This window comes from Cupriavidus sp. 05T42, from assembly GCF_056396345.1.
In genome coordinates this window covers 222,688-278,875 of record NZ_JBFTLH010000005.1, presented here as the reverse complement: position 1 = coordinate 278,875, position 56,188 = coordinate 222,688, and the positions used below count along the sequence as shown (strand labels likewise).

At 64.8% G+C, this 56,188-nt stretch carries 57 protein-coding genes, 1 tRNA gene and 1 pseudogene (1 of these 59 cut by a window edge); 54 read left to right on the top strand and 5 right to left on the bottom strand.

Features of this window, described 5'->3' with window-relative positions:
* The first annotated feature begins 285 nt into the window (after window positions 1-285).
* The 7 genes from AC1EJR_RS09235 (at window position 286) to AC1EJR_RS09205 (ending at window position 8,031) form a co-directional block, all read left to right on the top strand.
* Window positions 286-2,049, top strand: coding sequence for an acetolactate synthase 3 catalytic subunit (locus tag AC1EJR_RS09235; protein WP_092292363.1), 1,764 nt, complete (start codon window positions 286-288; stop codon window positions 2,047-2,049).
* The gene (ilvN, locus tag AC1EJR_RS09230; protein ID WP_008643328.1) at window positions 2,049-2,540 is read left to right on the top strand and encodes an acetolactate synthase small subunit; all 492 of its coding nucleotides are present in this window, start codon (window positions 2,049-2,051) and stop codon (window positions 2,538-2,540) included. Before AC1EJR_RS09235 ends, ilvN begins: the two co-directional genes overlap by 1 nt.
* A gap of 128 nt (window positions 2,541-2,668) precedes the next feature.
* Window positions 2,669-3,685 (top strand): ketol-acid reductoisomerase, encoded by a 1,017-nt coding sequence (ilvC, locus tag AC1EJR_RS09225; RefSeq protein ID WP_092292365.1) that lies wholly within the window; start codon window positions 2,669-2,671, stop codon window positions 3,683-3,685.
* Between the two features lie 263 nt (window positions 3,686-3,948).
* A complete protein-coding gene (locus AC1EJR_RS09220; RefSeq protein WP_092292367.1) occupies window positions 3,949-4,611 on the top strand; it encodes a phosphatidylserine decarboxylase in 663 nt (220 codons plus the stop codon).
* A gap of 34 nt (window positions 4,612-4,645) precedes the next feature.
* Window positions 4,646-5,551 carry a CDP-diacylglycerol--serine O-phosphatidyltransferase gene (gene pssA / locus AC1EJR_RS09215; protein WP_092292369.1) on the top strand — a complete coding sequence of 302 codons (906 nt, stop codon included), beginning with the start codon at window positions 4,646-4,648 and terminating at the stop codon, window positions 5,549-5,551.
* A gap of 120 nt (window positions 5,552-5,671) precedes the next feature.
* Window positions 5,672-6,175, top strand: coding sequence for a peptidoglycan-binding protein LysM (lysM, locus tag AC1EJR_RS09210; protein ID WP_092292371.1), 504 nt, complete (start codon window positions 5,672-5,674; stop codon window positions 6,173-6,175).
* Window positions 6,176-6,492: 317 nt separating this feature from the next.
* Window positions 6,493-8,031 carry a 2-isopropylmalate synthase gene (locus AC1EJR_RS09205; RefSeq protein ID WP_092292373.1) on the top strand — a complete coding sequence of 513 codons (1,539 nt, stop codon included), beginning with the start codon at window positions 6,493-6,495 and terminating at the stop codon, window positions 8,029-8,031.
* Window positions 8,032-8,157: 126 nt separating this feature from the next.
* On the opposite strand, the gene AC1EJR_RS09200 is transcribed toward AC1EJR_RS09205, so the two are convergent.
* Window positions 8,158-8,694 carry a hypothetical protein gene (locus AC1EJR_RS09200; protein WP_092292375.1) on the bottom strand — a complete coding sequence of 179 codons (537 nt, stop codon included), beginning with the start codon at window positions 8,692-8,694 and terminating at the stop codon, window positions 8,158-8,160.
* A 155-nt stretch (window positions 8,695-8,849) separates the two neighbouring features.
* On the opposite strand from AC1EJR_RS09200, the gene AC1EJR_RS09195 reads away from it, so the two are divergent.
* The 46 genes from AC1EJR_RS09195 (at window position 8,850) to ureG (ending at window position 53,505) form a co-directional block, all read left to right on the top strand.
* The gene (locus tag AC1EJR_RS09195; protein ID WP_441591969.1) at window positions 8,850-10,142 is read left to right on the top strand and encodes a branched-chain amino acid ABC transporter substrate-binding protein; all 1,293 of its coding nucleotides are present in this window, start codon (window positions 8,850-8,852) and stop codon (window positions 10,140-10,142) included.
* A 172-nt stretch (window positions 10,143-10,314) separates the two neighbouring features.
* Window positions 10,315-10,578: a 30S ribosomal protein S15 gene (gene rpsO, locus AC1EJR_RS09190; protein WP_092292379.1), complete on the top strand. Its 264-nt coding sequence runs from the start codon at window positions 10,315-10,317 to the stop codon at window positions 10,576-10,578.
* A 442-nt stretch (window positions 10,579-11,020) separates the two neighbouring features.
* Window positions 11,021-13,183, top strand: a complete 2,163-nt coding sequence (pnp, locus tag AC1EJR_RS09185) for a polyribonucleotide nucleotidyltransferase (RefSeq protein ID WP_441591971.1) — start codon at window positions 11,021-11,023, stop codon at window positions 13,181-13,183.
* 149 nt (window positions 13,184-13,332) lie between these two features.
* Window positions 13,333-14,337: an NAD(P)H-quinone oxidoreductase gene (locus AC1EJR_RS09180; RefSeq protein WP_477105059.1), complete on the top strand. Its 1,005-nt coding sequence runs from the start codon at window positions 13,333-13,335 to the stop codon at window positions 14,335-14,337.
* Between the two features lie 130 nt (window positions 14,338-14,467).
* A complete protein-coding gene (gene tpiA, locus AC1EJR_RS09175; RefSeq protein WP_441591975.1) occupies window positions 14,468-15,205 on the top strand; it encodes a triose-phosphate isomerase in 738 nt (245 codons plus the stop codon).
* 49 nt (window positions 15,206-15,254) lie between these two features.
* Window positions 15,255-15,620 carry a preprotein translocase subunit SecG gene (gene secG / locus AC1EJR_RS09170; RefSeq protein WP_092292387.1) on the top strand — a complete coding sequence of 122 codons (366 nt, stop codon included), beginning with the start codon at window positions 15,255-15,257 and terminating at the stop codon, window positions 15,618-15,620.
* A gap of 189 nt (window positions 15,621-15,809) precedes the next feature.
* Window positions 15,810-15,894 (top strand) — tRNA-Leu (locus AC1EJR_RS09165).
* Between the two features lie 173 nt (window positions 15,895-16,067).
* Window positions 16,068-16,427, top strand: a complete 360-nt coding sequence (locus AC1EJR_RS09160) for an NADH-quinone oxidoreductase subunit A (protein WP_092292389.1) — start codon at window positions 16,068-16,070, stop codon at window positions 16,425-16,427.
* Window positions 16,428-16,433: 6 nt separating this feature from the next.
* Window positions 16,434-16,916 (top strand): NuoB/complex I 20 kDa subunit family protein, encoded by a 483-nt coding sequence (locus AC1EJR_RS09155; RefSeq protein ID WP_008643342.1) that lies wholly within the window; start codon window positions 16,434-16,436, stop codon window positions 16,914-16,916.
* A gap of 1 nt (window position 16,917) precedes the next feature.
* Complete coding sequence (locus tag AC1EJR_RS09150) at window positions 16,918-17,520, top strand: NADH-quinone oxidoreductase subunit C (RefSeq protein WP_092292391.1); 603 nt, start codon at window positions 16,918-16,920, stop codon at window positions 17,518-17,520.
* 10 nt (window positions 17,521-17,530) lie between these two features.
* Window positions 17,531-18,784, top strand: a complete 1,254-nt coding sequence (locus AC1EJR_RS09145; protein WP_092292393.1) for an NADH-quinone oxidoreductase subunit D — start codon at window positions 17,531-17,533, stop codon at window positions 18,782-18,784.
* A 225-nt stretch (window positions 18,785-19,009) separates the two neighbouring features.
* Window positions 19,010-19,507: an NADH-quinone oxidoreductase subunit NuoE gene (nuoE, locus tag AC1EJR_RS09140; protein ID WP_092293283.1), complete on the top strand. Its 498-nt coding sequence runs from the start codon at window positions 19,010-19,012 to the stop codon at window positions 19,505-19,507.
* Window position 19,508: 1 nt separating this feature from the next.
* The gene (gene nuoF, locus AC1EJR_RS09135) at window positions 19,509-20,804 is read left to right on the top strand and encodes an NADH-quinone oxidoreductase subunit NuoF (RefSeq protein ID WP_477146987.1); all 1,296 of its coding nucleotides are present in this window, start codon (window positions 19,509-19,511) and stop codon (window positions 20,802-20,804) included.
* A gap of 12 nt (window positions 20,805-20,816) precedes the next feature.
* On the top strand, window positions 20,817-23,189 hold the full coding sequence (nuoG, locus tag AC1EJR_RS09130) for an NADH-quinone oxidoreductase subunit NuoG (protein WP_441591979.1): 2,373 nt from the start codon (window positions 20,817-20,819) through the stop codon (window positions 23,187-23,189).
* Window positions 23,190-23,207: 18 nt separating this feature from the next.
* Window positions 23,208-24,272 (top strand): NADH-quinone oxidoreductase subunit NuoH, encoded by a 1,065-nt coding sequence (nuoH, locus tag AC1EJR_RS09125; protein ID WP_092292399.1) that lies wholly within the window; start codon window positions 23,208-23,210, stop codon window positions 24,270-24,272.
* 74 nt (window positions 24,273-24,346) lie between these two features.
* Entirely contained in the window at window positions 24,347-24,835 is a 489-nt protein-coding gene (nuoI, locus tag AC1EJR_RS09120) for an NADH-quinone oxidoreductase subunit NuoI (RefSeq protein ID WP_177219886.1), read from the top strand.
* A 171-nt stretch (window positions 24,836-25,006) separates the two neighbouring features.
* Entirely contained in the window at window positions 25,007-25,648 is a 642-nt protein-coding gene (locus AC1EJR_RS09115) for an NADH-quinone oxidoreductase subunit J (RefSeq protein ID WP_092292403.1), read from the top strand.
* Between the two features lie 17 nt (window positions 25,649-25,665).
* Window positions 25,666-25,971 carry an NADH-quinone oxidoreductase subunit NuoK gene (gene nuoK / locus AC1EJR_RS09110; protein ID WP_029050842.1) on the top strand — a complete coding sequence of 102 codons (306 nt, stop codon included), beginning with the start codon at window positions 25,666-25,668 and terminating at the stop codon, window positions 25,969-25,971.
* A 55-nt stretch (window positions 25,972-26,026) separates the two neighbouring features.
* The gene (gene nuoL / locus AC1EJR_RS09105) at window positions 26,027-28,117 is read left to right on the top strand and encodes an NADH-quinone oxidoreductase subunit L (protein ID WP_477112992.1); all 2,091 of its coding nucleotides are present in this window, start codon (window positions 26,027-26,029) and stop codon (window positions 28,115-28,117) included.
* 27 nt (window positions 28,118-28,144) lie between these two features.
* A complete protein-coding gene (locus AC1EJR_RS09100) occupies window positions 28,145-29,611 on the top strand; it encodes an NADH-quinone oxidoreductase subunit M (protein WP_441591982.1) in 1,467 nt (488 codons plus the stop codon).
* Between the two features lie 21 nt (window positions 29,612-29,632).
* On the top strand, window positions 29,633-31,108 hold the full coding sequence (gene nuoN / locus AC1EJR_RS09095; protein WP_092292409.1) for an NADH-quinone oxidoreductase subunit NuoN: 1,476 nt from the start codon (window positions 29,633-29,635) through the stop codon (window positions 31,106-31,108).
* 28 nt (window positions 31,109-31,136) lie between these two features.
* A complete protein-coding gene (locus AC1EJR_RS09090; protein WP_477146986.1) occupies window positions 31,137-31,451 on the top strand; it encodes a DUF2818 family protein in 315 nt (104 codons plus the stop codon).
* Between the two features lie 44 nt (window positions 31,452-31,495).
* Window positions 31,496-32,137: an NUDIX domain-containing protein gene (locus tag AC1EJR_RS09085; RefSeq protein ID WP_477112990.1), complete on the top strand. Its 642-nt coding sequence runs from the start codon at window positions 31,496-31,498 to the stop codon at window positions 32,135-32,137.
* Between the two features lie 205 nt (window positions 32,138-32,342).
* Window positions 32,343-32,813: a DUF1178 family protein gene (locus AC1EJR_RS09080; protein WP_092292415.1), complete on the top strand. Its 471-nt coding sequence runs from the start codon at window positions 32,343-32,345 to the stop codon at window positions 32,811-32,813.
* 96 nt (window positions 32,814-32,909) lie between these two features.
* The gene (locus AC1EJR_RS09075; protein ID WP_092292417.1) at window positions 32,910-34,112 is read left to right on the top strand and encodes an acyl-CoA dehydrogenase family protein; all 1,203 of its coding nucleotides are present in this window, start codon (window positions 32,910-32,912) and stop codon (window positions 34,110-34,112) included.
* A gap of 13 nt (window positions 34,113-34,125) precedes the next feature.
* Entirely contained in the window at window positions 34,126-35,244 is a 1,119-nt protein-coding gene (locus AC1EJR_RS09070; RefSeq protein WP_441643845.1) for an acyl-CoA dehydrogenase family protein, read from the top strand.
* 79 nt (window positions 35,245-35,323) lie between these two features.
* A complete protein-coding gene (locus AC1EJR_RS09065; protein WP_092292421.1) occupies window positions 35,324-35,773 on the top strand; it encodes a MaoC family dehydratase in 450 nt (149 codons plus the stop codon).
* Between the two features lie 40 nt (window positions 35,774-35,813).
* Entirely contained in the window at window positions 35,814-36,287 is a 474-nt protein-coding gene (locus tag AC1EJR_RS09060; protein WP_092292423.1) for a MaoC family dehydratase, read from the top strand.
* Between the two features lie 615 nt (window positions 36,288-36,902).
* Entirely contained in the window at window positions 36,903-37,871 is a 969-nt protein-coding gene (cyoA, locus tag AC1EJR_RS09055; protein WP_092292425.1) for a ubiquinol oxidase subunit II, read from the top strand.
* 8 nt (window positions 37,872-37,879) lie between these two features.
* Window positions 37,880-39,853, top strand: coding sequence for a cytochrome o ubiquinol oxidase subunit I (cyoB, locus tag AC1EJR_RS09050; RefSeq protein WP_092293285.1), 1,974 nt, complete (start codon window positions 37,880-37,882; stop codon window positions 39,851-39,853).
* A 5-nt stretch (window positions 39,854-39,858) separates the two neighbouring features.
* Window positions 39,859-40,509 (top strand): cytochrome o ubiquinol oxidase subunit III, encoded by a 651-nt coding sequence (gene cyoC, locus AC1EJR_RS09045; RefSeq protein ID WP_092292427.1) that lies wholly within the window; start codon window positions 39,859-39,861, stop codon window positions 40,507-40,509.
* Window positions 40,509-40,856 (top strand): cytochrome o ubiquinol oxidase subunit IV, encoded by a 348-nt coding sequence (gene cyoD / locus AC1EJR_RS09040; RefSeq protein WP_092292429.1) that lies wholly within the window; start codon window positions 40,509-40,511, stop codon window positions 40,854-40,856. Before cyoC ends, cyoD begins: the two co-directional genes overlap by 1 nt.
* A 313-nt stretch (window positions 40,857-41,169) precedes the next feature.
* Window positions 41,170-42,432, top strand: a complete 1,263-nt coding sequence (urtA, locus tag AC1EJR_RS09035; protein WP_092292431.1) for an urea ABC transporter substrate-binding protein — start codon at window positions 41,170-41,172, stop codon at window positions 42,430-42,432.
* A 117-nt stretch (window positions 42,433-42,549) separates the two neighbouring features.
* Window positions 42,550-44,193, top strand: coding sequence for an urea ABC transporter permease subunit UrtB (gene urtB / locus AC1EJR_RS09030; RefSeq protein WP_477105055.1), 1,644 nt, complete (start codon window positions 42,550-42,552; stop codon window positions 44,191-44,193).
* 1 nt (window position 44,194) lies between these two features.
* On the top strand, window positions 44,195-45,412 hold the full coding sequence (gene urtC / locus AC1EJR_RS09025) for an urea ABC transporter permease subunit UrtC (RefSeq protein WP_092292435.1): 1,218 nt from the start codon (window positions 44,195-44,197) through the stop codon (window positions 45,410-45,412).
* Window positions 45,409-46,278 carry an urea ABC transporter ATP-binding protein UrtD gene (gene urtD, locus AC1EJR_RS09020; protein ID WP_092292437.1) on the top strand — a complete coding sequence of 290 codons (870 nt, stop codon included), beginning with the start codon at window positions 45,409-45,411 and terminating at the stop codon, window positions 46,276-46,278. Before urtC ends, urtD begins: the two co-directional genes overlap by 4 nt.
* A gap of 2 nt (window positions 46,279-46,280) precedes the next feature.
* Entirely contained in the window at window positions 46,281-46,973 is a 693-nt protein-coding gene (urtE, locus tag AC1EJR_RS09015; RefSeq protein WP_092292439.1) for an urea ABC transporter ATP-binding subunit UrtE, read from the top strand.
* 9 nt (window positions 46,974-46,982) lie between these two features.
* Entirely contained in the window at window positions 46,983-47,852 is an 870-nt protein-coding gene (locus AC1EJR_RS09010) for an urease accessory protein UreD (protein WP_441591993.1), read from the top strand.
* A 33-nt stretch (window positions 47,853-47,885) separates the two neighbouring features.
* Window positions 47,886-48,188: an urease subunit gamma gene (locus AC1EJR_RS09005; RefSeq protein ID WP_441643842.1), complete on the top strand. Its 303-nt coding sequence runs from the start codon at window positions 47,886-47,888 to the stop codon at window positions 48,186-48,188.
* A 28-nt stretch (window positions 48,189-48,216) separates the two neighbouring features.
* Window positions 48,217-48,855 carry a HupE/UreJ family protein gene (locus AC1EJR_RS09000; protein WP_092292445.1) on the top strand — a complete coding sequence of 213 codons (639 nt, stop codon included), beginning with the start codon at window positions 48,217-48,219 and terminating at the stop codon, window positions 48,853-48,855.
* Window positions 48,856-48,886: 31 nt separating this feature from the next.
* The gene (locus AC1EJR_RS08995; protein WP_441591996.1) at window positions 48,887-49,192 is read left to right on the top strand and encodes an urease subunit beta; all 306 of its coding nucleotides are present in this window, start codon (window positions 48,887-48,889) and stop codon (window positions 49,190-49,192) included.
* Window positions 49,192-50,910 carry an urease subunit alpha gene (gene ureC, locus AC1EJR_RS08990; protein WP_441643841.1) on the top strand — a complete coding sequence of 573 codons (1,719 nt, stop codon included), beginning with the start codon at window positions 49,192-49,194 and terminating at the stop codon, window positions 50,908-50,910. Before AC1EJR_RS08995 ends, ureC begins: the two co-directional genes overlap by 1 nt.
* 12 nt (window positions 50,911-50,922) lie before the next feature.
* Window positions 50,923-51,543 carry an urease accessory protein UreE gene (gene ureE, locus AC1EJR_RS08985; protein WP_441591999.1) on the top strand — a complete coding sequence of 207 codons (621 nt, stop codon included), beginning with the start codon at window positions 50,923-50,925 and terminating at the stop codon, window positions 51,541-51,543.
* Window positions 51,544-51,549: 6 nt separating this feature from the next.
* Window positions 51,550-52,179 carry an endonuclease domain-containing protein gene (locus AC1EJR_RS08980; RefSeq protein ID WP_477105053.1) on the top strand — a complete coding sequence of 210 codons (630 nt, stop codon included), beginning with the start codon at window positions 51,550-51,552 and terminating at the stop codon, window positions 52,177-52,179.
* Window positions 52,176-52,868 (top strand): urease accessory protein UreF, encoded by a 693-nt coding sequence (locus tag AC1EJR_RS08975; protein WP_441643840.1) that lies wholly within the window; start codon window positions 52,176-52,178, stop codon window positions 52,866-52,868. The genes AC1EJR_RS08980 and AC1EJR_RS08975 overlap by 4 nt, the downstream gene beginning before the upstream one ends.
* A 13-nt stretch (window positions 52,869-52,881) precedes the next feature.
* A complete protein-coding gene (gene ureG, locus AC1EJR_RS08970) occupies window positions 52,882-53,505 on the top strand; it encodes an urease accessory protein UreG (RefSeq protein ID WP_092292457.1) in 624 nt (207 codons plus the stop codon).
* A 3-nt stretch (window positions 53,506-53,508) separates the two neighbouring features.
* Here ureG and AC1EJR_RS08965 read toward each other — a convergent pair whose 3' ends face one another.
* Both AC1EJR_RS08965 and AC1EJR_RS08960 read right to left on the bottom strand, forming a co-directional pair.
* Window positions 53,509-53,691 carry a hypothetical protein gene (locus tag AC1EJR_RS08965; RefSeq protein ID WP_369823399.1) on the bottom strand — a complete coding sequence of 61 codons (183 nt, stop codon included), beginning with the start codon at window positions 53,689-53,691 and terminating at the stop codon, window positions 53,509-53,511.
* A gap of 57 nt (window positions 53,692-53,748) precedes the next feature.
* Window positions 53,749-53,889 (bottom strand): annotated as a pseudogene (locus AC1EJR_RS08960) (helix-turn-helix domain-containing protein); the annotation flags it as partial.
* A gap of 288 nt (window positions 53,890-54,177) precedes the next feature.
* Between AC1EJR_RS08960 and AC1EJR_RS08955 the strand changes: the two are divergent.
* On the top strand, window positions 54,178-54,831 hold the full coding sequence (locus AC1EJR_RS08955; RefSeq protein WP_092292461.1) for a hypothetical protein: 654 nt from the start codon (window positions 54,178-54,180) through the stop codon (window positions 54,829-54,831).
* A 22-nt stretch (window positions 54,832-54,853) separates the two neighbouring features.
* Here AC1EJR_RS08955 and AC1EJR_RS08950 read toward each other — a convergent pair whose 3' ends face one another.
* The gene (locus AC1EJR_RS08950) at window positions 54,854-55,546 is read right to left on the bottom strand and encodes a glutathione binding-like protein (RefSeq protein ID WP_477112989.1); all 693 of its coding nucleotides are present in this window, start codon (window positions 55,544-55,546) and stop codon (window positions 54,854-54,856) included.
* A 204-nt stretch (window positions 55,547-55,750) separates the two neighbouring features.
* Window positions 55,751-56,188, bottom strand: the end of a protein-coding gene (locus tag AC1EJR_RS08945; protein ID WP_092292465.1) for an acyl-CoA dehydrogenase family protein. The gene runs 825 nt beyond the window's last position; 438 of the gene's 1,263 nt are visible here — the last part of the coding sequence; the start codon falls outside the window, past its right edge; its stop codon occupies window positions 55,751-55,753.

The following is a 56,188-nucleotide window of genomic DNA, read 5'->3' as shown; positions in this document are numbered from 1 at the left end:
AACAGCCGGCTTGGGCGATGCTGTATTAGTTTGCAGACAATATGACGGAGGGGTCGCTTGCGGCCGTTGCGCCATCGTGGTGCGTCTGCAAAAAAGTCTCCAGGGGGCCATAGACCACGCTGGTGCATTGCAGTATCATCATCGGTTCACACGACATCAGTGGTTGTCTCATCAGACCGCTTATAAGGCGGTCTCTTCATGCAGACGCGCACCGCTTGAACCCGAGCCACAAGCCCGGCAGAGAGCATCCAAACAATTTTTTGCCGAAAATTGCAAAGGACTGAAATGAACATGCCCAGCGCGGAATTCTCCCACGCAGACAGCAATTCATCTGCCGCACCCGAAATGATCGGTGCGGAAATTCTCTGTCACGCACTCGCCGAAGAAGGCGTCGAATACGTCTGGGGCTACCCCGGCGGCGCGGTGCTGTACATCTACGACGAACTCCACAAGCAAAAGAAGTTCGAGCACATCCTGGTGCGCCACGAGCAGGCTGCGGTCCATGCCGCGGATGGCTACGCGCGCGCCACGGGCAAGGTCGGCGTCGCCCTGGTGACTTCCGGCCCGGGCGTGACCAATGCCGTGACCGGCATCGCCACCGCCTACCTGGACTCGATCCCGATGGTGGTGATCACCGGCAACGTGCCGACCCATGCCATCGGCCAGGATGCCTTCCAGGAATGCGACACCGTCGGCATCACGCGCCCGATCGTCAAGCACAACTTCCTCGTGAAGGATGTGCGCGACCTCGCCGCGACGATCAAGAAGGCGTTCTTCATCGCCGCCACCGGCCGTCCCGGCCCCGTGGTGGTCGACATTCCGAAGGACGTGTCGCGGAACTCGTGTAAGTACGAGTACCCGAAGACGATCGACATGCGCTCGTACAACCCCGTGAACAAGGGGCACTCGGGCCAGATCCGCAAGGCTGTCGCGCTGCTGCAGGGCGCCGAGCGTCCGTATATCTATACGGGCGGCGGCGTGGTGCTGGCCAATGCCAGCGACGAGCTGCGCCAGTTGGCCGCCATCACGGGCCATCCGGTCACCAACACGCTGATGGGCCTGGGCGCGTTCCCGGGCACGCACAAGCAGTTCCTCGGCATGCTCGGCATGCACGGGACGTATGAAGCCAATATGGCCATGCAGAACTGCGACGTGCTGATCGCCATCGGCGCCCGCTTCGACGACCGCGTGATCGGCAACCCGGCGCACTTCACTGCGCAGGCGCGCAAGATCATCCATATCGATATCGACCCCTCGTCGATCTCGAAGCGCGTGAAGGTCGACATTCCCATCGTCGGCAACGTCAAGGACGTGCTCCAGGAACTGATCGCCCAGCTGCAGGCCAGCGACGTCAAGCCCAAGCGCGAGGCCCTGGCCAAGTGGTGGGACCAGATCGAGCAATGGCGTTCGGTGGACTGCCTCAAGTACGACCGCAAGAGCGAGATCATCAAGCCGCAGTACGTGGTGGAAAAGATCTGGGAACTGACCAAGGGCGACGCCTTCATCTGCTCCGACGTGGGCCAGCATCAGATGTGGGCCGCGCAGTTCTACAAGTTCAACGAGCCGCGCCGCTGGATCAACTCCGGCGGCCTGGGCACGATGGGCGTGGGCCTGCCGTACGCCATGGGCATCAAGAAGGCGTTCCCGGACAAGGAAGTGGTGACCATCACGGGCGAAGGCTCTATCCAGATGTGCATCCAGGAACTGTCCACCTGCCTCCAGTACGACACCCCGGTCAAGATCTGCTCGCTGAACAACGGCTATCTGGGCATGGTGCGCCAGTGGCAGGAGATCGAGTACGACAACCGCTACTCGCACTCCTACATGACCGCGCTGCCTGACTTCGTCAAGCTGGCCGAGGCCTTCGGCCACGTGGGTATCCGCGTGGAAAAGACGGCCGATGTGGAGCCGGCGCTGCGCGAGGCGTTCCGCCTCAAGGACCGCACCGTGTTCCTGGACTTCCAGACCGACCCCACGGAGAACGTGTGGCCGATGGTCCAGGCGGGCAAGGGCATCTCCGAAATGCTGCTCGGCGCGGAGGACCTGTAATGCGACACATTATTTCGGTCCTGCTGGAAAACGAACCCGGCGCGCTGTCGCGCGTGGTGGGGCTGTTTTCGGCGCGCGGCTACAACATCGAGACGCTCACGGTGGCCCCCACCGAGGATGCGTCGCTGTCGCGGATGACCATTGTCACCACCGGTTCGGACGACGTGATCGAACAGATCACCAAGCACCTGAACCGCCTGGTGGAAGTGGTCAAGGTGGTGGACCTGACGGAAGGCGCGCACATCGAGCGCGAGCTGATGCTCGTGAAGGTGCGCGCGGTGGGCAAGGAGCGCGAGGAAATGAAGCGCACCGCCGACATCTTTCGGGGCCGCATCATCGACGTGACCGAGAAGACGTACACCATCGAGCTGACCGGCAACGGCGGCAAGCTGGATGCGTTCCTCGATGCCATCGACCGCACCGCGATCCTGGAAACCGTCCGTACGGGCGGTTCCGGCATCGGCCGCGGCGAACGCATCCTGAAGGTCTGACCGGCGCACCCGGCAGCGGCCACAAGCCAATCGCAGTATCCCCGGCGGCGCGACGCGTGAATCGGAACCAACGCCCGCGCCACGCCGCCACCCCTTATACGCAGACTTAGAAAATCGAAGGAATCATCATGAAAGTGTTTTACGACAAGGACGCCGACCTCTCCCTGATCAAGGGCAAGAACGTCACCATCATCGGCTACGGCTCGCAAGGCCACGCCCACGCACTGAACCTGAAGGATTCGGGCGTGAACGTGACGGTCGGTCTGCGCAAGAGCGGCGCGTCGTGGAACAAGGCCGTCAACGCCGGCCTGCAGGTCAAGGAAGTGGGCGAGGCCGTCAAGAACGCCGACGTGGTCATGATCCTGCTGCCGGACGAGCAGATCGCCGACGTGTACAAGAACGAAGTGCACGGCAACATCAAGGAAGGCGCCGCCCTGGCCTTCGCGCACGGCTTCAACGTGCACTACGGCGCCGTGATCCCGCGTGCCGACCTGGACGTGATCATGATCGCCCCGAAGGCCCCGGGCCACACGGTGCGCTCGACGTACTCGCAAGGTGGCGGCGTGCCGCACCTGATCGCCGTGCATCAGAACAAGTCCGGCGCCGCCCGTGACATCGCGCTGTCGTACGCTACCGCCAACGGCGGCGGCCGTGCCGGCATCATCGAGACCAACTTCCGCGAAGAAACCGAAACCGACCTGTTCGGCGAGCAGGCCGTGCTGTGCGGCGGTACCGTCGAGCTGATCAAGGCTGGCTTCGAAACGCTGGTGGAAGCCGGCTACGCGCCAGAAATGGCCTACTTCGAGTGCCTGCACGAGCTGAAGCTGATCGTCGACCTGATCTACGAAGGCGGCATCGCCAACATGAACTACTCGATCTCGAACAACGCCGAATATGGCGAATACGTCACCGGCCCGCGCGTCGTGACGGAAGAGACCAAGAAGGCCATGAAGCAATGCCTGACCGACATCCAGACCGGCGAATACGCCAAGAGCTTCCTGCTCGAGAACAAGGCCGGCGCCCCGACCCTGATCTCGCGCCGTCGCCTGACGTCCGAGCACCAGATCGAGGAAGTGGGTGCCAAGCTGCGCGCGATGATGCCGTGGATTGCCAAGAACAAGCTGGTCGACCAGTCGAAGAACTAAGCTGACGACAGCTGGCAGGGCGGGGCCCCCGGGCCCGCCGCCCTCGGCCGTCCAGCCCGCCGCCGGCCCCGCGCAGTGTTGCGTGAGGCATTTTGGCGGAGGCTGGACGGCTTTTTGTTATCCTTGTCGGACTTTTTTCGGGCGTTGGCTCGAATCTTTCTTATTATTCGCGGCGATACCCCTGAATTGCCCACGGCGGCCAGCCCCTGGCGCCGGCGCGGCATGGCGTATCGTTTCTACCTGAACTTCAGACCAAGTCTTGCATGAACTATCCTCATCCGCTGATCGCCCGTGAAGGCTGGCCATTCCTGGCCGGCGCATTCGTCATCTCGCTGCTGGTGCATGTCAGCGCAGGTTTCTGGTGGGCGCTGCCGCTGTGGATTCTCACGATCTTCGTGCTCCAGTTCTTCCGCGATCCGCCCCGGCCGATTCCGTCGACGCCCAACGCCGTGCTGGCACCCGCCGACGGCCGCATCGTCGTGGTCGAGAAGACCCAGGACCCGTACGCCGGGCGCGAGGCGCTGAAGATCAGCGTGTTCATGAACGTGTTCAACGTGCATTCGAACCGCGCGTCGGTGGATGGCAAGGTCGAGAAGCTCGAGTACTTCCCGGGCAAGTTCGTCAATGCCGATCTGGACAAGGCGTCGGTGGAGAACGAGCGCAACGCCATCGTGATCCGCCGCGCGCAGGACGGCCAGGTGGTCACGCTGGTCCAGGTGGCCGGGCTGGTGGCGCGCCGGATCCTGTGCTACACCAAGGTGGGCGACGCGATCTCGCGTGGCCAGCGCTACGGCTTCATCCGCTTCGGCTCGCGCGTGGACGTGTACCTGCCCGTGGATGCCCGGCCGCGCGTGACGATTGGCGAGAAGGTGTCCGCCTCGTCGACCGTGCTGGCCGAACTGGACGTGCAGGGCGCGCAGCAGTAAGCCGCCGCCATCCACACTGATAGGAGAGGCTGGCATGGGTGCCTTCAATCGACGGAACAAGCGCGTCAGCATCGGCAACGTGACGCATCTGCGACCGTTCCGCCGCAACCAGTTGCGCAACGACCCTGGCTACGACGAGGCCGAGGAAGGGCCGGACATCGAGTACGTGCGCCCGCGCCGGCGCGGCATCTACCTGCTGCCCAATGCGTTCACCACGGCCGCGCTGTTCGCCGGCTTCTACGCCATCGTGGCGGCGATGAACGGCCATTTCGACTCGGCCGCCATCGCCATCTTCGCGGCCATGGTGCTGGACGGCATGGATGGCCGCGTGGCGCGCATCACCAACACGCAGAGCGCATTCGGCGAGCAGTACGACTCGCTCTCGGACATGACCTCGTTCGGCGTGGCGCCGGCGCTGGTCATGTACACCTGGATCCTGCGCGACCTCGGCAAGTGGGGCTGGATCGCCGCGTTCGTCTACTGCACCTGCGCGGCGCTGCGCCTGGCGCGCTTCAACGCCAATATCGGCGTGGTGGACAAGCGCTTCTTCCAGGGCCTGCCGAGCCCGGCCGCGGCGGCCCTGGTGGCCGGCTTTGTCTGGCTGGTCATCGATAACAAGCTGCCGGTCAGGGAGCTGTGGATGCCGTGGGTCGCCTTTGCGATCACGCTCTATGCGGGCCTGTCGATGGTCTCCAACGCCCCGTTCTACAGCGGCAAGGCGCTGGACGTGCGCTACCGCGTGCCCTTCGGCATGATGGTGCTCGTGCTGGTGCTGTTCGTGGTGGTTTCCACCGATCCGCCGGTAGCGCTGTTCGGGCTGTTCGTGGCCTATGCCGTGTCGGGCTACCTGCTGTGGGCCTGGCGCGCGCTGCACGGCGAGCCGGGCGAGGTACGCAAGGCACGCGCCGGCGGACCCGACGGTCTCGGCGGCGGTAACTAGCAAGCATGGCAACAGGGCGTCTTCGGGCGCCCTGTGTCGTTCCAGCGGTATCCCAATCCGCATCACGCATCACGCATCACGCGTTACGCATTACGTTCCACTCACCGTCAGGAGAATGTCATGGGTATGTTTGACTTCATCAAGGAAGCGGGCGAAAAGCTGTTCGGCAAGGGCGAGGCCAAGGCTGCGCAGGATGCGGCCAAGGCGGATGCCTCGGCAGAGAAGCTGGAGGCCGCCAACCGCGCCGCCGGCGATGCCATCGAAAATTACATCAAGCAGATGGGGCTCGACGCCACCGGGCTGATGGTCCAGGTGGATGGGTCGCAGGGCAAGGCGACGGTGTTCGGCGTGGCGCCGGACCAGGCCACCCGGGAGAAAATCATCCTGTGCGCCGGCAACGTGGAGGGCGTGGAGTCGGTGGAGGACAAGATGTCCGTCAACGTGGAGTCCACCGAATCGCAGTGGCATACCGTGGTCAAGGGAGACACGCTCTGGGCCATTGCCCAGGCCGCCTACGGCAACGGTGCGGACTACAACAAGATCTTCGAAGCGAACAAGCCGATGCTTTCGCACCCGGACAAGATCTATCCGGGTCAGAAACTGCGGATTCCGCCGAAGGGCTGAAACCGGCTCGGGTCAGCCCGCCTTGCACGCGCGCGCCAAACCGGATATAGTCCCCGACATGATTTCGCGCCAGTCCCTACTCGCCCGCACCACCCTAGGTGGCCTACTAGGCCATCGGGTCGGGACGCGCGCGCGCTAAGGGACGCTATCGCCCTAGCGCGGAATCACCAGGAATTTTCCTAGTTTTCAAACGCCCCGGCCTGCAACCATGCACGCCGGGGCGTTTTGCATTTCCATTTCGAGGACTGCGACGCCCGACGGCAAGAAGGACGGGACGGCACGGCACACAACAAGGTACAGCCCAGGAGCTCCACAAAATGTCTGACAAACTCATCATTTTCGATACCACCTTGCGTGACGGCGAGCAGTCGCCCGGCGCCTCGATGACCCGCGAAGAGAAGATTCGCATCGCGCGCCAGCTGGAACGCCTGAGGGTCGATGTGATCGAGGCAGGCTTTGCGGCTAGTTCCAATGGTGACTTCGAAGCCATCCGCTCGATCGCCCAGGTGATCAAGGATTCGACGATCTGCTCGCTGGCCCGCGCCAACGACAAGGACATCGCCCGTGCCGCGGAGGCCCTCAAGCCCGCCAACTCGTTCCGGATCCACACGTTCATCGCCACCTCGGCGCTGCACATGGAGAAGAAGCTGCGCATGACGCCGGACCAGGTGTACGAGCAGGCGCGCCTGGCCGTGCGCTTCGCGCGCCAGTTCACCGACGACATCGAATTTTCGCCAGAAGACGGCAGCCGTTCGGACATGGACTTCCTCTGCCGCGTGCTCGAGGGCGTGATTGCCGAAGGCGCGACCACGATCAACCTGCCCGATACGGTGGGCTACGCGGTGCCGGAAGGCTACGCGGACCTGATCCGCTCGGTGCGCGAGCGCATCCCCAACTCGGACAAGGCTGTCTGGTCGGTGCACTGCCATAACGACCTGGGCATGGCCGTGGCCAACTCGCTGGCCGCCGTGAAACTGGGTGGCGCGCGCCAGATCGAGTGCACGATCAACGGCCTCGGCGAGCGGGCCGGCAACACGAGCCTGGAAGAGGTGGTAATGGCCGTGAAGACGCGCCGCGACTACTTCGATATGGACGTGAACATCGACACCACGCAGATCGTGCCGGCATCCAAGTTGGTATCGCAGATCACCGGTTTCGTGGTGCAGCCGAACAAGGCCGTGGTGGGCGCCAACGCCTTCGCGCATGCCTCCGGCATCCACCAGGATGGCGTGCTCAAGGCGCGTGACACCTACGAGATCATGCGCGCGGAGGACGTGGGCTGGAGCGCCAACAAGATCGTGCTGGGCAAGCTCTCGGGCCGCAATGCGTTCAAGCAGCGCCTGCAGGAGCTGGGCATCGAACTCGAGAGCGAGAGCGAAGTCAACGCCGCCTTCGGCCGCTTCAAGGAACTGGCCGACCAGAAGGCCGAGATCTTCGACGAAGACATCATGGCCATCGTTTCGGATGAGGCGCACGACGTGAACGAGCACTACCGCTTCGTGTCGCTGTCGCAGCGCTCCGAGACCGGCGAGCGCCCGCATGCGCGCGTGGTATTCAATATGGATGGCAGCGAGCAGACCGGCGAAGCCGAGGGCAATGGCCCGGTGGACGCCACCATGCACGCCATCGAAGGCAAGGTCAACAGCGGCGCGGAACTGGTGCTGTACTCGGTGAACGCGATCACCACCGGCACCCAGGCGCAGGGCGAAGTGACCGTGCGCCTGTCGAAGGCCGGCCGCATCGTCAACGGCGTGGGCACCGATCCGGACATCGTCGCGGCATCGGCCAAGGCCTACCTGGCCGCCTTGAACAAGCTGCACGACAAGGCCGTACAGAAGATCAACCCGCAGATCTGATCCCCGATCCGCGTGCCGGCGCCGGGGGCTCACAAGGCCTCCGCGACCATCAACCGCCCGTCAGTCGCCTATCCCGCGACGACGGGCGGTTTTTCGTTGGATTGCGATGTTTGCAAGCGATGCGGGTCAGCGACGATCGGAGCGGTCGTACAGCGGATCGGGCGTGATCTGGGTCTGGCGCAGCACGCCGGCGTCATCGAAATAGAAGTTGAACAGCGAGTACCACTGGTCCTCGTGACGGAACCGGTAGCTCCACACCTCGCGTTTCATCAGCGGAAAGTACTGGTTTGGCTCGCGCGGGGCACCGAAGTGCTCGAGCACGTCTTTCTTGGTCCAGACATTGACCTGCGCCTTGTACAGTTCCGGCGTTCGGAGCATCTGGCGGAAATTCGTCAGATTGCCATTCTTGTCGAAGTCAGCGGCGTACGATTCCTGGCCCAGCGGCTGTTTCGAATAGAACCAGCGCACGGTGCCGTCGTCGAGCTTAAAGATGTCGGTGGGCTTGCCGAAGGTGGCCATCACGGCGCTCTCGGGCTGGCCGACCAGTTTCAGGCCGGTATCGACCGGGGCGAGGGCGGAACAGGCGGCGAGCAGGGCGGCACCCAGGCCCAGGGCCACGGTCTGGGCCAGCCGGCGGCCGGCGAAGCGGAGGGGGGAGGTCATGGGATTTCTCGACTGGCAATCGTACGAATGCTGGAAGTGTAGTCCGCTCGGGCGCTGGTGTGCATCACACGCTGCTTTTTTGGTGGGATTGCCGCCATCGGCCCCACTGCCGTACCATCCACGCCTTTGTTGTGCGATGTAGAACAGGAGTGAGGATGTCCGGAGCGGAAAAAGGGCGGCGGCGCGGCCCGTGGCGTGCATGGCTGGCGGCGACGCTGCTGTGCCTGGCGGGGAGCGGGCATGCCCAGGGCGAGGCTGGCGCGCCGATCCGGCTTGGCATGATCGAGGGGCTGTCCGGCCCGTTCGCCAACGCAGGGGACGCCGTGGCGCGCAACCTGCGCATCGCCATCGACCGCGTGAACGCGCGGGGCGGGGTGAAGACCGCCGAGGGCGCCCGGCCGCTGGAATTGGTCACGTTCGACAGCAAGGGCAATGTCGATGAGAGCCTGATCCAGTTCCGCTCGCTGGTGGACAAGCGCATCCCGTTTGTACTGCAGGGCAACAGCTCGGCCGTGGCCGGGGCGCTCGTGGCGGCGATCAACCGCCACAACATGCGCCAGCCGGACGCACGCGTGCTGTTCCTCAACTACTCGGCCGTCGATCCCGCGCTGACCAACGAGAATTGCAGTTTCTGGCATTTCCGCTTCGACGCGAGTTCGGACATGCGCATGCAGGCGCTGACCGAGGCGATTCGCGGCGAACACGCGGTGCGGAAGGTCTATCTGATCGACCAGGACTACAGCTTCGGCCATCAAGTGGCGAAATCGGCACGTGAGATGCTGGCGGCCAAGCGGCCGGACATCCAGATCGTGGGCGACGAATTCCACCCGATCGGCAAGATCAAGGATTTCGCGCCGTACATCGCCAAGATCAAGGCCAGTGGCGCCGACGCGGTGATCACCGGCAACTGGGGCAATGACCTGACGCTGATGGTCAAGGCCGCGCGCGAGGGTGGGCTGGGCGCCCGCTTCTATACCTTCTATGGCAACGGCCTGGGCGCGCCGGCGGCGATGGGCGATGCCGGCGTGGGCCGTGTGCTGGCGGTGGCCGAATGGCATCCGAACGTGGGCGGCGCGGCGTCCGACGCCTTCTACCAGGCGTTCCGCACCCGCTACCCCGAGCCGCGCGACGACTACGTGCACCTGCGCATGCAGATGATGGTGGAAATGCTGGCGCGGGCCATCACCCAGGCTGGTACCACGGAGGCGGTCAAGGTGGCGCTGGCGCTCGAGAACATGCGCTTCACCAACGATTTCCACGACGCCACCGTGCGCGCGGACGACCACCAGGTGCTGCAGCCGCTCTATGTCTCGGTCATGGCGAAGCAGGGCGGGGACGTGCGCTTCGACAACGAAGGTTCTGGCTACGGCTTCCGCACGGTAAAGAAGCTCAAGACGGCCCAGACCACGCTGCCCACCACGTGCCGTATGGAGCGCCCGGCGGGCTGATCAGGCAGGCCGCGCGGATGAATTTCGCCGCGCCGGCAAATTCGGCTATAATCCGCGGCTGTCGTGCAAGGACCCCTGCGCACGGCACATGCCTCAGTCCATACCAGGCTTCAAGGCACGACGCAGGTGGCGCATTCCGCGCTGCAGCGTTCGCAAGTGAAAGGAAACCATCATGGCAATCGCCAACAAGTCCGAAGTTATCAAGCAGTTCGCCCGCGGCACCAACGACACGGGTAGCCCCGAAGTTCAGGTCGCTCTGTTGACCACCCGCATCAACGAACTGACCCCCCACTTCAAGGCCAACATGAAGGATCACCACAGCCGCCGCGGTCTGCTGCGCATGGTGAGCCGTCGTCGCCGCCTGCTGGACTACCTCAAGGCCAACGACGCCGACCGTTACCGCACCCTGATCGAAAAGCTGGGCCTGCGTAAGTAAGGTCTGCGGATGGCAGCACGAATCCTGCACAAGTTGTTCCTGCACGATTTCACGTGAGGCCGCGATGCCTGCGTCAGCTCTGCTGAGGCAGGCATTTTGCTTTTCTGGCCCGGCGGCACACCCGCTGGGTCGGCGTTGATTGTGATGTTTGCTTCACTAAATTGTCCTGGCCAAGCGGCCCGGACGCCCGTTGCGCCAAGACGTGTAACGGAGTAAGTTACCTCGCTCTTTATATTGCTCTGTGACCGGAGTCGGCCAAGGAACCGGGGTTTTGTGTCATTCCATCGCCGCATCGCCAGCCTGGTGGTGCCGCGATGGAATGGCATAGCACTTCCCTGAGACTGCGACCGGCATGAATCCGGCAGTTCGCCTGCCGCTGTGAGCGCAGGCGTCGCGGGGCGCGCGTGTGTGCGCCCCGCATGCATGTATCAAGGAAACGCTCATGACCATGTTCAACAAGATCGTCAAGGAATTCCAATGGGGCCAGCATACGGTCCGCATGGAAACCGGCGAAGTCGCCCGCCAGGCTGGCGGCGCCGTGATCGTCGACGTGGAAGACACCGTGGTGCTGGCCACCGTGGTGGCCGCCAAGAGCCCGAAGGCGGGCCAGGACTTCTTCCCGCTGACCGTCGACTACATCGAAAAGACCTACGCTGCCGGCAAGATCCCCGGTGGCTTCTTCAAGCGTGAAGGCCGTCCGTCGGAAAACGAGACGCTGACCTCGCGCCTGATCGACCGTCCGCTGCGCCCGCTGTTCCCGGAAGGCTTCTACAACGAAGTGCAGGTGGTGATCCACGTGCTGTCGATCAACCCGGAAGTGCCGGCCGACATCCCCGCGCTGATCGGCGCGTCCGCCGCGCTGGCCGTGTCGGGCATCCCCTTCAATGGTCCGGTGGGCGCCGCCCGCGTGGGCTACAAGGATGGCCAGTACCTGCTGAACCCGACCCGCTCGCAGATCGCCGCGTCCGACCTGGACCTGGTGGTGGCCGGTACCGAGCGTGCCGTGCTGATGGTGGAATCGGAAGCGCAACAGCTGTCGGAAGAAGTGATGCTGGGCGCCGTGGTGTACGGCCATGAGCAGATGCAGATCGCCATCAACGCGATCCACGACCTGGTGCGCGACGGCGGCAAGCCCGAGTGGGACTGGGCCCCGGCAGCCAAGAACGAGCCGCTGATCGCCAAGGTTGGCGAGATCGGCCTGCCGCTGCTGCAGGAAGCCTACCAGCTGCGCCAGAAGTCGGCCCGCAGCCAGAAGCTGAAGGAAGTCTACGCCTCGGTGACGACTGGTCTGGCCGAAGCTGGCGTGGAAGCCGAGAAGGTGGAAGTCGGCAACATCCTGTTCGACCTCGAAGCGAAGATCGTCCGTGGCCAGATCCTGGCCGGCGAGCCGCGCATCGACGGCCGCGACACGCGCACCGTGCGCCCGATCGAGATCCGCTCGTCGGTGCTGCCGCGCGCGCACGGCTCGGCCCTGTTCACGCGTGGGGAAACCCAGGCGCTGGTGGTGGCCACGCTGGGTACCAAGAGCGACGAGCAGATCATCGACGCGCTGGCTGGCGAATACCGCGACCGCTTCATGCTCCACTACAACATGCCCCCGTTCGCCACTGGCGAGACGGGCCGCGTGGGTAGCCCGAAGCGTCGTGAAATCGGTCACGGCCGTCTGGCCAAGCGCGCGCTGATTCCGGTCCTGCCGAAGGACGACGAGTTCGCGTACACGATCCGCCTGGTGTCGGAAATCACCGAATCGAACGGTTCGTCGTCGATGGCTTCGGTCTGCGGCGGCTGCCTGGCACTGATGGACGCCGGCGTTCCGGTCAAGGCACACGTGGCCGGCGTGGCCATGGGCCTGATCCTCGAAGGCAACAAGTTTGCCGTGCTGACCGACATCCTCGGTGATGAAGATCACCTGGGCGACATGGACTTCAAGGTGGCCGGCACCGACGCGGGCATTACCGCGCTGCAGATGGACATCAAGGTCCAGGGCATCACGAAGGAAATCATGCAGGTGGCGCTGGCGCAAGCCCGCGAAGGCCGCATCCACATCCTGCAGAACATGCAGGGCGCGATGGGCCATGCGCGTACCGAACTGTCGGCACACGCACCGCGCATGATCACGATGAAGATCCATCCGGACAAGATCCGCGAAGTCATCGGCAAGGGCGGCTCGACCATCCAGGCCCTGACCAAGGAAACCGGTACGACCATCGACATCGGCGAAGACGGCACGATCACGATCGCGTCGACCTCGACCGAAGGCATGGCGGAAGCCAAGCGCCGCATCGAGGGCATCACCGCGGAAGCCGAAGTGGGCAAGATCTACGCCGGTACCGTGCTGAAGCTGCTGGACTTCGGCGCCATCGTGAACATCCTGCCGGGCAAGGACGGTCTGCTGCACATCAGCGAGATCGTCAATGAGCGCGTGAAGGACATCAAGGACTGGCTGAAGGAAGGCCAGCAGGTGCGCGTGAAGCTGATCCAGGCCGACGAGAAGGGTCGTCTGCGCCTGTCGTTGAAGGCAGCGCTGGCGGAAGAGGGCGGCAGCATCAGCCCGATCGTCCAGAGCGACGCCCCGGCGGCGCCGGCCTCGCCCGACCAGCAGTAAGCCGGTTCGGCAGTATCCGTAGTCCTCGTAGTACCAAAAAAGCGGCTGGCGATGTCCAGCCGCTTTTTTGTTTACACTGCCGGTCATTCCATGCGGATGGGGTTTGCCCAGGCCGCATGCCACGCACGACACACTGATGAGGAACGATCATGAAAGCCATCGAGATCCGTGAATACGGCGCGCCCGAAGTCCTGCAACTGGCCGAGCGCCCCGATCCGGAGCCGAAGGCGGGCGAAGTCCTGATCCGCGTGGCGGCGGCCGGCATCAATCGTCCCGATGTGTTCCAGCGCACCGGCAACTATCCGGTGCCGCCGGGTGCTTCTGACCTGCCCGGCCTGGAAGTGGCGGGCGTGGTGGTGGGCGGCGACCTGTCGCACGCCGACAATCGCTTCGGCCTGAAGGTGGGCGACCGCGTCTGCGCGCTGGTGCAGGGCGGCGGCTACGCCGAGCTGTGCACGGCCCCGGTGGCGCAATGCCTGCCGGTGCCGGCGGGCCTGTCCGATATCGAAGCCGCCGCGCTGCCCGAGACCTTCTTCACGGTCTGGAGCAATGTGTTCGACCGTGGCCTGCTGGGCCAGGGCCCGCGCGGCAAGGACGAGACGCTGCTGATCCAGGGCGGCTCGAGCGGTATCGGCACGACCGCCATCCAGATCGCCAAGGCGCTCGGCTTCAAGGTCTTCGTGACGGCTGGCAGCGACGAGAAGTGCAAGGCCTGCGAGGACTTGGGCGCCGATCGCGCGATCAACTACAAGACCCAGGACTTCGTGGTCGAGGTCAAGGCGCTAACGGAAGGCAAGGGCGTGGACGTGATCCTCGACATGGTGGCCGGCTCGTACCTGGCGCGCGAGTTGTCGTGCATCGCCGATGACGGCCGCATCGTCATCATCGCCCTGCTGGGCGGCGGCAAGGCCGAGATTCCGCTGGGCGACATCCTGCGCCGCCGGATCACCGTGACGGGCTCGACGCTGCGGCCCCGTCCGTCGTCGTTCAAGGGCAAGATTGCCGAAGCGCTGCACCAGCAGGTGTGGCCGCTGCTGGCGGCCGGCAAGATCAAGCCGGTGATCCACCAGGTCTTCCCGGCCGCGCAGGCTGCCGACGCCCATCGCCTGATGGAGTCGAGCGAGCACATCGGCAAGATCGTGCTGACCTGGTAACGGACGGCCGATCGGCGCGACGGGGCGTCCTGTTGCGCCGGATCGGCGGCGTGTATGCAATTGTCCGCCCGTTGTGGCGGACCCCTTCCGGCCACGCTACAATAGCGGGTTTATTTCAGAGGGGGCGCTTGTGAGACAAAAGCTGGTCATCGGCAACTGGAAGATGCACGGCAGCCTGGCCGCCAATGCGGCGCTGCTCGACGGTATCAAGGCGGCTTCGGCCCGCGCGACGCTGGCTGTTTGCGCACCGTTCCCCTATCTTGCCCAGTGCCAGACGCTGTTGTCGGGCTCGCAAGTGGCCTGGGGTGCCCAGGATGTGTCGGCTGAAGCACGTGGCGCCTTCACGGGCGAGGTCGCGGCATCGATGCTGGCCGAGTTCGGGGTGAGCTACGCGCTGGTCGGCCATTCCGAGCGTCGCACCTATCACGGCGAAACCGACACCACAGTGGCGGCCAAGGCGCTACGGGCGCTCGAATTTGGCATCGTGCCCGTGGTCTGCGTCGGTGAGACGCTGGCCGAGCGCGAGGCCGGGCAGACCGAGGCCGTGGTCGGTCGTCAGTTGCAAGCCGTGCTGGATGCGCTGTCTATCGAGCAGCTGGGTCGGATTGTTCTGGCCTATGAGCCCGTCTGGGCGATCGGCACCGGCAAGACCGCCACCAGCGCCCAGGCGCAAGCCGTGCATGCCGTCCTGCGTGGGCAGGTGGCGGGCAAGGACGCTGGCGTGGCATCGCGCATGGCCATCCTGTACGGCGGTAGCGTGAAGCCGGACAATGCGGCCGAACTGTTTTCCATGTCCGACATCGACGGGGGCCTGATTGGTGGCGCCTCGCTGAAGGCGGATGATTTCCTCGCGATCGGCAACGCCTGATGCCGGTTCCGATCGTCTGATCAGGCAAGTTCGAAACGAATTCAACCAAATGGCAATCTTCAAGACTTTGTTGGTAATCGTGCAGGTCCTGTCCGCGCTGGGCGTGATCGCACTGGTCCTGCTGCAGCACGGCAAGGGCGCCGATGTCGGTGCGGCGTTCGGCTCCGGTGCGTCGGGCAGCCTGTTCGGCGCCTCGGGCTCCGCGAACTTCCTGTCGCGTACCACGGCCGTGCTCGCATCGTTGTTCTTTGTCTGCACGCTGGGCTTGACGCTGCTGGGCAACTACAAGCCCAGCGCTTCGCTGGGCGTGATGGGCGCCGCGCAACAGCCCACGCCGGCCTCCGCGCCGGCTGGTGCATCGGCGCCCGCGGCCGCTGCGGCCTCGGCTCCGGCAGGTCCTGCTGTACCGAAATAATCCGCCTGTGTTCTGGCTGATTCCTGAGTTTTTTTAAAGTTGTGCGTTGAACAATTCAGGGATCTTGGGTTAGAATGCAAGGCTTGAAACGATTCCCCAGCGACGGGGCCCAAAGCGGAAGAAAACCTCTTCCACGCAGGCTCCGGAGGGTGTAAAAACCCGGCGCAAGGCAATATTGTTTCTCCCCCAGCCGACGTGGTGAAATTGGTAGACACGCTATCTTGAGGGGGTAGTGGCGAAAGCTGTGCGAGTTCGAGTCTCGCCGTCGGCACCAAACAACTTGATCGGCGTCCGTCCGGAGCCGGCCCTCGGGCCATGCTTTGGATTGCGGCGCCGGCAGTCCGCAAGGCGGCGCCGTAGCTAAGACGGGATGGCGCTTGGGGTGGGCAACAGGACGCCGCTTCAGCTGGTGCTGTTGACAACATTCCAGATAAGGCTGGCCGTATCTTGACTCTCGAAGCCTACTTCCCCGTCCTCATCTTCATCCTCTTTGGCGTCGTGCTCGGTGTGGCACTGATGTCCATTGGTCGGATACTCGGTCCCAACAATCCTGATACCGCGAAGCTGTCGCCCTACGAGTGCGGCTTCGAAGCGTTCGAGGACGCGCGCATGAAGTTCGACGTGCGCTACTACCTCATCGCCATCCTCTTTATCCTGTTCGATCTCGAAACTGCCTTCCTGTTTCCGTGGGGTGTCGCCCTCAAGGAAATCGGTTGGCCGGGATTCATCGCCATGGGCGTGTTTCTGCTGGAATTCATCGTGGGCTTCGTCTACATCTGGAAAAAGGGCGCGCTCGATTGGGAGTGATGTGAAATGGCAATCGAAGGCGTTCTCAACGAAGGTTTTGTCACGACTACCGCTGACAAGCTGATCAACTGGACCCGCACGGGCTCGCTCTGGCCGATGACGTTCGGCCTGGCCTGCTGTGCCGTGGAAATGATGCATGCCGGCGCCGCGCGCTACGACATGGACCGGTTCGGCGTGATTTTCCGCCCGTCGCCGCGTCAGTCGGACGTGATGATCGTGGCCGGCACGCTGTGCAACAAGATGGCCCCCGCGCTCCGCAAGGTCTACGACCAGATGGCCGAGCCGCGTTGGGTGATCTCGATGGGCTCGTGCGCCAATGGCGGCGGCTACTACCACTACTCGTATTCGGTGGTGCGTGGCTGCGACCGCATCGTGCCGGTCGACATCTATGTTCCGGGCTGCCCGCCGACGGCGGAAGCGCTGATCTACGGCGTGATCCAGCTCCAGAACAAGATCAAGCGTACCAACACCATTGCGCGCAAGGGCTGACATGGCGAATAACCTGGACACCCTCAAGGCCGCGCTCGAAAAGGTTCTCGGCAAGCGCGTGCAGAGCCTGGTCGAAGCGGTTGGCGAACTGACGCTGATCGTCAAGGCCGACGACTACCTCGACGTGGCCCGCCTGCTGCGCGACGAACCGTCGCTGCGCTTCGAGCAGCTGCTGGATATCTGCGGCGTCGACTATTCCGATTACGCCGATGGCGCCTGGGACGGCCTGCGCTTCGCGGCCGTGTCGCACCTGATCTCGATCACGCACAACTGGCGCCTGCGCCTGCGCGTGTTCGCGCCGGATGACGACCTGCCCGTGGTGCCGTCGCTGATCGACGTGTGGAACTCGGCCAACTGGTTCGAGCGCGAAGCCTTCGATTTCTACGGCATCGTGTTCGAAGGCCATCCGGACCTGCGCCGCATCCTGACCGACTATGGTTTCGTCGGCCACCCGTTCCGCAAGGATTTCCCGGTTTCTGGTTTCGTAGAAATGCGCTACGACCCGGAACAGAAGCGGGTGATCTACCAGCCGGTGACGATCGAGCCGCGCGAAGTCACGCCTCGCGTGATTCGCGAGGAAAACTACGGCGGCGTGCAGCACTGAGATCGACGTCATGGCAGATATCAAGAACTACACCCTGAACTTCGGCCCGCAACACCCGGCAGCGCACGGCGTGCTGCGCCTGGTGCTCGAGCTGGACGGCGAAGTCATCCAGCGTGCCGACCCCCACATCGGCCTGCTGCACCGTGCCACCGAGAAGCTGGCCGAACAGAAGACCTGGATCCAGAGCGTGCCGTACATGGACCGTCTCGACTACGTGTCGATGATGGTCAACGAACACGCCTACGTGATGGCCATCGAGCGCCTGCTGGGCCTCGAGGTGCCGGTGCGTGCGCAGTACATCCGCGTGATGTTCGACGAAATCACCCGCCTGCTGAACCACCTGATGTGGATCGGCTCGCACGCGCTCGACGTGGGCGCGATGGCGGTGTTCCTCTACGCGTTCCGTGAGCGCGAGGACATGTTCGACATGTACGAGGCGGTGTCGGGCGCGCGGATGCACGCGGCCTACTACCGTCCGGGCGGCGTCTACCGCGACCTGCCTGACACGATGCCGCAATACCGGGCGTCGAAGATCCACAACGAGCGTGCCATCAAGGTGATGAACGAAGCCCGTTCGGGCTCGCTGCTGGACTTCATCGAGGACTTCACGAATCGTTTTCCGACGTACGTGGATGAATATGAGACGCTTCTGACCGATAACCGTATCTGGAAGCAGCGTCTGGTGGACATCGGCGTGGTCAGCCCGGAGCGGGCACTGCAGATGGGCTTTACCGGCCCGATGCTGCGCGGCTCGGGCATCGAGTGGGATCTGCGCAAGAAGCAGCCCTACGAGGTGTACGACCAGCTCGACTTCGACATCCCCATTGGCACCGGCGGCGACTGCTACGCGCGCTACCTGGTGCGCGTGGAAGAGATGCGCCAGTCGAACCGGATCATCAAGCAGTGCGTGGACTGGCTGCGCCGCAACCCGGGCCCGGTGATCACCGAGAACCACAAGGTGGCACCGCCCTCGCGCGTGGACATGAAGTCCAACATGGAAGAGCTGATCCACCACTTCAAGCTGTTCACCGAAGGCATTCACGTGCCGGCTGGCGAGGCTTACGCGGCGGTGGAGCACCCGAAGGGCGAGTTCGGTATCTATGCGATCTCGGACGGCGCGAACAAGCCGTACCGTCTGAAGATCCGTGCACCTGGCTTTGCCCACCTGGCCGCGCTGGACGAAATGGCCAGGGGACACATGATCGCCGATGCCGTGACGATCATCGGGACGCAGGACATCGTGTTCGGCGAGATCGACCGCTAAGTCGATCGAGAATCCGGAGACGGGGAGTCTCCACCCAGGCGTAAAGGCCGTCACCCGGACGACGATTCGGGTTCATGCGGCCGGCCCCGCGAGTGACGGGGGCGGCAGGCGATGCCTGCGACGGACCGGCGAGGCGCAGAGCGACCTGGCCGGCGGAACATGGCAGCGACGGCTGCAAACCAGCGGAGGCCGCGAGCCGGCGTCCGCCGTATTACTGCAATGACCATGCTATCAGCAGAAGCTCTCAAGGAAATCGATCGCGCGATCGCGAAGTATCCGACCGACCAGAAACAGTCGGCCGTGATGGCGGCACTCGCCGTGGCACAGGGCGAGGTGGGCTGGGTTTCCCCCGAAGTCATGCAGTTCGTCGCCAGCTACCTCGACATGCCGCCCGTGTGGGTGGAAGAGGTGGCCACGTTCTACAACATGTATGACACCAAGCCGGTGGGCAAGTACAAGCTCACCGTCTGCACCAACCTGCCGTGCGCACTGTCCGGCGGCGACCGCGCGGGCGACTACCTGAAGCGCAAGCTCGGCATCGACTATAACGAGACCACCGCCGACGGCTGCTTCACCCTGAAAGAGGGTGAATGCATGGGCGCCTGCGGCGATGCACCGGTGATGATCGTGAACAACACCCGTATGTGCAGCTTCATGAGCAATGACAAGCTCGACGCGCTGGTCGACGAGCTGAAGACCGAAGCTGCCAAGGGAGCCAAGTAACATGACCTCTCTGCACGACCGTCACATCAAGCCGCTGATCCTGGCCGGCCTGGACGGCAAGAACTGGCACCTCGAAGACTACGTCAAGCGCGGCGGCTACAAGCAGCTGCGCCGGATCCTGACCGAGAACATTCCGCCCGAGCAGGTGATTTCGGACGTCAAGGCGTCTGGCCTGCGCGGCCGTGGCGGCGCTGGCTTCCCCACGGGCCTGAAGTGGAGCTTCATGCCGCGTGCGTTCCCGGGCCAGAAGTACCTGGTCTGCAATACGGACGAGGGTGAGCCGGGCACGTTCAAGGACCGCGACATCATCCGCTACAACCCGCATTCGCTGATCGAGGGCATGGCCATCGGCGCGTATGCGATGGGCATCACCGTGGGTTACAACTACATCCACGGCGAGATCTGGAACGAGTACAAGATCTTCGAGGAAGCCCTCGAGGAAGCGCGTGCGGCCGGGTTCCTCGGCGACAAGATCATGGGCTCGGACTTCGACTTCCAGCTCCATGCGCACCATGGCTACGGCGCCTACATCTGCGGCGAGGAAACGGCGCTGCTGGAGTCGCTCGAAGGCAAGAAGGGCCAGCCGCGCTTCAAGCCGCCTTTCCCGGCGAGCTTCGGCCTGTACGGCAAGCCGACCACGATCAACAACACCGAGACGTTTGCCGCGGTGCCCTTCCTGCTGGAAGTGGGCCCGGAAAACTATCTCAAGCTGGGCAAGCCGAACAACGGCGGCACCAAGATCTTCTCGATCTCGGGTGACATCGAGCGTCCGGGCAACTACGAGATCCCGCTGGGCACGCCGTTCTCGACGCTGCTCGAGCTGGCTGGCGGCATGCGCGGTGGCAAGCGCATCAAGGCAGTGATTCCGGGCGGCTCGTCCGCTCCGGTGGTGCCGGGCGACCTGATGATGGCGTCGGACATGGACTACGACTCGATCGCCAAGGCCGGCTCGATGCTGGGCTCGGGCGCCGTGATCGTCATGGACGAAACGCGCTGCATGGTGCGCTCGCTGCTGCGCCTGTCGTATTTCTACTTTGAAGAATCGTGCGGCCAGTGCACGCCGTGCCGCGAAGGCACCGGCTGGCTCTATCGCATGGTCAATCGCATTGAACACGGAGAAGGGCGCCAGGAAGACCTGGACCTGCTCAACAACGTCGCGGAAAACATCATGGGGCGCACGATCTGCGCGCTCGGCGATGCAGCGGCGATGCCGGTACGCGGCATGCTCAAGCACTACTGGAAAGAGTTCGAGTATCACGTCGAACACAAGCAGTGCATGGTCCCGGCCCATTCTTAAGCGTGGCAGAACATGGTTGAACTCGAGATCGACGGCAAGAAGGTAGAGGTTGCGGAAGGCAGCCTCGTGATGGAAGCCGCCCGCAAGCTGGGCACTTACATCCCGCATTTCTGCTACCACCGCAAACTCTCCATCGCGGCGAACTGCCGCATGTGCCTGGTGGAAGTGGAGAAGGCGCCCAAGGCGCTGCCCGCCTGCGCCACGCCGGTGACGCCCGGCATGAAGGTCTTCACGAACTCTGAAAAGGCCGTCAAGGCCCAGAAGTCCGTGATGGAATTCCTGCTGATCAACCACCCGCTCGACTGCCCGATCTGCGATCAGGGCGGCGAATGCCAGCTCCAGGATCTGGCGGTGGGCTACGGTGCGTCGGAGTCGCGCTACAAGGAAGAGAAGCGCGTGGTGTTCCACAAGAATGTGGGCCCGCTGATCTCCATGGAGGAGATGACCCGCTGCATCCACTGCACCCGTTGCGTGCGCTTCGGCCAGGAAGTGGCCGGCGTGATGGAACTGGGCATGCTGAACCGTGGCGAGCACTCGGAAATCACGACCTTCGTCGGCCAGACCGTGGATTCGGAACTGTCCGGCAACATGATCGACCTGTGCCCGGTTGGCGCGCTGACGAGCAAGCCGTTCCGCTACTCGGCCCGTACGTGGGAACTGGCGCGCCGCAAGTCGGTGTCGCCGCACGATGGCCTGGGCGCGAACCTCGTGATCCAGACCAAGAACCAGCGCGTCATGCGCGTGCTGCCGCTGGAAAACGAAGAGATCAACGAGTGCTGGCTGTCGGACAAGGACCGCTTCGCCTATGAAGGCCTGAACAGCCCGGACCGCCTGGTGCGTCCGCTGCTGAAGCAGGGTGGCGAATGGATGGAAACCGACTGGCAGACCGCGCTGGAATACGTGGCCAACGGCCTCGCGAGCATCAAGCGCGACCATGGCGCCGACCAGATCGCCGCGCTGGCCAGCCCGCACAGCACGCTCGAAGAGCTGTACCTGCTCGGCAAGCTGGTGCGCGGCCTCGGCAGCGACAACATCGACTTCCGCCTGCGCCAGACCGATTTCTCGGCAGCCCTGAAGGGCACGCCGTGGCTCGGCATGCCGGTGGCCGACGTGACCACGCTGCAACGCGTGCTCGTGATTGGTTCGTCGTTGCGCAAGGATCACCCGCTGCTGGCCTCGCGTCTGCGTCAGGCTGGCAAGAAGGGCGCTCGCTTGACGGTGCTGGGCGCTGGCGGTGAAGACCTGCTGATGCCGGCAACGCGCATCGACGTGGCCCCGTCCGCCTGGACCGCCGCCCTGGCCGGTGTGGCCCGTGCCGTGGCGTCTGCCAAGGGCGTGGCGGCTCCCGCCGGTACCGATGGTTTCGATGGCGGCGACGCCGCGGCCAAGCTGGCCGAAGCGCTGCTGTCCGGCGAACGCCGCGCGGTGTTCCTCGGCAACGAGGCCGTGCGCCACCCGCAATTCTCGGCGCTGCACGCGCTGGCACAGTGGATCGCCACGGAAACGGGCGCGACGCTGGGCTTCCTGACCGAAGCGGCCAACACCGTCGGCGGCTACATCGCCGGCGCGCTGCCGCAGCAAGGCGGTGCCAATGCACAGGCGATGCTCGACACGCCGCGCAAGGCCTATATCGTACTGAACGCCGAGCCCGAGTTCGACACCGCCGACGCCCGCAAGGCGCTGGCTGCGCTAAACCAGGCCGGTACGGTCGTGGTGCTGTCGCCGTTCCGCTCGGAAGCGGCCATGCAGTACGCCGACGTGATCCTGCCGGTGACGCCGTTCACGGAAACCGCCGGTACCTTCGTCAATGCCGAAGGCACGCCGCAGAGCTTCAACGGCGTGGTGCGCGCACTGGGCGAATCGCGTCCGGGCTGGAAGGTGCTGCGCGTGCTGGGCAACCTGCTGGACGTGCCGGGCTTCGACTTCGACACGGCGGAAGCCGTGCGCGAGGAAGTGCTGGCCAAGCCGGTGGCGCCGCAACTGAATAACACCACCGATGCCCCGATCCGCGTGACGGCAGCTGCCGCCAACGGTATCGAGCGCATTGCCGATGTACCGATCTACCACGCCGACCCGATCGTGCGCCGTGCCGACTCGCTGCAGCTGACCGCGGCTGCGCGCCGTGCAATGCAGGTGGCGCTGTCGTCGGACCTGTTCGACAAGCTGGGCGTGCAGGTGGGCGACCCGGTGCGCGTGACGCAGGGCGAGGGTAGCGTGGTGCTGCCGGCCGCACTGGAAATCACGCTGCCGGCCAACACCGTGCGCGTGCCGGCCGCTACCGTGGCCGCCGCGACGCTGGGAGCGCTGTACGGTAACGTCACCGTCGAGAAAGCCATCGAGCTGCCGGGCCAGCAGGCCACGGCAACGCCGGCGGCCACCGCATAAGAAGAGCGAGAACGCAACATGATCGATTGGATTACCTCGCAAGGCCAGGCCGTGTTCGGTGGCGCGTGGACGCCGCTGTGGATTCTCATCCGCGCGGTGGTCATCGTGGTCCCGCTGCTGCTGTGCGTGGCCTACCTGATTCTCTGGGAGCGCAAGCTGATTGGCTGGATGCACGTGCGGATCGGTCCGAACCGCGTGGGCCCGCTCGGCCTGCTGCAGCCCATTGCCGACGTGCTGAAGCTGCTGCTCAAGGAAGTCATGATGCCGTCGCAGGTCAGCCGGGGCATGTACCTGGTGGCCCCGCTGATGGTGCTGATGCCGGCCGTTGCGATCTGGGCGGTGATCCCGTTCCAGGCCGAGGTGGTGATGGCCGACGTGAACGCCGGCCTGCTCTATGTGATGGCGATCAGCTCGGTGGGCGTCTATGGCGTGATCCTGGCCGGTTGGGCCTCGAACTCGAAGTATGCGTTCATCGGCGGGATGCGCGCCGCTGCGCAGATGGTGTCGTATGAAATCGCCATGGGCTTCGCGCTCGTGACGGTGCTGATGGTGTCGGGCAGCCTGAACCTGTCGGCCATCGTGAACAGCCAGAACACCGGCTACTTCGCCAACATGGGCATCAACGTGCTCTCGTGGAACTGGTTGCCGCTGCTGCCGATGTTCGGCGTCTACTTCATCTCGGGCGTGGCGGAAACAAACCGTCACCCGTTCGACGTGGTGGAAGGCGAATCGGAAATCGTCGCCGGCCACATGATCGAATACTCGGGCATGGGCTTCGCGCTGTTCTTCCTGGCCGAATACATCAACATGATCGTCATCTCGACGATGACCGCGCTGATGTTCCTTGGCGGCTGGGCGCCCCCGTTCTCGAGCGCGCTGACCAACTGGATTCCGGGCTTCTTCTGGCTGCTGATCAAGGTTTTCCTGCTGCTGTCGGTATTCATCTGGATCCGTGCATCGTTCCCGCGCTACCGCTATGACCAGATCATGCGCCTGGGTTGGAAGATCTTCATTCCGCTGACCGTAGGCTGGCTGATCATCGTGGCGATCTGGATCAAGTCGCCGTGGAACATCTGGCACTGATGTGCCCGGCGACGGCGCGCTGCTGCAAGTGGCAGGGCGCGCCGCGCGGAAATAATTAGGAAGCAATCGTCATGCTGCTCGCCATCAAGGACTTCTTCAACAGCCTGCTCCTGAAGGAACTCTTCAAGGGCATGGCGCTGACCGGCCGCTATCTCTTCGCGCGCAAGATCACCGTCCAGTTCCCGGAAGAGAAAACGCCGATGTCGCCGCGTTTCCGCGGTCTGCACGCGCTGCGTCGCTACCCGAACGGGGAAGAGCGTTGCATCGCCTGCAAGCTGTGCGAAGCGGTGTGCCCGGCCGTGGCCATCTCGATCGAGTCGGACCAGCGTACGGACGGCACGCGCCGCACCACGCGTTACGACATCGACCTGACCAAGTGCATTTTCTGCGGCTTCTGCGAGGAAGCCTGCCCGGTCGACGCGATCGTCGAGACGCACATTCTCGAGTATCACGGCGAGAAGCGCGGCGACCTGTACTTCACGAAGGACATGCTGCTGGCCGTGGGCGACCGCTACGAGCCGCAGATTGCCGCGAGCAAGGCTGCGGACGCCAAGTACCGCTAAGCAGGTCAGCCTCGCTGAACAGGGCGGGCGCCGGAAGCGGCACCCGGACCTGAAGTGAATTTGAATTTGAATCGGCCCTGAACAGGGGCCACCAGAAGGATGCCGCGCACGGCGCGGGCCACCCCGGGGGTGGTTCGTGCCGCGCGGCCCAAAGAGGATCCGATAGGGACCATGGAACTCACGACCGCCATCTTCTACGTCTTTGCGCTGGTGCTGGTGCTCTCTGCACTGAAAGTCATCACGGCAAAGAACCCGGTGCATTCCGCACTGTTCCTCGTCCTGGCGTTCTTCACCGCCGCGGCGATCTGGATGATCCTGAAGGCGGAGTTCCTCGCCATCCTGCTCGTGCTCGTCTACGTGGGCGCCGTGATGGTGCTGTTCCTGTTCGTGGTGATGATGATCGATATCGATATCGAGCACCTGCGCCGCGACTTCTGGACCTACGTGCCGCTGGCCTCGGTGGTGGGCGCGCTGATCATCGCCGAAATGGCGATCGTGCTGGTGCGCAACTTCATCGGCACCACGGCCGCCGCGCTGCCGCCCGGCTCGCAGGACCCGAACTACTCGAACACCGGCGCGCTCGGCAAGCTGATCTACACCGACTACATCTTCGCGTTCGAAGTGGCCGGCATCATCCTGCTCGTGGCCATCGTCGCCGCCGTGGCGCTGACGCTGCGCCGCCGCAAGGACGTCAAGGCACAGGATGTGTCGAACCAGCTGCGTACCCGCCGCGACGACCGCGTGCGCCTGGTGAACATGCCGGCCGAGGGCCGGGCCGGAGCGGATGCGAACGCAGCCGCCAATAAGAACTAAGCCCGGAGAATAACGCTGTGCTCTCTCTCGCCCACTTCCTCGTGCTCGGTGCGATCCTGTTCGCAATCAGCATCGTTGGCATCTTCCTGAACCGCAAGAACGTAATCGTGCTGCTGATGGCGCTCGAGTTGATGCTGCTTGCGGTCAATATGAACTTCGTCGCCTTCTCGCACTATATGGGCGACCTGGCCGGACAGGTTTTCGTTTTCTTCATCCTTACGGTGGCCGCTGCCGAGTCGGCAATCGGTCTGGCAATCCTGGTCGTGCTGTTCCGTAACCTGGACACGATCAACGTGGATGACATGGATACGCTCAAGGGCTGATCCATGACCTCCATGACCCAAGACTGCTCCCCGACCGCACACCAATAAGCGTCCTATGGCAACCACGCTCAACCCCAACCTGCTGCTGGCGATTCCGCTGGCGCCGCTCGCCGGCGCCGCGATAGCCGGCCTGTTCGGCACCAAGTTCTTCGGCACGTTCTCCTCGGACACGCGCGGCGGCCGCATCGTGGCCCACACCGCCACGATCCTCGGTGTGGCCATCGCCTTCATCCTCTCGCTGCTGGTGCTGCGCGACGTGTTGGACGGCGCCGGCTACAACGGCACTGTCTACGAGTGGATGGCCATCGGCAGCCTGAAGATGGAAGTCGGCTTCCTGGTGGATTCGCTGACCGCGATGATGATGGTCGTCGTGACCTTTGTGTCGCTGATGGTGCACATCTACACCGTCGGCTACATGCAGGGCGACGACGGCTACAACCGATTCTTCGCCTACATCTCGCTGTTCACCTTCTCGATGCTGATGCTGGTGATGAGCAACAACTTCCTGCAGCTGTTCTTCGGCTGGGAAGCGGTGGGCCTCGTCTCGTACCTGCTGATCGGCTTCTGGTACACGCGCCCGACGGCCATCTTCGCCAATATGAAGGCGTTCCTGGTCAACCGCGTGGGCGACTTCGGTTTCATCCTCGGCATCGGTCTGCTGCTGGCCTACAGCGGCAGCATGGATTACAGCGCCGTGTTCGCCAAGCGCGAGGCCCTGGCCGCCGTGACCTTCCCGGGCACCGACTGGATGATGCTGACCGTGGCCTGCATCTGCCTGTTCATCGGCGCGATGGGCAAGTCGGCGCAGTTCCCGCTGCACGTGTGGCTGCCTGACTCGATGGAAGGCCCGACCCCGATCTCGGCACTGATCCACGCGGCAACGATGGTGACCGCCGGCATCTTCATGGTGGCGCGCATGTCGCCGCTGTTCGAACTGTCGGATACCGCGTTGTCCTTCGTGCTGGTGATCGGCGCGATCACCGCGCTGTTCATGGGCTTCCTGGGCATCATCCAGAACGACATCAAGCGCGTGGTGGCGTACTCCACGCTGTCGCAGCTGGGCTACATGACCGTGGCACTGGGCGCTTCGGCCTACTCGGTGGCGGTGTTCCACCTGATGACGCACGCGTTCTTCAAGGCACTGCTGTTCCTTGGCGCCGGCTCGGTCATCATCGGCATGCACCACGACCAGGACATCCGCAACATGGGCGGCCTGCGCAAGTACATGCCGATCACCTGGATCACGTCGCTGGTGGGCTCGCTGGCCCTGATCGGCACGCCGTTCTTCGCGGGCTTCTATTCGAAGGACTCGATCATCGAGGCCGTCGCCGAGTCGCATATCGCCGGTTCGGGCTTTGCGTACTTCGCGGTGCTGGCCGGTGTGTTCGTGACCGCCTTCTACTCGTTCCGCATGTACTTCCTGGTGTTCCACGGTGAAGAGCGCTTCGGCAAGGCCCACGCGCACGATCGCCACGATCATCACGAGGAAGAAGAAGAATCGCACGGTGACGACCATCACCATGGTCTGGCACCGGGCGAGAAGCCGCACGAGTCGCCGTGGGTGGTGACGCTGCCGCTGGTGCTGCTGGCCATTCCGTCGGTCATCATCGGCGCCATCGCCATCGAGCCGATGCTGTTCGGCGAGTTCTTCAAGCACGGCGTCGCGTTCAAGGACGTGATCTTCGTGGGCGAGAACCACCATGCGATGGAAGAGCTGCGCGAAGCGTTCCACGGCTGGGTGCCGATGGCGATCCACTCGCTGACGACCCCGGTGCTGTGGCTGGCCATCGCTGGCGTGGTGCTGTCGTGGTTCTTCTACATGAAGCGCCCGGACATTCCGGCCGCGATCCAGCAACGCTTCTCGGGCCTCTACAAGCTGCTCGACAACAAGTACTACATGGACGCGTTCAACCAGGCGGTGTTCGCACGTGGTGCGCGCCTGCTGGGTACCGGCCTGTGGAAGGGCGGCGACCAGGGCCTGATCGATGGCCTGTTTGTCAACGGTTCGGCCCGTGTGGTGGCGTCTTTCGCTGCCGCCAGCCGCTACCTGCAGTCCGGCTACATCTACCATTACGCATTCGCGATGATCCTCGGCATGCTGGTGCTCCTGACGCTGACGATCACTGGCGTGATAGGCACCAAGTGATAGGCACCAAGTAAGGAAAACAAAGAAATGGTTCTGTCTTTCGCAATCTGGCTGCCTATCTTCTTCGGCTTGCTGGTCCTCGCCTCGGGCTCTGATCGCAGCAAGTGCTACGTGCGCTGGATGTCGCTGTTCGGCGCGCTGGCCAGCTTCGTCGTTACGCTGCCGCTCGTGTTTCACTTCGAGACCGCCTCGGCGGCCATGCAGTTCGTCGAGAACGTGAACTGGATCGACCGCTTCAAGATCAACTACCACCTCGGGGTGGACGGGATCTCGATGTGGTTCGTCGTGCTGACCTCGTTCATCACCGTGATCGTCGTGATCTCGGCCTGGGAAGTGATTACCGAGCGCGTGGCCGAGTACATGGCCGCGTTCCTGATCCTGTCCGGGCTGATGGTCGGCGTGTTCTGCGCGCTCGACGGCATGCTGTTCTACGTGTTCTTCGAGGCCACGCTGATCCCGATGTACATCATCATCGGTGTCTGGGGCGGCCCGAACCGCGTCTACGCGGCCTTCAAGTTCTTCCTCTACACGCTGCTCGGCTCGCTGCTGACGCTGGTTGCGCTGCTGTATCTCTACAGCAAGACCGGTACCTTCGACATCCTGTCGTGGCACCAGGCCAAGCTGTCGATGAACGAGCAGATCGCGCTGTTCCTGGCGTTCTTCATGGCCTTCGCGGTCAAGGTGCCGATGTGGCCGGTCCACACCTGGCTGCCGGACGCCCACGTGGAAGCGCCGACCGGCGGTTCCGTGGTGCTGGCCGCGATCATGCTGAAGCTGGGTGCTTACGGCTTCCTGCGGTTCTCGCTGCCGATCGCCCCGGATGCCAGCCACACGCTCGCCCCGTTCATCATCACGATCTCGCTGATCGCGGTGATCTACATCGGCCTCGTGGCGCTGGTCCAGGCCGACATGAAGAAGCTGGTGGCCTACTCGTCGATCGCCCACATGGGTTTCGTGACGCTGGGCTTCTTCATCTTCAACGACATCGGCGTGGAAGGCGGCATCATCCAGATGATCTCGCACGGCTTTATCTCGGGCGCCATGTTCCTGTGCATCGGCGTGCTCTATGATCGCGTGCACTCGCGCCAGATCGCCGACTACGGCGGTGTGGTGAACACGATGCCGAAGTTCGCAGCGCTGTCGGTGTTCTTCGCCATGGCCAACTGCGGCCTGCCGGCCACCTCGGGCTTCGTGGGCGAGTTCATGGTCATCCTGGGCGCCGTGAAGTACAACTTCTGGATCGGCCTGCTGGCTGCCACGGCCCTGATCCTCGGCGCGGCGTACTCGCTGTGGATGGTCAAGCGCGTGATCTTTGGCGACATCGTGCACCAGCACGTGCGCGAGCTGATCGACCTGAACAAGCGCGAGTTTTTCATGCTGGGCCTGCTGGCCATCATGACGCTGTACATGGGCCTGTACCCGAAACCCTTTACCGATGTGATGCACGCGTCGGTCGCGAACCTGCTGTCCCACGTGGCGCAGTCCAAGCTGTAACAGCGGGGGAGAGAAATCAACATGCAACCGTCTTCTAGCCTGGCTCCGGTGGCGCCAATCATCTTCCTGGCGATTGCCGTCGCGGCGATCAACTGGATCGACCTTGCCCGTGGCAAGGGCAGCAAGAGCGTGGCGTACCCGCTGTCGCTGCTGACCACTCTGGTGCTTACCGTCTGGTTCGGCATGGACGCCGCCGCCGGCGAAACGCACTACGCCTTCGCCAACCTCGTCGTGATCGACCCGATGGCCAATGTGCTGTCGGCGTTCTGCTCGGCCGGCATGTTCCTGACGCTGGTCTATACGCGCAGCTACCTCGGCGAGCGTGACATGTTCGCGGGCGAGTTCTACATGCTCGCGCTGTTCACGCTGGGCGGGCAGATCGTCATGATCACCGGCAACAACTTCCTGACCCTGTACCTGGGCCTGGAACTGCTGTCGCTCTCGTCCTACGCGCTGGTGGCCCTGCGCCGCGAGTCGCGCGTGACGTCGGAATCGGCAATGAAGTACTTCGTGCTGGGCGCGCTGGCTTCGGGCTTCCTGCTCTACGGCGTGTCGATGATGTACGGCGCCACCGGTTCGCTGAATCTGGGCGAAGTGTTCCGTGCCGTGGAATCGGGCCGTATCAATACGACGATGCTGGCCTTCGGCGTGGTGTTCATCGTCGCCGGCCTGTCGTTCAAGCTCGGCGCCGCGCCGTTCCATATGTGGATTCCGGACATCTACCAGGGTTCGCCGACTGCCGTGACGCTGCTGATCGCGGCCGGCCCGAAGGTCGCCGCCTTCGCGCTGTTCATGCGCGTGCTGGTGGAAGGCCTGCTGCCGCTGGCCAATGACTGGCAGATGATGCTGGTCGTGCTGTCGGTGCTGTCGCTGGCGATCGGTAACCTGACCGCCATTGTCCAGACCAACCTGAAGCGGATGCTGGCGTACTCGACCATCTCGCACATGGGCTTCATCCTGCTGGGCCTGCTGTCCGGCGTGGTGGCGAACAAGACGGATGGTGCCGCCGATGCGTATAGCGCATCGATGTTCTACTCGGTGACGTACATGCTGACCACGCTCGGCACGTTCGGCCTGATCCTGATCCGCACCCGCAAGGGCTTCGAAGCCGAGACGCTTGATGACCTGAAGGGCATGTCGCGCCGCCACCCGTGGTTCGCGCTGCTGATGCTGGTGATGATGTTCTCGATGAGCGGCATCCCGCCGACCGTTGGCTTCTACGCCAAGCTGGCCGTGCTGGAAGCGGTGGTTTCGGCTGGCATGAGCTGGCTGGCGATCGTCGCGGTGCTGTTCTCGCTGATCGGTGCGTTCTACTACCTGCGCGTGATCAAGCTGATGTACTTCGATGCGCCGGTGGGTGAAGAGCCGCTGGAAGCGTCGATTGGCCTGCGCTCGGTGCTGAGCCTGAATGGCCTGGCCATCATCCTGCTGGGCCTGTTCCCGGCGGCGCTGATGAACCTGTGCTACCAGGCGATCCGCGCCACGCTGGCGTCCTGATCGTCACCCATAGAATAGGCACCGGATCATGAGTTCCTCGGCGGGCGGCTGGTTTGTCATCTTGTTGGCACTGGTGTGTGCCAACCTGCCGTTCGTCAACCAGCGCCTGTTCGCGGCGGTGGGCCTCCGCTGGAAGGATGCCCGCAAGCCGCTGTGGGTGCGGGTGGCGGAACTGATCGTGTGGTACGCGGTGGCAGGTGCCGCCGGTTTCGCGGTGGAGGCTGGCCTCGGCAACGCCTTCCCGCACGGCTGGCAGTTCTACGCCATTACGGCTTGCATGATGCTGGTGTTCGCCTTCCCCGGCTTCACTTGGCAATACCTGGTCAAACATCGCACGGCCTGAAGGCTTGCCCGCGCCCCGGCCGTGCTTTCCTCACCGGAGCGTTCATGACGGACAAGACCCACAAGGCCCCCCCGGCGCCCGCAAGCGGTGCCGACGAGCATCTCAGCGAAACCTGCGTGGCGTCCGCCACCCTCCATCGCGGTAAATTCCTCACCCTCAAGCAAGACATCGTCAGGCTGCCGGACGGCAAGCAAGCCGGCCGCGAGTACGTGCTGCATCCGGGCGCGGTCATGATGATCCCGCTGTTCGACGACGGCACCGTGCTGATGGAACGCCAGTTCCGCTACCCGGTGGGCGAGGTCATGCTCGAGTTTCCGGCCGGCAAGCTGGACCCGGACGAGGGCGCGCTGCGCTGCGGCCAGCGCGAGTTGCTGGAGGAGACCGGCTATACCGCCCAGCGCTGGGACTATCTGACGCGGATTCACCCGGTCATTTCCTACTCTACCGAATTCATCGACCTGTTCCTGGCGCGCGACCTGACGGCCGGCGAATCCAAGCTCGATGACGGCGAATTTCTCGAGACCTTCATCACGCCGGCGGGCCAGGTCATCGACTGGGTCCGGCAGGGCCGGATCACCGACGTCAAGACCATCATCGGCGCGTTCTGGCTCGAAAAGATCCTCTCAGGAGCTTGGCAGCCGGGCGAACAATCCGAGCCGCCGTTCCCCGTGAGCCGCGTCGGCTGAATCTGCACATTACTGTTAAGCTTGCGGCGGCTGCGAGCCGGACATCCCGGGGTTTTCCCTTGGTTTTCCTGGTCTGGCGGGCCCGCCTTGGCCGTTTGTGTTTCCAACGCATCCTGCTAGGCGAAACGGTCAGAGAAAAAATTAGCACGACCGTTCACAAAATTTCGATTCACGGCTAATATTTGCCCGACGGGCTGGAAAGATCATGAAGGTGCTCGACCTGCGCTGTGCGCAAGACCATCGTTTCGAGGGCTGGTTCGCCTCGGAGGAAGATGCGCAATCGCAGTTCTCGCGCGACCTCGTCCAATGCCCGGTCTGTGGCGACCACGCGGTCAGTCGTTTGCCGAGCGCGCCGCGCCTGAATCTCTCGGGCGCCACCGCCAGGCAGGAGACACCCAAGCCGGCCAATGCGCCGGGCGCGGTGAATGCCGAAGTCCAGCAAGCGTTGCAGGCAGTGCAGGCGCGCTACCTGTCGGCGGTACGGCAGGTGCTGGCACAGACCGAGGACGTGGGCGACCGCTTTGCCGAGGAGGCGCGGCGCATGCACTACGACGAAGCACCGGAACGCGGCATTCGCGGTTCGGCTTCGGCGGAGGATGTGCAGGCGCTGGCCGAGGAGGGCATCGAGACCTTTCCGCTCATCGTGCCGGACGCATTGAAGCAGACGGCCCACTGAACAAGCATCCTGTGCCCGGTTTTCCCGCGCAGTGATGCGCAGGGATAACAACTCGCCGCGCGCTCAACTAGGGAGCCGGCACCACTGGAGACGGGCATGGATCTCAACTACTCGGCGGCCGACAACGACTTCCGACAGGAAGTGCGTAGCTGGCTCGAAGCCAACCTGCCGGCGCAAATCAGCGAGAAGGTTCTCAATCATCGCCGCCCCAATCGCGATGATTTCAAGACGTGGCACAAGCTGCTGGCCGGCAAGGGCTGGTCGGCCCCGCACTGGCCGGTAGAGTTCGGCGGCACGGGCTGGAATGCTACGCAGCGCCATATCTGGGACGAGGAAAATGCCCGCGTCGGCGCGCCCGGCGTGCTGCCGTTCGGCGTGGCGATGGTCGCGCCCGTGATCATCAAGTACGGCAATGCCGAGCAGAAGTCCTACTACCTGCCGCGTATTCTCGATTGCACCGACTGGTGGTGCCAAGGCTACTCCGAGCCAGGTTCAGGTTCGGACCTCGCATCGCTGAAGACGCGCGCCGAACTGACCTCGGACGGCAAGCACTACATCGTCAACGGCCAGAAGACCTGGACCACGCTCGGCCAGCACGCCGACATGATCTTCTGCCTGGTCCGCACGGATCCCGAAGCCAAGAAGCAGGAGGGCATCTCCTTCCTGCTGATCGACATGAAGACGCCCGGCATCACCGTGCGCCCGATCATCATGCTCGACGAAGAGCATGAGGTGAACGAGGTCTTCTTCGACAACGTAAAGGTACCTGTCGAGAACCGCGTGGGCGAGGAAAACCGCGGCTGGACCTACGCCAAGTACCTGCTTGGCCATGAGCGCACCGGCATTGCCCGCGTGGGCAACTCCAAGCGCGAACTGGGCTTCCTGAAGCGGGTGGCGCGCCAGCAGCAAAAGAATGGCAAGCCGCTGCTGGAAGATCCGGTGTTCGGCGCCAAGGTAGCTGCGCTCGAAATCGAACTGATGGCGCTGGAGTTGACCGTGCTGCGCGTGGTGTCCAGCGAGGCGGCAGGGAAGGGTCCCGGCCCTGAGGCATCGATGCTCAAGATCAAGGGCACCGAGATCCAGCAGATGCTGACCGAACTGATGGTGGAAGCCGTCGGCCCGTACGCACAGCCGTTCGATACGGCCTACCTCGAGTGCGAGCAGCCGCACGCGGTGACCGGTTTCGACGACGCCGCGCCGCTGGCCGCGTACTACTTCAACTATCGCAAGACCTCCATCTACGGCGGGTCCAACGAAATTCAGAAGAACATCATCAGCCAGATGATTCTGGGGCTGTGAGGAGACACGCAACATGAACTTCAATCTCAGCGACGAACAGAAGCAACTGGCCGACGCCGTCCGCCGCTTCATCGACAAGAGCTACGACTTCGAGTCGCGCAAGAAAAACATCAAGGCCGAGGCTGGTTACGGCGAGGGCACCTGGGGCGCGCTGGTCGAACTGGGCCTGACCGCGCTGCCGGTGCCGGAAGCGCAGGGCGGCTTCTCGGGCACGGCCGTCGACATGATGGTGGTGCAGCAGGAACTGGGCCGCGGCCTGGTGGTGGAGCCGTACTTCGCCACCGTGGTGGCTGCGCATGCGCTGAAGCTGGCTGGCGGCCAGGACGCCCTGCTTGAGCAGGTAGCCGGTGGCGAGGTCAAGCTGGCCACGGCGTTCAACGAGCCGCAGTCGCGCTACACGCTGAATGATGTGCGCGTGACGGCCAAGGGCGGCAAGCTCAACGGCCGCAAGGTGGTGGTGATCCACGGTGCGCAGGCCGACAAGCTCGTGGTGTCCGCCCGCACCAGCGGCGCCGATGCCGACACGAACGGCATCTCGCTGTTCCTGGTCGATACGAAGGGCGCCGGCGTGACCGTGACCGACTACCGCACCATCGACAACCTGCGCGCTGCCGACGTGACCTTCCAGGACGCCCCGGCCACGCTGCTGGGTGCCGAAGGGCAGGGCTGGGACGTGCTCGAATCTACCGCCGACTACGGCGCGGTGCTGCTCTGCGCCGAAGCCGTGGGCGTGATCGACACGCTGAACGCCGCCACGCTCGAGTACGCCAAGACGCGCCAGCAGTTCGGCATGCCGATCGCCCGCTTCCAGGCGCTCCAGCACCGCATGGTCGAGATGTTCATCCATGCCGAGCAGGCCCGTTCGATCACGCTGCTGGCTGCGGCCCGCTTCGAGGAGTCGAATCCCGAGGCGCGCCGCCGCTACGTGTCCGCCGCCAAGGCGCGCGTGGGGCAGGCCGCTCGCACGGTTGGCCAGGAAGCGGTGCAGATCCACGGTGGCATGGGCGTGACGGACGAACTGCCGGCCGCGCACATGTTCAAGCGCCTGACGCTGATCAACACCACGTTTGGCGATGTGGACCATCACCTGGGTCGCTTCGCCAGCCAGCCGGGTTTCCAGGCAGCCGCCTGAGGCCCCCGCAGTACAGAAACCGCGCCCGTTGTCCCCGGCGCGGTTTTTTGCTTCTGGTTACGCCATCTACGGAGCGAACATGTCAAAGATGTATTTCGAGGATTACCAGGTCGGCGGCGAGCACCCGCTGGGCAGCTACACGGTCACCGAGGCGGAGATCGTGGCATTTGCCAGCCAGTACGACCCCCAGCCGTTCCATATCGACAAGGACGCGGCCGCCAAGAGCATCTACGGCGGGCTGATCTCGAGCGGTTGGATGACCTGCGCGATCATGATGAAGCTGCTGGTGAAGTCCATGGGCGACCGGAGCAGCAGCATGGGCTCGCCGGGCGTGGACGAGATCCGCTGGATCAAGCCCGTCTATGCTGGCGATACGCTGACGGTCGTGCTGAAGGTGCTGGAGACGCGGCCGTCCTCGTCCAAGCCGGACCGCGGCGTGGTGCTGACCCAGTGGCAGGCCACCAACCAGCATGGCGAGCTGGTTTGCACGGTCAAGGGCATGGGCATGTACGGCCGGCGGCCGGCATAATACGAACCCCGAATCGAGACGACGCAAGAGAGGAGACACCATGCGCACCATCGCATCGCTGGAAGAGCTGGAGGGCCTGCAAGGCCAGGAAGTGGCCGTCAGCGACTGGACCGAGATTACGCAGCAGCAGGTCAACCTGTTTGCCGAAGCCACTGGCGACCATCAGTGGATCCACGTCGACGTGGAGCGCGCCAAGCGCGAGTCCCCGTTCGGCGCCCCGGTTGCCCATGGCTTCCTGACGCTGTCGCTGCTGCCGCAGTTCATGCAGAACGCCATCCATATGGAAGGCGTCAAGATGGGCGTCAACTACGGCCTGAACCGGGTGCGATTCACTTCGCCGGTGCCGGTGGGCAGCCGCCTGCGCGCCCGCGTGAAGCTGCTCAAGGTCGAGCGGCTCGACCCGACGCCCAACGGCCTGATCGGCGCCCAGTCCACCTGGGAGGTGACGGTCGAGCGGGAGGGCAGCGATCGCCCGGTCTGCGTGGCAGAATCGATTAGCCGACGCTACTCCTGAGCGCCAGCCAGTTCCGATCTGAATCGGAAAACGACGAGGGCCGCTAGAACGCGGCCCTCGTCGTTTGTCCAGCGGAATCGTCGAAAAACGATCCATCACGACATGACTGTTTCCTGCGCGCGACACTTTCGGGCGGCCGATGTCATTGTCCGATTTTCCGAACAGTGTTTCCGCACCCCGTGGGTTTACCCCTAATGTTGCGTTGCGGTACAGTCGCGCCCACGATGCTTTATGTTATGCGATATCCGCTCGAAGACCGTGCCCGCTGCGCTGGCGGGGTGGTCGAAACCGGTGGAAATCGCGTGAGCGTCGTGACACAACGCTCGTCCCGGCGGCAGTCTTGAGCCGGGATCGATCGCAGTTCAGGCAGTCGGTTACCTCAGCGCACGCACCGCCCCCTCCGGCATCCCGCGCACGCAGTCGTCAGTTGCTGTCCAGCCGCGTTCATGGCGTTGCCCGGCCGCATGGTCCGCAGGCGCTTGCATCGCCAGTCCCGCAACGCCAGCTTTGGACACGTCCTCCGGTTTTTCCCAGCCCAGCCAGCCAGTTGCCCCGTGCAGCGGATGGCGGTGCCGCGCCTGCATGTCGGGAGCGGCCCAACCAGACCGTCGTGACATGAAAAAACCCATAATGCCGCGCTGGACGCGGTTCCTGCCTAGCCTTGGCTTGCTGTTGCTGGCCGGCTGCAACATGACGCTGCTCGACCCGAAGGGTCAGGTCGGTGTCGACATCAAGGGCATCATCCTGATCGCCACCTGGCTCATGCTGCTGGTGGTGGTGCCGGTGATCGTCCTGACGCTGGTCTTCGCCTGGAAGTACCGCGCCACGAACACGGCTGCCCGGTACGAGCCGGACTGGTCGCACTCGACCAAGATCGAAGTGGTGGTCTGGCTGATCCCCTGCATCATCATCGCGGTGCTGGGCTACATCACCTGGAAGTCGTCGCACGACCTGGACCCCTACAAGCCGCTGGAATCGAACGTCAAGCCGATCACGGTGGAAGCGGTCGCGCTGAACTGGAAATGGCTGTTCATCTATCCGGAACTGAAGATCGCCACGGTCAACCAGCTGGCGCTCCCGGTGGGTACCCCGGTGAACTTCAAGATCACCTCGGATTCGATCATGAATTCGTTCTTCATCCCCCAGCTGGGCAGCCAGGTGTATGCCATGGCCGGGATGGAGACCAAGCTGCACCTCATCGCCAACGAAGCCGGCACGTATGACGGCATGTCCGCCAACTACAGCGGCGGCGGCTTCTCGGGCATGAAATTCAAGGCCATTGCGATGTCGAACTTCGACTTCGACGCGTGGGTGGCCCAGGTGCGCGCTTCTGACCGCCAACTCGCTGCCGCGGACTACAAGGTCCTGGCCAAGCCGAGCGAAGCGGAACCTGTTGCCCTCTACGGCAAGGTCGAAGACGGCCTGTACACCGGCATCCTGCATCAGTACATGGGCGCCGACGGCCGCGCCATGGCCCGCGAGGGCTTCGATGGCGGCCCGGTCTGCACGTCGCGTAACACGCTCGGCGAAGAGCGGGTGTCCATGACCACGCCGGCCAAGCCGGCGCTGGGCGCGCAATCCTAGGAGCAATGATGTTTGGCAAATTGAGTTTGTCGGCGATTCCGTTTCATGAGCCGATCATCATGATCACACTGAGCTGCGTGGCCCTTGGCGGGCTGGCGCTGCTCGGTGGGATTACGTACTTCAAGAAGTGGAACTACCTGTGGAGCGAGTGGATTACGTCCGTCGACCACAAGAAGATCGGCGTGATGTATTCGCTGGTGGCGCTGATCATGCTGCTGCGCGGCTTTGCCGACGCCGTCATGATGCGTACCCAGCTGGCGCTGGCCACCAACGGCGACCCCGGCATCCTGCCCCCTGAGCACTACGACCAGATCTTCACCGCCCACGGCGTGATCATGATCTTCTTCGTGGCCATGCCGCTGATGACGGGCCTGATGAACCTCGTGGTGCCGCTGCAGATCGGCGCGCGCGACGTGGCGTTCCCGTTCCTGAACACGCTGAGCTTCTGGCTGTTCGTGGCCGGCGCGATGCTGGTCAACGTGTCCCTGGGGGTTGGTGAATTCGCACGTACCGGCTGGCTGGCGTATCCGCCGCTGTCGGGCATCGACTACAGCCCTGGCGTAGGGGTGGATTACTACCTCTGGTCCTTGCAGATATCAGGCTTGGGCACGCTGCTGACCGGCGTGAACTTCCTCGTGACCATCCTCAAGATGCGCGCCCCGGGCATGACCCTGATGCGCATGCCGGTGTTCACCTGGACCGTGCTGTGCACCAACGTGCTGATCGTGGCCGCCTTCCCGGTGCTGACGGTGTCGCTGGCGCTGCTGGGCCTGGACCGCTACTTCGGCATGCACTTCTTCACGAACGACGGTGGCGGCAACGCCATGATGTACGTGAACCTGATCTGGATCTGGGGCCACCCCGAGGTGTACATCCTGATCCTGCCGGCGTTCGGCATCTTCTCGGAAATCATCTCGACGTTCTCGGGCAAGAAGCTGTTCGGCTACAAGGGCATGGTCTACGCGACGGCCGCGATCATGGTGCTGTCGTTCCTGGTCTGGCTGCACCACTTCTTCACGATGGGCTCCGGCGCCAACGTGAATGCCTTCTTCGGCATCACCACGATGATCATCTCCATCCCGACCGGGGTGAAGATCTTCAACTGGCTGTTCACGATGTACCGTGGCCGCGTGCAGCTGACGTCGCCGGTGCTGTGGACGCTGGGCTTCATGGTCACCTTCGTGATCGGTGGCATGACCGGCGTGCTGATGGCCGTGCCGGCCGCCGACTTCGTGCTGCATAACAGCCTGTTCCTGATTGCCCACTTCCACAACGTGATCATCGGTGGCGTGCTGTTCGGCTACCTGGCCGGCGTGACCTACTGGTGGCCGAAGGCGTTCGGCTTCAAGCTGGACGAGCGTCTGGGCAAGTGCGCGTTCTGGTGCTGGCTGGTTGGCTTCTACTTCGCGTTCATGCCGCTGTACGTGCTGGGCCTGATGGGCATGACCCGCCGCCTGAACCATACCGACAACCCGGCCTGGACCCCGTTCCTGTACGCGGCCGTGATCGGCGTGGTGTTCATCGCCATGGGTATCGGCTTCCAGGTGCTGCAGATCGTCGTGTCGATCCGCAACCGCAAGGCGCTGGCGGACGTCACGGGCGATCCCTGGGGTGGCCGTACGCTGGAGTGGGCCACGTCGTCGCCGCCCGCGTTCTACAACTTCGCGCACACCCCGGTGGTGCGTGACCTGGACGCGTTTGCCGACATGAAGGCCCGTGGCGAGACCATCCGCACGGACGGCTACGAGCAGATCCACATGCCGAAGAACACCGCTGCAGGCTTCTACATGGGTGCCTTCAGCCTCGCGCTGGGCTTCGCGCTGACCTGGCATATCTGGTGGCTTGCCGCCGTGGGCCTGGTTGGCATGGTGGTGGCGTTTATCCGCCGCGCCAACGACGACCATATCGATTACTACGTGCCGGCCAAGCAGGTCGAGCAGATCGAAACGCTGCACCAGCAGCGCATCGCTACGCAGGGCTGATCATCATGTCGACTGAAGTTCTAGACCGTTTTGGGGCGCAAGCCCCCGCCCACGGCCACGCGCACGATGCCGCGCATGACCACGACCACGCCCATCACGACACCAGCGAGAACACCGTCTTTGGTTTCTGGCTGTACCTGATGAGCGACTGCATCTTGTTCGCGTGCCTGTTCGCCGCCTACGCCGTGCTGCGCGGCGAAGTGGCGGGCGGCCCGTCGGGCAAGGAGCTGTTCGAGCTCAACTTCGTGCTGGTCGAGACGTTCATCCTGCTGTTCTCGTCGATCACGTACGGCTTCGCGATGATCTCGCTGCAGAACCGCAGCAAGGGTCGCGTGCTGATCTGGCTGGGCGTGACGTTCCTGCTGGGCGCCGCGTTCATGTCGATGGAAATCTATGAGTTCCATCACCTGATCCACGAAGGCGCCGGCCCGGGCCGCAGCGCGTTCCTGTCGTCATTCTTCACGCTCGTGGGCACCCACGGCCTGCACGTGGCCAGCGGCATGGTCTGGATGCTCGTGCTGATGTGGCAGCTGAACAAGAAGGGCATGACCCCGACGATGGAAAAGCGCCTGAACTGCCTGAGCCTGTTCTGGCACTTCTTGGACATCGTCTGGATCGGCGTCTTCACCGTCGTCTACCTGATGGGAGCACTGTAATGGCACAACAACATGCAACGGCCGCCCACGGCGAGTCGCACGGCCACAGCAGCGTCAAGTCGTATGTGATCGGCTTCGTGCTGGCCGTGATCCTGACGGTGATCCCGTTCAAGATCGTGATGGACGGCACGATGGACCGCGGCACCATCCTCTGGATCATCCTCGGCATGGCCGTGGTCCAGATCGTGGTCCACCTGAAGTACTTCCTCCACATGGATGGCTCCAAGGGCCAGCGCTGGAACGTCATGGCGTTCCTGTTCACGCTGCTGATCCTGTTCATCGTGCTGGCCGGTTCGCTCTGGATCATGCACAACATGAATGCCAACATGATGCCGATGATGAAGTAAGCATCGTCAGGCATGCAGCGAAGACGGGGCCCTCGGGCCCCGTTTTTTATTGTCGGCGGTGCGCGATGCACTGTCGCCGGCCCGGATCCTGCACTGATTTGCGGCCATGCACGATGCCGGTGCGGGAGTTGGCGCGCCCCCGCCGGCCCCGGTGACCCGATTGGCACCGGATTGGTGCGACGGGATCACCCGCCGTGACGTTTTCTCCCACCTTTGATCGTTCCCGGCCCGGCAGTCCATGGCACGCTAGTTGCAGAAGGATCACCCGGGGTGCGTAGAGTCCCTGACCACATACGACAAACTGGGAGCTGCAATGAAACGACGTGACATGCTGAAGCTGTCGGCGGTAGCCGCCGCGGCAATGATCGGTACCAGCCCGCTGCTGGCGCAGTCGAAGGATCCGATCAAGGTCGGCATCCTGCATTCGCTGTCGGGCACGATGGCCATCTCCGAGACCTCGCTCAAGGACGTGGCGCTGATGACCATCGACGAGATCAACAAGAGCGGCGGCGTGCTGGGCCGCAAGCTCGAGCCGGTGGTGGTGGACCCCGCCTCCAACTGGCCGCTGTTCGCCGAGAAGGCGCGCCAACTGGTCACGCAGGACAAGGTCGCCGTCACGTTTGGCTGCTGGACCTCGGTATCGCGCAAGTCCGTGCTCCCGGTCTACGAGGAACTGAACTCGCTGCTGTTCTACCCGGTGCAGTACGAGGGCGAGGAAATGTCGAAGAACGTGTTCTACACCGGCGCCGCGCCTAACCAGCAGGCCATCCCGGCTGTGGAATACCTGATGAGCAAGGAAGGCGGTGGCGCCAAGCGCTTCTTCCTGCTCGGCACCGATTACGTGTACCCACGCACGACCAACAAGATCCTGCGCGCGTTCCTGAAGAGCAAGGGCGTGGCCGACAAGGATATCGAGGAGGTCTACACCCCGTTCGGCCATAGCGACTATCAGACCATCGTCGCCAACATCAAGAAGTTCTCGCAGGGCGGCAAGACGGCCGTGATCTCGACGATCAATGGCGACTCCAACGTGCCGTTCTACAAGGAACTGGGCAACGCTGGCCTGAAGGCCAAGGACGTGCCGGTGGTGGCCTTCTCCGTGGGCGAGGAAGAACTGCGCGGCATCGACACCAAGCCGCTGGTCGGCCATCTGGCCGCCTGGAACTACTTCATGTCGGTGAAGAACCCCGAGAATGACGCGTTCAAGAAGCAATGGGCGGCATGGGTCAAGGCCAACAACCTGCCCGGCGGCGACAAGCGCGTGACCAACGACCCGATGGAAGCCACCTACGTCGGCATCCATATGTGGGCGCAGGCGGTCAAGAAGGCCGGCACCACCGATCCGGACAAGGTGCGCCAGGCCATGTATGGCCAGACCTTCAAGTCGCCGGACGGCTTCACGCTGACCATGGGCGAGAACCACCACCTGTACAAGCCGGTGATGATCGGCGAAGTGAAGGGCGACGGCCAGTTCTCCGTGGTGTGGAAGACGGCGAAGCCGGTGCGCGCGCAGCCGTGGAGCCCGTTCATCGCGGGTAACGAAGGCAAGCCGGACAAGGTTGTCGCCGGCCGCTGATCTCCAGCGTACCCATGGTGTTTTGCCCCTCTCCCTTGGGAGAGGGGAGCCCTCCCTCGGTCGTTCCACGCATAAAAGACGCGAACCATCGCGCCATATCAGACGCCAGCCAGCCCTATGCACCGATCTCCATTCCCGTCCGCCTTGCCGTGGCTGCGCGCCATGCTGGCTGCGCTGTTGCTGGCCGCCGCGCCGCTGTGGGCGGCACCGCTCACGCAGGCTGATCTCAAGCCGCTGGTCGAAGACGACTTCGACGCCAAGACTGCCGCGCTCGCCGCGCTGACCCAGGCGCCGCCCGAGCAGGCCGGCCCGATCCTGCGCGCGCTCCAGGACGATGCACTCCAATTTGCGCCATCGGTGGGCATGGTGCGCCAGGATGGCGACAAGACCGTCGATGCCATCACTGGCAAGCCGGTGACCGTGAAGGCCGATGAACTCGAGTCCCTCACGCTGAACAACAGCCTGCGGGCCATCGTCGATAGCGCCGCGAGCAGCCTCCTGCTGCAGTCGCCGGACATCGCGGTGCGTGCGCAGGCCATCAACACCTTGTCCGATCAACCCGAGAGCGCCTCGCGCGAAGTCGTGGAAGCGGCCCGCAAGGCCGAGGCCGATGCCGGCCTGCGCGCCCGGCTCGACGTGATCTGGGCCAACACCGTACTGGCGCAGGGCACCGACGCCACGCGCGACGCGCGGCTGGAAGCCATCCGCATCCTCGGCCAGGACAGCAATCCGCAGATCCGCCAGAAGCTGACGCCGCTGGTGGAGCGCGATGAAGCCGGCAAGTTCAAGGAGCCCGACGCCGACGTGCGCGCCGCCGCCCAGCAGGCCATCGACAAGATGCGTGGCGAGCAAGGCCGCGCCGAGCTGCTCGGCAACCTGTTCGCCGGCCTGAGCCTCGGCAGTGTGCTGCTGCTGGCCGCGCTGGGCCTGGCCATCACCTACGGGCTGATCGGCGTCATCAACATGGCGCACGGCGAGTTCCTGATGATCGGCGCCTACGCCACCTACGTGGTGCAGACGCTGTTCCGCGCCTATGCGCCGAATGCGTTCGATTGGTACCTGCTGGCGGCGCTGCCGGCGTCGTTCCTGGCAGCGGGTGTCGTCGGCTTCGCCATCGAGCGGATCGTGCTGCGCCACCTGTACGGCCGCCCGCTCGAGACGCTGCTGGCCACGTTCGGTATCAGCCTGCTGCTGATGCAGGCCGTGCGCACCATCTTCGGCGCCCAGAACGTGGAGGTAGCCAACCCCAACTGGATGAGCGGCGGCGTCACGGCGATGGCCGGCCTCGTGATTCCGTACAACCGCATCGTCATCATCGCCTTCGCGCTGGCCGTGGTGGCCGTGGCGTGGGCGGTGCTGAATCGCACGCGGCTCGGCCTGTTCGTGCGCGCCACCACGCAGAACCGCACCATGGCGGCCTGTGTGGGCGTGCGCACGTGGAAGGTGGATAGCTACGCCTTCGCCTTCGGTGCCGGCATCGCCGGGCTGGGCGGCTGCGCGCTGTCCCAGATCGGCAACGTAGGGCCGGACCTCGGGCAGGCCTACATCATCGATTCGTTCATGGTGGTGGTGCTCGGCGGCGTGGGCCAGCTGGCCGGCACCATCGTCGGCGCCTTCGGGCTCGGCCTCATCAACAAGTTCATCGAGCCGTTCTACGGCGCGGTGCTGGCCAAGATCTTCGTCCTGGTGCTGATCGTGCTGTTTATCCAGAAACGCCCGCAGGGCCTGTTCGCGCTCAAAGGGCGCAGCGCGGAGGCATGACATGCGTAGCTTTCAATCGAAATCCTCGAACGGGGCGCCGTTCCGCCTCTCGGTTCCCGAGCGCCAGCCGCTCTTCTCGCGCAAGGTGTGGCTGGCGCTGGTCATCCTCACGCTGGTGGTCGCGGTCGGCGTGCCGATCTGCGCGCTGGTGATTCCGGAGGGCCACCCGCTTCACCTGTCGGCCTACGCGCTGACGCTGATCGGCAAGATCATGTGCTTCGCGCTGGCGGCCATTGCGCTGGACCTGGTGTGGGGCTACTGCGGCATCCTGAGCCTCGGCCACGGCCTGTTCTTCGCGCTGGGCGGCTATGCGATGGGCATGTACCTGATGCGGTCGATCGGCCGCGAAGGCGTGTACAAGAGCGACCTGCCCGACTTCATGGTGTTCCTCGACTGGAAGGAGCTGCCCTGGTTCTGGCACGGCACCGAGCACCTGCCGTACGCGCTGCTGCTGGTGGTGCTGGTGCCGGGCGTGCTGGCGTGGCTGTTCGGCTTCTTCGCCTTCCGCTCGCGCATCAAGGGCGTGTACCTGTCGATCATCACGCAGGCCATGACCTACGCGGCGATGCTGCTGTTCTTCCGCAACGAGACCGGCTTCGGCGGCAACAACGGCTTCACGGACTTCAAGCGCATCGCCGGCTACGCCGTGGCCGCGCCGGAAACCCGCGCCGCGCTGTTCGTGCTGACCTTCCTGGCGCTGCTGGCCGGGTTCGTGGCGTGCCGCTATATCGTCACGTCCAAGCTGGGCCGGGTGGTCACCGCCGTGCGGGATGCCGAGATGCGCGTGATGTTCTCCGGCTACAACCCGCTCGGCTACAAGCTGTTCGTCTGGACCTTCTCGGCCGTGCTGTGCGGGATTGCCGGCGCGCTTTACGTGCCGCAGGTGGGCATCATCAACCCCGGCGAGATGTCGCCAGCCAACTCCATCGAGATGGCGGTCTGGGTGGCCGTGGGCGGCCGCGGTACGCTGATCGGGCCGATCGTCGGCGCCTTCCTGGTCAACGGCGCCAAGACCATGTTCACGGCCTACTTCGCCGAATACTGGTTGTTCCTGCTCGGCGCGATGTTCGTGCTCGTGACGCTGTATCTGCCCGATGGCGTGGTGGGCCTGTGGCGCCGCCTGCGTGGCAAGCGCACGGCCGCCCAGAAGATCCAGGCGGCCACGGGCGAGCCGGTGAACCCGGCCGCCGTGACCCCGCAACAAGGGAGCGAAGCATGAACGCGGCCACTTCGCAACAAGGTGCAAAACACGGCGCGGATCAGGCGGAGAGCGGCGACGCCACCGGCCTGGGCCGCGTGCTGGAGCCCGGCGTCATCGACACCTCGCACGGTCCCATCCTCTACCTGGAGGACCTGACCGTACAGTTCGACGGCTTCCGCGCGCTGAACAAGCTATCGCTGTCCATCGATCACGGCGAGCTGCGCTGCGTGATCGGCCCGAACGGCGCCGGCAAGACCACGATGATGGACGTCATCACGGGCAAGACCGGCCCGCGCAACGCCAACGTCAGCGGGCGCGTCTTCCTCGGGCAGTCCATCGACCTGATGCGGATGACCGAGCCGCGCATCGCGCAGGTCGGCATCGGCCGCAAGTTCCAGAAGCCCACGGTCTTCGAGCAGCACGAGGTCTGGGAGAACCTGGAACTGGCGATGAAGGCGGACAAGCGCTGGTGGTCGTCGCTGCGCGCGCGGCTGACCGGCGAGGGCCATCGCCGCATCGAGGAAACGCTGGCGCTGACCGGGCTCGAAGACGAGGCGTATCGCCCGGCCGGCCTGCTGTCCCACGGCCAGAAGCAGCGGCTCGAAATCGGCATGTTGCTGATGCAGCAACCGCAACTGCTGCTGCTCGATGAACCCGTGGCCGGCATGACGGACGAAGAGACGATGCAACTGGCCGGCCTGCTGAACAGCCTGCGCGGCAGTTGCTCGATGATGGTCGTGGAGCACGACATGGAATTCGTGGCGGCGCTGGCCGGCGAGTCCGGCAAGGTTTCGGTGCTGGCCGAAGGCAGCCTGCTGGCCGAAGGCACGCTAGACGCCGTGAAGCGCGACGAGCGCGTGATCGAGTCCTATCTGGGAAGGTAACCATGCTGCAGGTCAATGCACTGAACCAGTTCTACGGCGGCAGCCACATCCTGCGCGACATCTCGTTCGAGGTGCCGCAGGGCAAGCTGACCACGCTGCTCGGCCGCAACGGCGTGGGCAAGAGCACGCTGCTCAAATGCCTGATGGGCGTGGTGCCCACGCGCAGCGGCCACATCAGCTGGGAGGGCAAGGCCCTCGAGAAGAAGGCCCCGTACGAGCGCGTCTCGGCCGGGCTCGCCTACGTGCCGCAGGGCCGCGAGATCTTCCCGCGCCTGACCGTCGAGGAAAACCTGCTGATCGGCGCCGCCAGCCGCGCGCGCCCGAACGGCGTGCCGGACCGGATCTACCAGCTCTTCCCGGTGCTGCGCACCATGCGTTCGCGCCGCGGCGGCGATCTCTCCGGCGGCCAGCAGCAGCAACTGGCCATCGGCCGGGCGCTGATGAGCGAGCCGCAGCTGCTGATCCTCGACGAGCCCACCGAAGGCATCCAGCCGTCCATCATCCAGGACATCGGCCGCGCGCTGCGCCTGCTGGTGGACGAGTTCGGCATGACGGTGCTGCTGGTGGAGCAGTACTACGAATTCGCCCGCCATCTGGCCGATCACTACGTCGTGATGAGCCGGGGCGAGGTGGTGGCCCGGGGCGAGGGCGCCACGATGGAACAGGATGGTGTGCGGGAGCTGATCGCGGTGTAATCTTCGCCCATGCGTCACCCCGATTTCCCCTCCCAACTCGCCATGCCTGCCTGGCATGCCAGCCTGCGCCTGCGCTTTGCCGCGCGCGCGGGCCGCACGGCCTTGGTCGAACGCCGCCATCAGGGGCCGCTGCTGGTGCAGAAGCCGCTGTATCCCGAGGGCGGCATCTGCCACGTGGTGGTGCTGCATCCGCCCGCCGGTGTGGCTGGTGGCGACCGGCTCGACATCGACATCGCCGTGGAAGCCGGCGCCCATGCCGTGCTGGCCACGCCGGGCGCCACCAAATGGTACAAGTCGCTCGGCCGCGAGGCCGCCCAGCAGGTGCGCATCGAGGTGGCCGACGGCGCCCGGCTGGACTGGCTGCCGCAAGAGAACATCGTGTTCGACGATGCACGCGCCCGCATCGCCACGGACGTCGTCGTGGCGCCCACCGGCAGCGCCATCGGCTGGGATGCCGTGGTGCTGGGCCGGCAGGCCTCGGGCGAACGCTGGTCGAGCGGCGCGCTGTGGCTGGACACCCGCGTGGCCGGCCCCGACCGCGCGCTGTGGATCGAGCAATCGCAGGTCGATGCCACCTCGCCGCTGCGCCCCGCCGTGGCGGGCATGGACGGCCTGCACATCCTCGGCACGCTCTGGGCGGTGGGGCAGGGCGCCACGCCGGCCCTGGCGGAAACCCTGGCTGAACAATTACCCTATGTCCCGGACCTGCGCGCCGGCGTGACCTGCCTCGCCGGGTCTGCAGGGCAGTCCATGCTGCTGCTGCGCGTGCTCGGGCGCGACATGGAAGCCGTGCGGCGCGTGATGACCGGCGCCTGGTCCACGCTGCGCGCGCCGATCCATGGCGTGGCGGCCCGGCCGCTGCGCCTCTGGGCCACCTGACAACAAGACAAGCAAAGAACGAGGAACAGAACGATGGAACTGACGCCGCGCGAGAAGGACAAGCTGCTGATCTTCACCGCCGCCCTGCTGGCCGAGCGCCGCCGCGCACGCGGGCTCAAGCTCAACTACCCCGAGGCGGTGGCCCTGATCACCGCCGCGATCATGGAAGGCGCGCGCGACGGCCGCACCGTGGCCGACCTGATGCACGAGGGCACCACCGTGCTGACCCGCGAGGACGTCATGGACGGCGTGGCCGAACTGATCCCCGAGATCCAGGTCGAGGCCACCTTCCCGGACGGCACCAAGCTCGTCACCGTGCACCATCCCATCGTCTGACACCCAATTCCACAACAAGAGAGCAACCATGCACCGATTCCTCCATCGCGCCGCCACCGGCGCCGTGCTGACCCTGGCCACCGCCTCCGCCTTCGCCCACCCCGGTCATGACGCCGGCACCGTGGGCGCCAGCCTCTGGGCCGGCGTGCTGCACCCGTTCACCGGCGCCGACCACCTGCTGGCGATGGCGGCCGTGGGCGTGTGGAGCGCGCTCGCCACGAATTCGCGCGGCGCCTTCGGGCAAGGCGCGCCGGCCAAGGCCGACCTGCTGCGCCTGCCGCTGGCCTTCGTCGCCATGATGCTGGTGGGCGCGGCGCTGGGCCTTGCCGGCGTGACGCTGCCGGCCGTGGAGCCGATGATCGCGGTGTCGCTGCTGGTGATCGGCCTGCTGGTGGCCGTGCGGGCGCGGCTGTCGGCCATGGCCGGGATGGCCATCGTCGGCGGCTTCGCGCTGTTCCACGGCTACGCGCACGGCGCTGAGCTGCCGGCCACGGCCGGGGCGATGCCGGCGGTGCTGGCCTATGTGGGCGGCTTCGCCGTGGCGACGATGGCGCTGCACGGCCTGGGCATCGGTGCGGGCCTGTTCCTGCGCCGCCATGCGGGCTGGCTCGCCCGCGTGGCCGGGGCTGGCGTGGCGCTGTACGGCGCCGGCCTGCTGGTCGCCTGAGCGGCGGACGTCACGATCAAGGAGCCTTGCGATGATTCCCGGTGAACTGATGCCGCTCGACGGCGAAATCGAACTGAACGCGGGCCGCGCCACGGTGAGCGTCACGGTGGCCAACACCGGCGACCGCCCCGTGCAGGTGGGTTCGCACTTCCACTTCTACGAAACCAACGCCGCGCTCGACTTCGACCGCGAGGCCGCGCGCGGCTTCCGGCTCGACATCGCGGCAGGCACGGCGGTGCGCTTCGAGCCCGGCCAGTCGCGCACGGTGCAACTGGTGGCGCTCGACGGCGACCGCATCGTCTACGGCTTCAACGGCAAGATCATGGGAGCGCTGTAATGAGCGTGAAAATTTCCAGGCAGGCCTATGCCGAGATGTTCGGCCCCACCACCGGCGACCGCCTGCGGCTGGCCGACACCGGGCTGGTGATCGAAGTCGAACGTGACTACACGATCTACGGCGAGGAAGTGAAGTTCGGCGGCGGCAAGGTGATCCGCGACGGCATGGGTCAGAGCCAGCGCATGGCCAAGGACTGCGTCGACACCGTCATCACCAATGCGCTGATCGTGGACCACTGGGGCATCGTCAAGGCCGACATCGGCCTCAAGCACGGCCGCATTGCGTCGATCGGCAAGGCCGGCAACCCGGACATCCAGCCCGGCGTGACCATCGTCGTGGGACCGGGGACGGAGGTCATCGCGGGCGAGGGCATGATCGTCACCGCCGGCGGCATCGACAGCCACATCCACTTCATCTGCCCGCAGCAGATCGAGGAAGCGCTGATGAGCGGCGTGACGACGATGATCGGCGGCGGCACCGGCCCGGCCACGGGCACCTTCGCCACCACCGTCACGCCGGGGCCGTGGTACATGGAGCGCATGCTCCAGGCGGCCGATGCCTACCCGATGAATATCGGCTTCCTGGGCAAGGGCAACGCCAGCCAGCCCGGCCCGCTGACCGAGCAGGTCGAGGCGGGCGCCATCGGCCTGAAGCTGCACGAGGACTGGGGCACCACGCCGCAGGCCATCGACACCTGCCTGACCGTGGCCGACGCCACCGACACCCAAGTGGCCATCCACACGGACACGCTCAACGAGGGCGGCTTCGTCGAGGCCACCATCGCCGCCTTCAAGGGCCGCACGATCCACACCTACCATACCGAGGGCGCCGGCGGCGGCCACGCGCCGGACATCATCAAGGTCTGCGGCGAGGCCAACGTGCTGCCGTCGTCGACCAATCCCACGCGCCCGTACACCGTGAACACGCTGGACGAGCACCTGGACATGCTGATGGTCTGCCATCACCTGGATCCGGCGATTGCCGAGGATATCGCCTTCGCGGAGTCGCGCATCCGCCGCGAGACCATCGCGGCCGAGGACATCCTGCACGACCTGGGCGCGTTCTCGATGATTTCGAGCGATTCGCAGGCCATGGGGCGCGTGGGCGAGGTCATCATCCGCACCTGGCAGACCGCGCACAAGATGGCGGCGCAGCGCGGCAAGCTGCCCGGCGATCCGCACGACGCGCGCGGCGGCCACGACAACTTCCGCGTGAAGCGCTACATCGCCAAGTACACGATCAACCCGGCGCTGACGCATGGCATCGCGCACGAGGTGGGCTCGATCGAGGTCGGCAAATGGGCGGACCTGGTGCTGTGGAAGCCGGCCTTCTTCGGCGTGAAGCCGAGCCTGATCCTGAAGGGCGGGATGATCGCGGCGGCGGCGATGGGCGACCCCAACGCGTCGATCCCCACGCCCCAGCCGGTGCACTATCGGCCGATGTTCGCCTCGGCGGGCGGGGCGCTGCCGCGCTCGTCGCTGACCTTCGTGTCGCAGGCGGCGCTGGCGGCGGACGTGGGCGGGCGCTACGGGCTGGCCAAGACGCTGGCGGCGGTGCGCGGCACGCGCACGGTGAGCAAGCGCGATATGGTCCACAATGACTGGCAACCGAACGTCACCGTGGACCCGGAAACCTACCAGGTGGTGGCCGACGGCCAACTGCTGATGTGCGAACCCGCCACCGTGCTGCCCATGGCGCAGCGCTATTTCCTGTTCTGACGGCCCCGGATTGTGATCAAGATCGACAAACACCTCCCCGCCCCGCACGGCATCGCGCCGGTGCTGGTGCGCCGCGCCCCGAAGCTCGTGCTGCCGTTCGGCGAGCGTAGCAAGAGCCGCCTGCGCGCCGTGCTCGACAACGGGGCGGAAGCAGCGCTGTTCCTGCCGCGCGGCACCGTGCTGCGCGGCGGCGACCTGCTGGTAGCCGAGGACGGTACTTTCGTCGAAGTGCAGGCGGCCCCCGAGTCCGTGCTGCAAGTGACGGCGGCCGACCCGCTGGCCCTGATGCGCGCCGCCTACCACCTGGGCAACCGCCACACCCCGGTGGAAGTCGGCCGCGATTACCTCCGCCTCGAATTCGATGCCGTGCTGGCCGACATGCTGGCCCGCCTCGGCGTGCAGGCCACCCGCGCCGAACTGCCCTTCGAACCCGAAGCCGGCGCCTACGGCGGCGGCCACAAACACGGCCACGACGCGACCTTCGCCGAAGACTACGCAGCGGCGCAGGCGGTGTTTCAGGATCACCATGGGCATTCGCACGGGCATGACCACGGCCACAGCCATGACCACGGGCACGACCACAGTCACGACCATGGTCACGTCCATGACGAGCACTGCGGCCACAAGCACTGAATCGCGATGACGCAGGTTGAGGCGCCTTCCCTCTCCCCCGACCCCTCTCCCGCAAGCGGGAGAGGGGAGCAAGCCGTGGGTGGTCTCCCCTCTCCCTCAGGGAGAGGGGTTGGGGGAGAGGGCCGGCGCGCGCCGAAGCCAACGTTCGTCCGTGCGCTAAGAGCCGGCATGACCGAGGCAGAGCAACGACTGTGGTACCACCTCCGTGCCCACCGTTTCCTGGGCTTGAAGTTCAAACGCCAGGTGCCGCTTGGCCCGTACATCGTCGATTTCGTCTGCATGGAATACAAGCTCGTGCTCGAAGCCGACGGCGGCCAGCACGGAGGCCAATCGGATCGGAAGCGCGACGCGTGGTTTCGCCGCGAGGGCTATGTCGTCCTGCGGTATTGGAACAATGAGGTGCTTCAGCAGACTGAATCCGTGCTGGTGGCCATTCATCAGGCTTTGATCGCCCGCGGATTTGTAGACGCGCCCGCCCTCGCCCCCAACCCCTCTCCCGCAAGCGGGAGAGGGGAGCAGCCCCTCGGCACGGCAAATGCTGTGGGTTGTCTCCCCTCTCCCTCAGGGAGAGGGGCCGGGGGAGAGGGCCGGCGCGTGCCGAAGTCCACTCCGCGCAAACCGCATCCGCACCCATGACCGCGCTCCCCCAACTGATTTCGCTGCTGCATCTGGCGTCGCCGGCGTTGCCGATTGGCGGTTTCAGCTATTCGCAGGGGCTTGAGGCGGCCATCGACTGCGGGCTGGTTAGCGATGCGGCCAGCGCCGAGCGGTGGATCCGGGACAACCTCACGCATGTGCAGGCGCACTGCGAGGCGCCGGTCTGGCTGCTGCTTCATCGTGCCTGGCAGGCGCACGACCTGGCTGCTGTACGGCGTTGGAACGACTGGTTTCACGCCACGCGCGAGACGGCGGAGCTTCGGCTTGAAACCGAGCAGATGGGCTGGTCGCTGTCGAAACTGATCGGCCAGATGGGGTGGGGCGAGGCCGCCATGGCATCGGACTTGTCCGAACTGGCGCCGATCTGCCTGCCCACCGCGTTCACGGCCGCCTGCGTGGCGCTTGGCGTGGATGCGCGCGACGGTCTCGCGGCCTATGCCTTCAACTGGGCCGAAAACCAGGTCGCCGCCGCGCTCAAGGCGGTGCCGCTCGGCCAGGTGGCCGGCCAGCACATCCTGCACGGGCTGCACCCGGCCGTGCTGGCCGTGGTCGACGAAGCGGCGCAGCGCGCCGACGCCGATCCGCCCCGCCTGTCCACTTTTTCCCCGATGCTGGGCCTGCTCTCCGCACGCCACGAGACGCAGTACTCCCGGCTGTTCCGTTCCTGACCCAGCCACAAACATGACCCGAACCAAGAAAAATCCGCCCCTGCGCGTTGGCGTGGGCGGCCCCGTGGGCTCCGGCAAGACCACGCTGCTGGAAATGCTCTGCAAGGCCATGCGCGACCGCTACGACCTGGTCGCCATTACCAATGACATCTATACGAAGGAAGACCAGCGCCTGCTGACGATCTCCGGCGCGCTGCCGGCGGAGCGGATCATGGGGGTGGAGACCGGCGGCTGCCCGCACACGGCGATCCGCGAGGACGCCTCGATCAACCTCGAGGCCGTGGACCGTATGCTGGCGAAGTTTCCCGATGCCGACATCGTCTTCATCGAGTCTGGCGGCGACAACCTGGCCGCCACCTTCAGCCCGGAATTGTCCGACCTGACGATCTACGTGATCGACGTGGCCGGCGGGGAGAAAATCCCGCGCAAGGGCGGGCCGGGGATCACGAAGTCTGACCTGCTGGTGATCAACAAGACTGACCTCGCGCCGTACGTGGGGGCCTCACTCGAGATCATGGAAGCCGATGCCCGCAAGATGCGCGGGGAGCGGCCGTTCGTGATGGGGAGTGTCAAGGCCGGGCAGGGGCTCGATCAGATCATCGCCTTCATCGAACGCCAGGGCCTGCTGACGGTATAAGGCTCAGCGCGGCTGCTTGCGGGCCAGCGCGCGGGCCACGCCGGCCACCACGTCGCGCTCGAAATCGCTCAGTTCGGCCATGTAGCGCATCGTTGCCTGCACGGCCGGCGAGGTGTCGGCCTGATACGGCGAGCGCGGCGCCTCCACGGGCGCGGCGGCGGTTTCGTGGCGCGAGAAGTCCAACATCTCGGGCGGAGCCACGCCGAGTGTGTCAGCTAGAGTACATATGTTATAAAGAGCCACATTACGTGTGCCGCGTTCGATGCCGCTGAGGTACGATCTTGCCAGACCGCTTTCCAGCGACAGGGCTTCTTGTGACCAGCCGCGCTGCTTGCGCAACCAGGTCAGATGTCGCCCGAACAGCTTGAGAGGGTCGCCTGTCATATGCTGCTTTGTGGATTTTAAGTCGCTCAGAGCCTAAGGGTTTGACCCAAGCGTCACGACAACCTATAGTTCGTCGTTCTATCGGTACCAGATCCGCATCATAAGGGATGTGCCCAAAACGGGTACGGAGCGATGGTATTACCGGACGGCACCTAAGCCGTACCGAAACGGGGCAGTCGCGCAGTGAGGGGGGAGGTCGTCGGGCGGGAGATCCGCGCCGCATCGGGCCTGCCGCCATTGCGCATTCCGTGGGACCCCTGCGTCCCAGGCTCCGTTTTGGGGAATGCCATGCAGATTTTTTCGTTTTTCGACGCCGGGTTGTGCGGTGCAACGCCGCCCCTGCCGGACTCTCCGGACCTGAGCGTCGGTTTACAGTTATGTGTCATTCCGGCAACGGCCGGGCTCGGCCACGCCTGCCACCACGTGTTCCTGCGTGCCGGCGACGTGCAATCCGGCATTGTTTCCGCCCCGTCCGAATGGTGGGCCTGCCTGCGCGGCGGCCTGCGCGTGCTGTCCTCCGGGCAGGAACTGGCCGCGCTGGCCGGAGGCGATGTCTTCACGCCCCAGCCGGGGCAGCCGGTCATGCTCCAGGCCGTGCTGGACAGCGTGCTGGTGCGCACCGTGCCGCAGGCCGGCAGCCGGCCCGGCACGCCGAGTTTTGTCGTGATCGAGCCCGGCGAGCCCGACTGGGCCCAGCAGCTGCACGCGCATGACACGATGTGGGCCACCTGCTATCGCGGCACGTTGTGCCTGCAATGGCGCGCCACGCGCGGCACGGCCGGTGTGCGCACCGTCTACCTGCAGCCGGGCATGGCTTTCGCGCCGGACCGTCACGACGACTACTGCATCGACGCCATGGTGCCCGGCGCGGGTCTGCTGTGCTGCGCGCGCTCGCCAATCTTGGAAGCCGAACCCGTGGTCGCGCTGCCCCGGGCGGCCTGAAGGCTGACCGGGATGCAGGCGATCAGCGGCGCTGGTACTGCGTGGCGCCGAACAGGATCTCGCGCTCCGCGTCGGTCCGCATAGGCTTGCGCTCCTTGGCGAGCACTTCCACGCCGCGCTTCACGGCGGGGCGCTCGGCAATCTCGTTGAACCAGCGCTCCAGGTGCGGGTAGTCGTCCAGCTCCACGCCCTGGTTCTGCCAGCTGCGCAGCCACGGGAAGGTGGCGATGTCCGCCACGCTGTAGCTGTCGCCGGCCAGCCAGGCGTGCTGCGACAACTGCTTGTCGATCACGCCGTAGAGCCGCTTGGCCTCGTTGGTGTAGCGGTTCACCGCGTACTCGATCTTCTCCGGCGCGTAGATGCGGAAGTGATGCGCCTGGCCCAGCATCGGCCCCACGCCACCCATCTGGAACATCAGCCACTGCAGGGCCTCGTACTTGCCGCGCACGTCCTCCGGCAGGAACTTGCCGGTCTTGCCGGCCAGGTACAGCAGGATGGCGCCCGATTCGAATAGCGAGATGGGCTGGCCGTCCGGCCCGTCACTGTCGACGATGGCCGGGATCTTGTTGTTCGGGCTGATCTTGAGGAAGGCCTCGCCGAACTGGTCGCCGGCGCCGATGTTGATCGGATGAACCTTGTACTCGAGGCCGCATTCCTCGAGCATGATGTGGACCTTGTGACCGTTGGGCGTGGCCCAGGTGTAGACGTCGATCATGAGGGAGCGCTCTCCTGGCTGCTTCGGAAACTTTCGGAAAATTCCGATGGGGAAGGGGCCCGGCGACCAGCGTCGCCAGGGTCCGAGCGATTAGAGCACAGAAGAAATAAGCCTGCTGGCGGTGCGGTCATCGCGGCGGCTCCCATGAAAAAACGCGCGACCGACAGGCCGCGCGTTTCGGGGAATTACGACTACCAGCGAGGCTCAGGAGCCGCGCGTCACCGGCATCTGGATGCTGTCCGGGTTCAGGCTCATGTGCTTGGCCAGTTCCAGCTTGGCGATGGCGTTGCGGTGCACCTCGTCCGGACCATCGGCCAGGCGCAGCGTGCGCTGGTGCGCCCACCAGTTGGCCAGCGGGAAGTCGCCCGAGACACCCGCGGCGCCATGCACCTGGATCGCCCAGTCGATCACGCGCAGCGCCACATTCGGCGCCACCACCTTGATCATGGCGATCTCGGCCTTGGCTACCTTGTTGCCTACGGTATCCATCATGTAGGCGGCCTTCAGCGTCAGCAGGCGGGCCATCTCGATGTCGCAACGGGCTTCGGCGATGCGCTCCTGCGTCACACCCTGGCGGGCGATCTGCTTGCCGAAGGCCACGCGGTCCAGGCTGCGCTTGCACATCAGTTCCAGCGCGCGCTC

Bases quoted from the DNA above. Each gene is read 5' to 3' on its own strand.
- AC1EJR_RS09065 (WP_092292421.1), top strand. From the start codon at position 35,324: ATGTCAAAGATGTATTTCGAGGATTACCAGGTCGGCGGCGAGCACCCG.
- ilvN (WP_008643328.1), top strand. From the start codon at position 2,049: ATGCGACACATTATTTCGGTCCTGCTGGAAAACGAACCCGGCGCGCTG.
- lysM (WP_092292371.1), top strand. From the start codon at position 5,672: ATGGGTATGTTTGACTTCATCAAGGAAGCGGGCGAAAAGCTGTTCGGC.
- urtB (WP_477105055.1), top strand. From the start codon at position 42,550: ATGCACCGATCTCCATTCCCGTCCGCCTTGCCGTGGCTGCGCGCCATG.
- AC1EJR_RS08980 (WP_477105053.1), top strand. From the start codon at position 51,550: ATGACGCAGGTTGAGGCGCCTTCCCTCTCCCCCGACCCCTCTCCCGCA.
- ureG (WP_092292457.1), top strand. From the start codon at position 52,882: ATGACCCGAACCAAGAAAAATCCGCCCCTGCGCGTTGGCGTGGGCGGC.
- AC1EJR_RS08965 (WP_369823399.1), bottom strand. From the start codon at position 53,691: ATGTTGGACTTCTCGCGCCACGAAACCGCCGCCGCGCCCGTGGAGGCG.
- AC1EJR_RS09155 (WP_008643342.1), top strand. From the start codon at position 16,434: ATGGCAATCGAAGGCGTTCTCAACGAAGGTTTTGTCACGACTACCGCT.
- AC1EJR_RS09220 (WP_092292367.1), top strand. From the start codon at position 3,949: ATGAACTATCCTCATCCGCTGATCGCCCGTGAAGGCTGGCCATTCCTG.
- AC1EJR_RS09235 (WP_092292363.1), top strand. From the start codon at position 286: ATGAACATGCCCAGCGCGGAATTCTCCCACGCAGACAGCAATTCATCT.
- rpsO (WP_092292379.1), top strand. From the start codon at position 10,315: ATGGCAATCGCCAACAAGTCCGAAGTTATCAAGCAGTTCGCCCGCGGC.
- AC1EJR_RS08955 (WP_092292461.1), top strand. From the start codon at position 54,178: ATGCAGATTTTTTCGTTTTTCGACGCCGGGTTGTGCGGTGCAACGCCG.
- AC1EJR_RS08950 (WP_477112989.1), bottom strand. From the start codon at position 55,546: ATGATCGACGTCTACACCTGGGCCACGCCCAACGGTCACAAGGTCCAC.
- AC1EJR_RS09010 (WP_441591993.1), top strand. From the start codon at position 46,983: ATGCGTCACCCCGATTTCCCCTCCCAACTCGCCATGCCTGCCTGGCAT.
- AC1EJR_RS08975 (WP_441643840.1), top strand. From the start codon at position 52,176: ATGACCGCGCTCCCCCAACTGATTTCGCTGCTGCATCTGGCGTCGCCG.
- nuoG (WP_441591979.1), top strand. From the start codon at position 20,817: ATGGTTGAACTCGAGATCGACGGCAAGAAGGTAGAGGTTGCGGAAGGC.
- urtA (WP_092292431.1), top strand. From the start codon at position 41,170: ATGAAACGACGTGACATGCTGAAGCTGTCGGCGGTAGCCGCCGCGGCA.
- urtC (WP_092292435.1), top strand. From the start codon at position 44,195: ATGCGTAGCTTTCAATCGAAATCCTCGAACGGGGCGCCGTTCCGCCTC.
- ureC (WP_441643841.1), top strand. From the start codon at position 49,192: ATGAGCGTGAAAATTTCCAGGCAGGCCTATGCCGAGATGTTCGGCCCC.
- nuoN (WP_092292409.1), top strand. From the start codon at position 29,633: ATGCAACCGTCTTCTAGCCTGGCTCCGGTGGCGCCAATCATCTTCCTG.
- AC1EJR_RS09150 (WP_092292391.1), top strand. From the start codon at position 16,918: ATGGCGAATAACCTGGACACCCTCAAGGCCGCGCTCGAAAAGGTTCTC.
- secG (WP_092292387.1), top strand. From the start codon at position 15,255: ATGGCAATCTTCAAGACTTTGTTGGTAATCGTGCAGGTCCTGTCCGCG.
- AC1EJR_RS09000 (WP_092292445.1), top strand. From the start codon at position 48,217: ATGCACCGATTCCTCCATCGCGCCGCCACCGGCGCCGTGCTGACCCTG.
- AC1EJR_RS09075 (WP_092292417.1), top strand. From the start codon at position 32,910: ATGGATCTCAACTACTCGGCGGCCGACAACGACTTCCGACAGGAAGTG.
- AC1EJR_RS09080 (WP_092292415.1), top strand. From the start codon at position 32,343: ATGAAGGTGCTCGACCTGCGCTGTGCGCAAGACCATCGTTTCGAGGGC.
- nuoE (WP_092293283.1), top strand. From the start codon at position 19,010: ATGCTATCAGCAGAAGCTCTCAAGGAAATCGATCGCGCGATCGCGAAG.
- AC1EJR_RS09090 (WP_477146986.1), top strand. From the start codon at position 31,137: ATGAGTTCCTCGGCGGGCGGCTGGTTTGTCATCTTGTTGGCACTGGTG.
- AC1EJR_RS09085 (WP_477112990.1), top strand. From the start codon at position 31,496: ATGACGGACAAGACCCACAAGGCCCCCCCGGCGCCCGCAAGCGGTGCC.
- AC1EJR_RS09115 (WP_092292403.1), top strand. From the start codon at position 25,007: ATGGAACTCACGACCGCCATCTTCTACGTCTTTGCGCTGGTGCTGGTG.
- pnp (WP_441591971.1), top strand. From the start codon at position 11,021: ATGACCATGTTCAACAAGATCGTCAAGGAATTCCAATGGGGCCAGCAT.
- AC1EJR_RS09100 (WP_441591982.1), top strand. From the start codon at position 28,145: ATGGTTCTGTCTTTCGCAATCTGGCTGCCTATCTTCTTCGGCTTGCTG.
- nuoH (WP_092292399.1), top strand. From the start codon at position 23,208: ATGATCGATTGGATTACCTCGCAAGGCCAGGCCGTGTTCGGTGGCGCG.
- pssA (WP_092292369.1), top strand. From the start codon at position 4,646: ATGGGTGCCTTCAATCGACGGAACAAGCGCGTCAGCATCGGCAACGTG.
- cyoD (WP_092292429.1), top strand. From the start codon at position 40,509: ATGGCACAACAACATGCAACGGCCGCCCACGGCGAGTCGCACGGCCAC.
- AC1EJR_RS09205 (WP_092292373.1), top strand. From the start codon at position 6,493: ATGTCTGACAAACTCATCATTTTCGATACCACCTTGCGTGACGGCGAG.
- AC1EJR_RS09060 (WP_092292423.1), top strand. From the start codon at position 35,814: ATGCGCACCATCGCATCGCTGGAAGAGCTGGAGGGCCTGCAAGGCCAG.
- AC1EJR_RS09145 (WP_092292393.1), top strand. From the start codon at position 17,531: ATGGCAGATATCAAGAACTACACCCTGAACTTCGGCCCGCAACACCCG.
- AC1EJR_RS08995 (WP_441591996.1), top strand. From the start codon at position 48,887: ATGATTCCCGGTGAACTGATGCCGCTCGACGGCGAAATCGAACTGAAC.
- AC1EJR_RS09180 (WP_477105059.1), top strand. From the start codon at position 13,333: ATGAAAGCCATCGAGATCCGTGAATACGGCGCGCCCGAAGTCCTGCAA.
- cyoB (WP_092293285.1), top strand. From the start codon at position 37,880: ATGTTTGGCAAATTGAGTTTGTCGGCGATTCCGTTTCATGAGCCGATC.
- ilvC (WP_092292365.1), top strand. From the start codon at position 2,669: ATGAAAGTGTTTTACGACAAGGACGCCGACCTCTCCCTGATCAAGGGC.
- urtD (WP_092292437.1), top strand. From the start codon at position 45,409: ATGAACGCGGCCACTTCGCAACAAGGTGCAAAACACGGCGCGGATCAG.
- nuoL (WP_477112992.1), top strand. From the start codon at position 26,027: ATGGCAACCACGCTCAACCCCAACCTGCTGCTGGCGATTCCGCTGGCG.
- cyoC (WP_092292427.1), top strand. From the start codon at position 39,859: ATGTCGACTGAAGTTCTAGACCGTTTTGGGGCGCAAGCCCCCGCCCAC.
- AC1EJR_RS09195 (WP_441591969.1), top strand. From the start codon at position 8,850: ATGTCCGGAGCGGAAAAAGGGCGGCGGCGCGGCCCGTGGCGTGCATGG.
- cyoA (WP_092292425.1), top strand. From the start codon at position 36,903: ATGAAAAAACCCATAATGCCGCGCTGGACGCGGTTCCTGCCTAGCCTT.
- urtE (WP_092292439.1), top strand. From the start codon at position 46,281: ATGCTGCAGGTCAATGCACTGAACCAGTTCTACGGCGGCAGCCACATC.
- AC1EJR_RS09070 (WP_441643845.1), top strand. From the start codon at position 34,126: ATGAACTTCAATCTCAGCGACGAACAGAAGCAACTGGCCGACGCCGTC.
- AC1EJR_RS09005 (WP_441643842.1), top strand. From the start codon at position 47,886: ATGGAACTGACGCCGCGCGAGAAGGACAAGCTGCTGATCTTCACCGCC.
- AC1EJR_RS09200 (WP_092292375.1), bottom strand. From the start codon at position 8,694: ATGACCTCCCCCCTCCGCTTCGCCGGCCGCCGGCTGGCCCAGACCGTG.
- nuoF (WP_477146987.1), top strand. From the start codon at position 19,509: ATGACCTCTCTGCACGACCGTCACATCAAGCCGCTGATCCTGGCCGGC.